55 protein-coding genes, 2 tRNA genes and 3 rRNA genes (2 of these 60 running past the window's edge) are annotated in these 57671 nt (G+C 27.8%); 40 read left to right on the plus strand and 20 right to left on the minus strand.

Going from position 1 to position 57671, the window contains the following annotated elements:
- Together AMYT_RS13365 and AMYT_RS13370 are read left to right on the plus strand one after the other, a co-directional pair.
- Window positions 1-862, plus strand: the 3' end of a protein-coding gene (locus AMYT_RS13365; RefSeq protein WP_114843021.1) for an AAA family ATPase. 929 nt of this gene lie to the left of the window's left edge; the window shows 862 of its 1791 coding nt (coding positions 930-1791); the start codon falls outside the window, past its left edge; it ends in the stop codon at window positions 860-862.
- A complete protein-coding gene (locus tag AMYT_RS13370; protein WP_114843022.1) occupies window positions 862-1842 on the plus strand; it encodes an HNH endonuclease in 981 nt (326 codons plus the stop codon). Before AMYT_RS13365 ends, AMYT_RS13370 begins: the two co-directional genes overlap by 1 nt.
- A gap of 722 nt (window positions 1843-2564) precedes the next feature.
- Here AMYT_RS13370 and dmeF read toward each other — a convergent pair.
- Entirely contained in the window at window positions 2565-3515 is a 951-nt protein-coding gene (gene dmeF / locus AMYT_RS13375) for a CDF family Co(II)/Ni(II) efflux transporter DmeF (RefSeq protein ID WP_114843023.1), read from the minus strand.
- 70 nt (window positions 3516-3585) lie between these two features.
- On the opposite strand from dmeF, the gene AMYT_RS13380 reads away from it, so the two are divergent.
- The 4 genes from AMYT_RS13380 (at window position 3586) to AMYT_RS13395 (ending at window position 10129) form a co-directional block, all read left to right on the plus strand.
- On the plus strand, window positions 3586-3858 hold the full coding sequence (locus tag AMYT_RS13380; RefSeq protein ID WP_114843024.1) for a metal/formaldehyde-sensitive transcriptional repressor: 273 nt from the start codon (window positions 3586-3588) through the stop codon (window positions 3856-3858).
- A 338-nt stretch (window positions 3859-4196) separates the two neighbouring features.
- Window positions 4197-5324 (plus strand): Fic family protein, encoded by a 1128-nt coding sequence (locus AMYT_RS13385; RefSeq protein WP_114843025.1) that lies wholly within the window; start codon window positions 4197-4199, stop codon window positions 5322-5324.
- A 384-nt stretch (window positions 5325-5708) separates the two neighbouring features.
- Window positions 5709-7487, plus strand: a complete 1779-nt coding sequence (locus AMYT_RS13390) for a site-specific DNA-methyltransferase (RefSeq protein ID WP_114843026.1) — start codon at window positions 5709-5711, stop codon at window positions 7485-7487.
- The gene (locus tag AMYT_RS13395; protein WP_162919512.1) at window positions 7487-10129 is read left to right on the plus strand and encodes a DEAD/DEAH box helicase; all 2643 of its coding nucleotides are present in this window, start codon (window positions 7487-7489) and stop codon (window positions 10127-10129) included. The genes AMYT_RS13390 and AMYT_RS13395 overlap by 1 nt, the downstream gene beginning before the upstream one ends.
- A gap of 69 nt (window positions 10130-10198) precedes the next feature.
- Here the strand turns inward: AMYT_RS13395 and AMYT_RS13400 are convergent, their stop codons facing one another.
- Window positions 10199-11134 (minus strand): tyrosine-type recombinase/integrase, encoded by a 936-nt coding sequence (locus AMYT_RS13400; protein WP_114843028.1) that lies wholly within the window; start codon window positions 11132-11134, stop codon window positions 10199-10201.
- A 305-nt stretch (window positions 11135-11439) separates the two neighbouring features.
- Here AMYT_RS13400 and AMYT_RS13405 point away from each other — a divergent pair, with 305 nt between their 5' ends.
- The 13 genes from AMYT_RS13405 to recJ all read left to right on the plus strand — a co-directional run bounded on the left by AMYT_RS13405 (window position 11440) and on the right by recJ (window position 27941).
- Window positions 11440-12039, plus strand: a complete 600-nt coding sequence (locus AMYT_RS13405) for a class I SAM-dependent DNA methyltransferase (protein ID WP_114843029.1) — start codon at window positions 11440-11442, stop codon at window positions 12037-12039.
- A 453-nt stretch (window positions 12040-12492) separates the two neighbouring features.
- Window positions 12493-14157 (plus strand): AMP-binding protein, encoded by a 1665-nt coding sequence (locus AMYT_RS13410; protein WP_114843030.1) that lies wholly within the window; start codon window positions 12493-12495, stop codon window positions 14155-14157.
- Window positions 14150-15244, plus strand: coding sequence for a cytochrome P450 (locus tag AMYT_RS13415; protein ID WP_114843031.1), 1095 nt, complete (start codon window positions 14150-14152; stop codon window positions 15242-15244). Before AMYT_RS13410 ends, AMYT_RS13415 begins: the two co-directional genes overlap by 8 nt.
- A gap of 17 nt (window positions 15245-15261) precedes the next feature.
- Window positions 15262-16329, plus strand: a complete 1068-nt coding sequence (locus AMYT_RS13420) for a cytochrome P450 family protein (RefSeq protein ID WP_114843032.1) — start codon at window positions 15262-15264, stop codon at window positions 16327-16329.
- 1 nt (window position 16330) lies between these two features.
- Complete coding sequence (locus tag AMYT_RS13425) at window positions 16331-16585, plus strand: acyl carrier protein (protein WP_114843033.1); 255 nt, start codon at window positions 16331-16333, stop codon at window positions 16583-16585.
- Window positions 16582-18255, plus strand: a complete 1674-nt coding sequence (locus tag AMYT_RS13430; RefSeq protein ID WP_114843034.1) for a carbamoyltransferase family protein — start codon at window positions 16582-16584, stop codon at window positions 18253-18255. The genes AMYT_RS13425 and AMYT_RS13430 overlap by 4 nt, the downstream gene beginning before the upstream one ends.
- A gap of 2 nt (window positions 18256-18257) precedes the next feature.
- The gene (locus AMYT_RS13435; protein ID WP_114843035.1) at window positions 18258-19793 is read left to right on the plus strand and encodes an MBOAT family O-acyltransferase; all 1536 of its coding nucleotides are present in this window, start codon (window positions 18258-18260) and stop codon (window positions 19791-19793) included.
- A 166-nt stretch (window positions 19794-19959) separates the two neighbouring features.
- Window positions 19960-20679, plus strand: a complete 720-nt coding sequence (locus AMYT_RS13440) for a hypothetical protein (protein ID WP_129085785.1) — start codon at window positions 19960-19962, stop codon at window positions 20677-20679.
- 85 nt (window positions 20680-20764) lie between these two features.
- Window positions 20765-22243: a B12-binding domain-containing radical SAM protein gene (locus AMYT_RS13445; RefSeq protein ID WP_114843037.1), complete on the plus strand. Its 1479-nt coding sequence runs from the start codon at window positions 20765-20767 to the stop codon at window positions 22241-22243.
- Window positions 22244-22334: 91 nt separating this feature from the next.
- Entirely contained in the window at window positions 22335-23150 is an 816-nt protein-coding gene (locus AMYT_RS13450; RefSeq protein ID WP_114843038.1) for a hypothetical protein, read from the plus strand.
- Window positions 23151-23273: 123 nt separating this feature from the next.
- Complete coding sequence (ccoG, locus tag AMYT_RS13455; protein WP_114843039.1) at window positions 23274-24656, plus strand: cytochrome c oxidase accessory protein CcoG; 1383 nt, start codon at window positions 23274-23276, stop codon at window positions 24654-24656.
- 100 nt (window positions 24657-24756) lie between these two features.
- The gene (locus AMYT_RS13460; protein WP_114843040.1) at window positions 24757-26373 is read left to right on the plus strand and encodes a CTP synthase; all 1617 of its coding nucleotides are present in this window, start codon (window positions 24757-24759) and stop codon (window positions 26371-26373) included.
- On the plus strand, window positions 26373-27941 hold the full coding sequence (gene recJ, locus AMYT_RS13465) for a single-stranded-DNA-specific exonuclease RecJ (protein WP_114843041.1): 1569 nt from the start codon (window positions 26373-26375) through the stop codon (window positions 27939-27941). The genes AMYT_RS13460 and recJ overlap by 1 nt, the downstream gene beginning before the upstream one ends.
- Here the strand turns inward: recJ and AMYT_RS13470 are convergent.
- From AMYT_RS13470 to AMYT_RS15170, 4 genes are read right to left on the minus strand one after another with little or no spacing between them, the layout of a single operon-like run.
- Window positions 27936-28508, minus strand: coding sequence for a FlgO family outer membrane protein (locus AMYT_RS13470; RefSeq protein ID WP_114843042.1), 573 nt, complete (start codon window positions 28506-28508; stop codon window positions 27936-27938). The genes recJ and AMYT_RS13470 overlap by 6 nt on opposite strands.
- 8 nt (window positions 28509-28516) lie before the next feature.
- Window positions 28517-29203, minus strand: a complete 687-nt coding sequence (locus tag AMYT_RS13475) for a FlgO family outer membrane protein (protein ID WP_162919513.1) — start codon at window positions 29201-29203, stop codon at window positions 28517-28519.
- 43 nt (window positions 29204-29246) lie between these two features.
- A complete protein-coding gene (locus AMYT_RS15165) occupies window positions 29247-29555 on the minus strand; it encodes a P-loop NTPase (RefSeq protein WP_265936026.1) in 309 nt (102 codons plus the stop codon).
- A 28-nt stretch (window positions 29556-29583) separates the two neighbouring features.
- Window positions 29584-30009 carry a P-loop NTPase gene (locus AMYT_RS15170; protein WP_265936035.1) on the minus strand — a complete coding sequence of 142 codons (426 nt, stop codon included), beginning with the start codon at window positions 30007-30009 and terminating at the stop codon, window positions 29584-29586.
- 51 nt (window positions 30010-30060) lie between these two features.
- On the opposite strand from AMYT_RS15170, the gene AMYT_RS13485 reads away from it, so the two are divergent.
- The 7 genes from AMYT_RS13485 to AMYT_RS13510 all read left to right on the plus strand — a co-directional run bounded on the left by AMYT_RS13485 (window position 30061) and on the right by AMYT_RS13510 (window position 37011).
- Complete coding sequence (locus tag AMYT_RS13485) at window positions 30061-30603, plus strand: DJ-1 family glyoxalase III (protein ID WP_114843043.1); 543 nt, start codon at window positions 30061-30063, stop codon at window positions 30601-30603.
- 21 nt (window positions 30604-30624) lie between these two features.
- Complete coding sequence (locus AMYT_RS14990; protein ID WP_162919514.1) at window positions 30625-30765, plus strand: hypothetical protein; 141 nt, start codon at window positions 30625-30627, stop codon at window positions 30763-30765.
- Window positions 30766-30810: 45 nt separating this feature from the next.
- Entirely contained in the window at window positions 30811-31548 is a 738-nt protein-coding gene (locus AMYT_RS13490) for a UDP-2,3-diacylglucosamine diphosphatase (protein ID WP_114843044.1), read from the plus strand.
- Window positions 31548-32321: a patatin-like phospholipase family protein gene (locus AMYT_RS13495; RefSeq protein WP_191287673.1), complete on the plus strand. Its 774-nt coding sequence runs from the start codon at window positions 31548-31550 to the stop codon at window positions 32319-32321. The genes AMYT_RS13490 and AMYT_RS13495 overlap by 1 nt, the downstream gene beginning before the upstream one ends.
- A 27-nt stretch (window positions 32322-32348) precedes the next feature.
- On the plus strand, window positions 32349-35897 hold the full coding sequence (dnaE, locus tag AMYT_RS13500) for a DNA polymerase III subunit alpha (protein ID WP_114843045.1): 3549 nt from the start codon (window positions 32349-32351) through the stop codon (window positions 35895-35897).
- Complete coding sequence (gene surE, locus AMYT_RS13505) at window positions 35894-36682, plus strand: 5'/3'-nucleotidase SurE (RefSeq protein ID WP_114843046.1); 789 nt, start codon at window positions 35894-35896, stop codon at window positions 36680-36682. Before dnaE ends, surE begins: the two co-directional genes overlap by 4 nt.
- A gap of 65 nt (window positions 36683-36747) precedes the next feature.
- Window positions 36748-37011 carry a hypothetical protein gene (locus AMYT_RS13510; protein WP_114843047.1) on the plus strand — a complete coding sequence of 88 codons (264 nt, stop codon included), beginning with the start codon at window positions 36748-36750 and terminating at the stop codon, window positions 37009-37011.
- Between the two features lie 3 nt (window positions 37012-37014).
- On the opposite strand, the gene AMYT_RS13515 is transcribed toward AMYT_RS13510, so the two are convergent.
- The 4 genes from AMYT_RS13515 to moaC are packed head-to-tail and all read right to left on the minus strand — an operon-like array spanning window position 37015 to window position 39931.
- Window positions 37015-38370: a M99 family carboxypeptidase catalytic domain-containing protein gene (locus tag AMYT_RS13515; RefSeq protein WP_114843048.1), complete on the minus strand. Its 1356-nt coding sequence runs from the start codon at window positions 38368-38370 to the stop codon at window positions 37015-37017.
- The gene (locus AMYT_RS13520) at window positions 38342-39163 is read right to left on the minus strand and encodes a D-alanyl-D-alanine carboxypeptidase family protein (protein WP_114843049.1); all 822 of its coding nucleotides are present in this window, start codon (window positions 39161-39163) and stop codon (window positions 38342-38344) included. Before AMYT_RS13520 ends, AMYT_RS13515 begins: the two co-directional genes overlap by 29 nt.
- Before the next feature lie 9 nt (window positions 39164-39172).
- Window positions 39173-39436 (minus strand): HP0495 family protein, encoded by a 264-nt coding sequence (locus AMYT_RS13525; protein ID WP_114843050.1) that lies wholly within the window; start codon window positions 39434-39436, stop codon window positions 39173-39175.
- Between the two features lie 12 nt (window positions 39437-39448).
- On the minus strand, window positions 39449-39931 hold the full coding sequence (gene moaC, locus AMYT_RS13530) for a cyclic pyranopterin monophosphate synthase MoaC (protein ID WP_114843051.1): 483 nt from the start codon (window positions 39929-39931) through the stop codon (window positions 39449-39451).
- 115 nt (window positions 39932-40046) lie between these two features.
- Here moaC and rpsU point away from each other — a divergent pair, with 115 nt between their 5' ends.
- The gene (gene rpsU / locus AMYT_RS13535; RefSeq protein ID WP_114843209.1) at window positions 40047-40259 is read left to right on the plus strand and encodes a 30S ribosomal protein S21; all 213 of its coding nucleotides are present in this window, start codon (window positions 40047-40049) and stop codon (window positions 40257-40259) included.
- A 905-nt stretch (window positions 40260-41164) separates the two neighbouring features.
- On the opposite strand, the gene rrf is transcribed toward rpsU, so the two are convergent.
- From rrf to AMYT_RS13560, 5 genes are all read right to left on the minus strand, one after another.
- Window positions 41165-41280: ribosomal RNA gene (gene rrf, locus AMYT_RS13540) — 5S ribosomal RNA — on the minus strand.
- 114 nt (window positions 41281-41394) lie between these two features.
- Window positions 41395-44308: ribosomal RNA gene (locus AMYT_RS13545) — 23S ribosomal RNA — on the minus strand.
- Window positions 44309-44583: 275 nt separating this feature from the next.
- Window positions 44584-44659: transfer RNA gene (locus tag AMYT_RS13550), tRNA-Ala, on the minus strand.
- A 19-nt stretch (window positions 44660-44678) separates the two neighbouring features.
- A tRNA-Ile gene (locus AMYT_RS13555) sits at window positions 44679-44755 on the minus strand.
- An 85-nt stretch (window positions 44756-44840) separates the two neighbouring features.
- A 16S ribosomal RNA gene (locus AMYT_RS13560) occupies window positions 44841-46357 on the minus strand.
- The 16S, 23S and 5S rRNA genes sit together here with 2 tRNA genes alongside, the layout of an rRNA operon.
- A 476-nt stretch (window positions 46358-46833) precedes the next feature.
- Here AMYT_RS13560 and AMYT_RS13565 point away from each other — a divergent pair.
- Window positions 46834-47532: a Bax inhibitor-1/YccA family protein gene (locus tag AMYT_RS13565; protein WP_114843052.1), complete on the plus strand. Its 699-nt coding sequence runs from the start codon at window positions 46834-46836 to the stop codon at window positions 47530-47532.
- A 40-nt stretch (window positions 47533-47572) separates the two neighbouring features.
- Window positions 47573-47977, plus strand: coding sequence for a thiamine-phosphate pyrophosphorylase (locus AMYT_RS13570; protein ID WP_114843053.1), 405 nt, complete (start codon window positions 47573-47575; stop codon window positions 47975-47977).
- Here the strand turns inward: AMYT_RS13570 and AMYT_RS13575 are convergent.
- Window positions 47929-48621 carry a methyltransferase domain-containing protein gene (locus tag AMYT_RS13575; protein WP_114843054.1) on the minus strand — a complete coding sequence of 231 codons (693 nt, stop codon included), beginning with the start codon at window positions 48619-48621 and terminating at the stop codon, window positions 47929-47931. The two genes, AMYT_RS13570 and AMYT_RS13575, sit on opposite strands and share 49 nt — an antisense overlap.
- Window positions 48622-48736: 115 nt before the next feature.
- Here AMYT_RS13575 and secG point away from each other — a divergent pair, with 115 nt between their 5' ends.
- From secG to AMYT_RS13605, 6 genes are read left to right on the plus strand one after another with little or no spacing between them, the layout of a single operon-like run.
- Window positions 48737-49084: a preprotein translocase subunit SecG gene (gene secG / locus AMYT_RS13580; RefSeq protein ID WP_114843055.1), complete on the plus strand. Its 348-nt coding sequence runs from the start codon at window positions 48737-48739 to the stop codon at window positions 49082-49084.
- 19 nt (window positions 49085-49103) lie between these two features.
- A complete protein-coding gene (locus AMYT_RS13585) occupies window positions 49104-50060 on the plus strand; it encodes a polysaccharide deacetylase family protein (RefSeq protein WP_114843056.1) in 957 nt (318 codons plus the stop codon).
- Window positions 50061-50618 carry a ribosome recycling factor gene (gene frr / locus AMYT_RS13590; protein ID WP_114843057.1) on the plus strand — a complete coding sequence of 186 codons (558 nt, stop codon included), beginning with the start codon at window positions 50061-50063 and terminating at the stop codon, window positions 50616-50618. It begins immediately after the preceding gene.
- A gap of 2 nt (window positions 50619-50620) precedes the next feature.
- The gene (gene pyrE / locus AMYT_RS13595) at window positions 50621-51229 is read left to right on the plus strand and encodes an orotate phosphoribosyltransferase (protein ID WP_114843058.1); all 609 of its coding nucleotides are present in this window, start codon (window positions 50621-50623) and stop codon (window positions 51227-51229) included.
- A gap of 5 nt (window positions 51230-51234) precedes the next feature.
- Window positions 51235-51711 (plus strand): RDD family protein, encoded by a 477-nt coding sequence (locus AMYT_RS13600; protein WP_114843059.1) that lies wholly within the window; start codon window positions 51235-51237, stop codon window positions 51709-51711.
- Complete coding sequence (locus AMYT_RS13605; protein WP_114843060.1) at window positions 51704-52783, plus strand: MFS transporter; 1080 nt, start codon at window positions 51704-51706, stop codon at window positions 52781-52783. Before AMYT_RS13600 ends, AMYT_RS13605 begins: the two co-directional genes overlap by 8 nt.
- 4 nt (window positions 52784-52787) lie before the next feature.
- On the opposite strand, the gene AMYT_RS13610 is transcribed toward AMYT_RS13605, so the two are convergent.
- Together AMYT_RS13610 and AMYT_RS13615 are read right to left on the minus strand one after the other, a co-directional pair.
- Entirely contained in the window at window positions 52788-53525 is a 738-nt protein-coding gene (locus tag AMYT_RS13610) for a YaaA family protein (protein WP_114843061.1), read from the minus strand.
- 12 nt (window positions 53526-53537) lie between these two features.
- Window positions 53538-53954, minus strand: coding sequence for a YchJ family protein (locus AMYT_RS13615; RefSeq protein WP_228197867.1), 417 nt, complete (start codon window positions 53952-53954; stop codon window positions 53538-53540).
- Between the two features lie 349 nt (window positions 53955-54303).
- On the opposite strand from AMYT_RS13615, the gene AMYT_RS13620 reads away from it, so the two are divergent.
- Window positions 54304-54699 carry a hypothetical protein gene (locus AMYT_RS13620; RefSeq protein WP_114843063.1) on the plus strand — a complete coding sequence of 132 codons (396 nt, stop codon included), beginning with the start codon at window positions 54304-54306 and terminating at the stop codon, window positions 54697-54699.
- Here AMYT_RS13620 and AMYT_RS13625 read toward each other — a convergent pair.
- Both AMYT_RS13625 and ung read right to left on the minus strand, forming a co-directional pair.
- The gene (locus tag AMYT_RS13625) at window positions 54688-55089 is read right to left on the minus strand and encodes a DUF695 domain-containing protein (protein WP_114843064.1); all 402 of its coding nucleotides are present in this window, start codon (window positions 55087-55089) and stop codon (window positions 54688-54690) included. The two genes, AMYT_RS13620 and AMYT_RS13625, sit on opposite strands and share 12 nt — an antisense overlap.
- A 3-nt stretch (window positions 55090-55092) precedes the next feature.
- The gene (gene ung, locus AMYT_RS13630) at window positions 55093-55743 is read right to left on the minus strand and encodes a uracil-DNA glycosylase (RefSeq protein ID WP_114843065.1); all 651 of its coding nucleotides are present in this window, start codon (window positions 55741-55743) and stop codon (window positions 55093-55095) included.
- A 93-nt stretch (window positions 55744-55836) separates the two neighbouring features.
- Between ung and AMYT_RS13635 the strand changes: the two genes are divergently transcribed.
- The 4 genes from AMYT_RS13635 to AMYT_RS13650 all read left to right on the plus strand — a co-directional run.
- Entirely contained in the window at window positions 55837-56499 is a 663-nt protein-coding gene (locus tag AMYT_RS13635) for an HAD family hydrolase (protein WP_114843066.1), read from the plus strand.
- A complete protein-coding gene (locus tag AMYT_RS13640) occupies window positions 56489-56743 on the plus strand; it encodes a hypothetical protein (RefSeq protein ID WP_114843067.1) in 255 nt (84 codons plus the stop codon). The genes AMYT_RS13635 and AMYT_RS13640 overlap by 11 nt, the downstream gene beginning before the upstream one ends.
- Window positions 56744-56804: 61 nt before the next feature.
- Window positions 56805-57239 (plus strand): MarR family winged helix-turn-helix transcriptional regulator, encoded by a 435-nt coding sequence (locus AMYT_RS13645; protein WP_114843068.1) that lies wholly within the window; start codon window positions 56805-56807, stop codon window positions 57237-57239.
- Window positions 57236-57671, plus strand: partial view of a multidrug effflux MFS transporter gene (locus AMYT_RS13650; protein ID WP_114843069.1) — the 5' portion only. Its footprint extends 722 nt past the window's final position; the window shows 436 of its 1158 coding nt (coding positions 1-436); it begins with the start codon at window positions 57236-57238; its stop codon lies off the right edge, out of view. The genes AMYT_RS13645 and AMYT_RS13650 overlap by 4 nt, the downstream gene beginning before the upstream one ends.

Raw genomic sequence — 57671 nt, forward strand, 5'->3', positions numbered from 1 at the left:
TAAGTACTTATTTTATACATCAGATATACTAGTATTTAGTGATACTCTATTAAAAGTTGACATTATTTCTAAAATCAAAGACATAAATTTTGGAGATTTAGATAATTTGTACTTTGATGATGCTATTGATATTAGGTTTAATCCATTTGGAGAATTTTTAATTTTAAAAGACATTATTCTTGCTCTACAAAATACTTATCATAAAGTAATTGATAATTCAATAATAATTAATAGATTAGAGAATCAAAAATATATGAGGAACTTAATTTCAAGTGTAGATTCATTTAAACAAATATTTACATTAGGACAGATTTATCTTTCTTATGACTTTTATCCTATATTATCTAGTGGTCATCAACAACTTTTTAAAACATTTAATTATATTTTAGAAGGTATTGAAAAATTTAAAAAAGACAGGGATAGTTATAAAAAAGATGTGTTAATATTACTTGATGAACCAGATATAAGATTACACTATGAATGGCAAAGAAATTACATCAAATGGTTGTCTATATTTTTAGAACAATTTGAAGATTTCAATTTTCATATAATTATTAATACTCATTCAAATTTAATGCTAAGTGATATACCAAAAGAAAATGTAATAGTGTTAGATAGAAAAGATAATAAAACAAGTGTTAAAAATATTACTTCACAAACATTAGCACAAAATTTATTTGAGAATTTGAACAATGACTTTTTCTTAGATAAGTTTATTGGTGGATATATTGAAGATAAGATAAAGAATATACTTGAAAAAGATGATGCTATAACAACTAATGAAAAAGAATTAATTAGCAATTTAGGTGAAAAGATTTTAAGAGTTTCTCTAGAAATGAAATATGATATAGAGAGTAAATAATGATAAATATTGAAATTCTCAGTAATATAGATATAGATTATTATAATTTTGTAGTATTATCACAAGATAAAGATAAATGGGATGTGACTACAAATATTGATGGTCTAAAAAAGAAAATTGAAAGAGAAGCTAAAAAGGTAAAAAACAAAGATGATTTAGAGTTTATAAGTTTTATCCAAAAAAGATTGAAAACGATTGTAAAGGGTGATATAAATAAACTAAAAAAAATTCAAAATATAATTGAAGTTAAATATACAAAAGTATGGAAAAAGATTAAATCCTATAATGAAAATGCTCCTAAAGGTAAAAAACGAAAGTTTATATATACAATACTAGAAAAGATATTCGTAACTTATGGTTATGAAAGTATTATAAGTGAAAAAATAGCATATAAAATGCTTAGAAAGTTAGATATTAAGGTTTGCCCATACTGTAATATTAATTATATATCATTTTCAGGAACAAATAGTAATAAAGGTATAAGACCAGAATTAGATCATTTCTACCCTAAAAGTCATTATCCATATTTTGCAGTTAGTTTTTATAATCTTATTCCCTCTTGTAGAAATTGTAATGGACTTAAATCAAATAATTTTCCAAAAGGACTTTATTCACCATATGAAATATCGGAAAATAATGATGATTTTAAGTTTAAATATATAGCTAAAAATATAAATATACTTTCTACAAGTTTAAATAATATAGAAAAAGGTATTGATAAAATAACATTTCAAAAAGAAATTATAGCTAACAATAAAATGTTTCATTTAGATGATTTATACCAAGTACATAAAGATGTAGTTGCAGAAGTTATCTGGAAAAATAGAAACTTTCCAAATGTATTAAGAGATAGTTATAAAAATTTTGGAATTAGTAAAAGGGAAGCATATAGAATAGTTTTCTGTAACTATAGTGATGTAAATGAATTCAATAAAAGACCATTAAGTAAATTAACTTATGATATACAAAAATATTTTTAATTTTAAGAAAACAAATGACTATAGTTTATTCTCACTTTTTAATGTACACATTAATATACAGAAATTTAACCAATTGTATTGTACAATCTAATATAAGGTAGGTGTCATATGAAAAATCCATTCTCAAATTTTAATGAATATGACAGCAATAAAAAATGAGGATATGTAAAGTAAACTTTGATAATGGAAGTTTACTTTAATATGTCAAAAAAGAAAAGTATCATTCCTGAATTTTTGGTTAATAATCCAGATGATACTTTTAAATTTTTATTTCCTTTAAAACTAATACTTGATTAAGAAAATCTTGGTAATAGTCTTTTACAAAAAATGCCCCTGTAAATTAAACTGTATAAATCACCTTTAGCTTAAATTTTCACTTTGTATATTTTTCCATAATTCCATATCCATTTTCAACAACTTGTTTTACTGCATCTCTTCTAAACTTTCACTATATTATCTTCTTCTCATTTTTAATTCCTTTAACTATTAAACAATTTTCTCTGAATTGATTTGTATCTATATTTTTGGGGTCATTCCAACTATTAATAAAAGCTGAAAAAGTATTGATGCGTCAAAAATAAAGAAAAAAATGTTCGGAAAAAATATAAATCTTAAAAATCTACAGATGTCGAAAAACAACAAACATATATAAAGTTTGTTGATTTATATAGCAATGTTACTAGAACTAATTACTTTTAGTAAATAGAAAAACTATCCAACCTTTAAGGTTGGGTAGTTTTATTTAATTCTATTGTTATATGAACAAGCTCTTCATGAATTTGTAACTCTTTTTTAAAATATTCACTATCAATATCCTCATTTACATCTAAACAAAGAATACAAGAGTATTTGCCTTTTCCTACATGCCATACATGAAAGTCTGTGATTTTAGCATCGACTTTAGAGTTTTCAATAACTTCTACAATTTCACTAACAACAGGTGCATCCATACTAGCATCAAGTAAAACTTTTCCTGATTGTTTAATAAGTCCTAGTGCCCAAACAAAAACTAATACAGAACCAACTATACCCATAACTGGGTCAAGCCATGCTGCACCCCAAAGCATCCCTGCAATTAAAGCTACTATTGCAAGTATTGAAGTTAAAGCATCAGCTAATACATGTAAATATGCAGCTTTTAAATTCATATCGTGGTGATGATGACCATGGTGGTGTTCGTGGTCGTGATGTTCATGTCCATGGTGATGATGTGAATGGTCATCTTTTAAAAGCCATGCACAAATTAAATTTATAATAAGACCCAATACAGCTACAAATATTGCTTCCTTATAATGTATATCAACTGGATTAAAAAATCTCTCAATTGAATGATAAGCCATAAAAAATGCAACTACTAAAAGTAGTATTGCACTTGTATAAGCTCCTAGTATCTCAATTTTATATGTTCCAAAACTAAATCTAATGTCACTTTTATATTTACTTGCCATTGCATAAGCAAAGAATGATAATCCTAAAGCTAAAGCATGTGAACTCATATGCCAACCATCTGCAAGAAGTGCCATAGAATTAAATATCATACCAGCTGCAATTTCAGCAATCATCATTACAAATGTTAAAATTGTTGCATAAAGAGTGTTTCTTTTTGCAATACTATTTGTATCATCAAAACTGTGAGAATGGGAAAGATTCTCTAAAATAGCTGTTGTTTGCATTTTATACCTTTTTAAAAATATTTATGATACTATACCCCAGTATAGCTTAGAAAATTTTAAAGGTTGAATTATGGCACATACAATTGCAAATAAAGAGAAACTGATTTTAAGAATTAAAAAAATAAAAGGTCAGTTAAATAGTATAGAAAAATCTTTAGAAGATGAAAAAGATTGTTTTAAAATATTACAACAGATAAGTGCTAGCAGAGGAGCAATACAATCACTTATGAGTGAAGTTTTAGATGGACATATAAAAGAGCATTTGGGAAATCATGTTAGTGAAGAACAAAGAGAAATTGAAATAGAAAATTTAGCTACACTTTTAAAAAGTTATCTAAAATAACTGTTTGCTTTTATTTAGTTTTATATAATTATAATATATTACGGAAGATAGATTATATGGATATACGAGCGACTATAAAATAAACTCGTATAATAAAACCTTGGAAATATGATGGTATATTTTCAAAGAGTTCAAAAAGATAATATGTCGAAAAAATTAACGATACAATTATTAATAAAGTGGTGCATTTTTACTTTGCACTAGTGGTATATTTTACCTTTGCATTTAATAATAAAGTTCATTTATAAGATAATATTTAATTTACGCACAAATATTTGTACGTAAAATTTGATTTTTCGTATAAATTCTATTATAATGAGATAAAAAAGGCAATAGTTATGAATAAAAGATGGATTTGGGAATTTGAAAATTACCCATCATTTGAATATGATGTAAAAAATATTAATCCACTAATAAAAGATATTATATTTTTACAAGGCACATTATCAACTCTTTGTTCATTTGCATCTAAAGAAAAGATACAAGAAAAATTAGCTGAAACATTAACAGATGAAATTATTAGTAGTTCAGCAATAGAAGGTGAGTTTCTAAATAGAGATAGTGTTAGAAAATCTATTGCTAAAAAACTAGGTATAGAGGAATATACAAATACTGATTATGTAACTGATGGTCTTGTAAGTATTTTAATTGATGCCTGCACAAATTATAATGATGAGTTAGATATTGAAAGACTTAAAAAATGGCATAGTGCAATATTTCCAACAGGAAGAAATCATGAAGGAACTAAAATTGATGTAGGTGAGTTAAGAGGAGATAATGAAATGACAGTAAGTGGAAGTGGACCTAAAGAAATAGTTTACTATCAAGCTCCTCCTCCTGATATACTTTTTGATGAAATGGTTGATTTTTTTGACTGGTTCAATAAAACTGAAGATGGATTGATTAAGGCAGCTATTGCTCATTTATGGTTTTTAATCATACATCCTTTTGATGATGGAAATGGAAGAATCGCAAGAACAATATCTGAATATGTATTAGCAAGAGTAGAAAATTCATATTACTCAAAAATATATTCAATTTCAAAAACTAGTTATGAAAGAAAAAAAGATTATTATGAAGTTCTTGAAAAAACTACAGGATTTAGAAAAAAAGATAATCCACTAGATATTACTTTGTGGATAGAATATTTCTTAAAAACTTTATTAAAATCATTACAAGAATCAAGAGCAGGAATTCAATATATAATAGAAAAAACAAAATTTTGGGATTTACACAAAGATAAAGACTTAAATGCGAGACAAATTAAGGTTTTAAATAAAGTTCTTGATATAGGAATTGAAAACTATGAAGGAGGTATTACAAAATCAAAATATGTAGCAATTACTAAAGCTTCAACATCAACTGCTTCAAATGATTTAAAACAATTACTTGAGTGGAATTGTATTAAACAAATTGAAGGAACTTCAGGAAGAGGAACAAAATATACTATTTTGTTAGGTAATTAACTATTTATAGTTTTTTTGTTCTATTAGACACTGTCAAACTAACTGTGTAAGTTCAAAAATACAAATTTATCAGATAGTATAAAATGCATCTATCTAACACAGAACTTTTATTATCACAAGATAAAATATTAAATAAAGTAATCTATTTGAATTACTATTTTGATAAGAGATATTAATCTATATCAACTTTTCAAGAACACTGTTGTTATCTCTATCTAATTATATAAATATAATATTACATATTTTTTATTTTTTATAAAAAATGATATAAAATTATTTTTATATTTATTTATTGTAGATATAATAACTAAATATAAATACAAGATAGTAAAGAACTAACTTTAAAAAATAAAAAAGTTGGGCTTCTTTCAACAGGAAAAATTAATGCCTACACTCAACTGGATTGGTAAAGAAAATGTTATTAACCATCACAATGAAATTGAATACAATGTATTAGCATGTAAAGAAAATTTTGGAGAGAAAAACAGTGGTAATTTATTAGTTAAAGGAGATAATCTCTTGGCTCTTAAAGCACTATTACCTTATTATGCTAATCAAATTAAAATGATTTATATTGACCCTCCATATAACACAGGAAATACATCATGGGTCTACAATGATGCTGTGGATTCTCATATTATAAAAAAATGGCTTCATGCAACAGTAGACAAAGAAGATTTATCTAGAACTGACAAGTGGCTTTGTATGATGTATCCAAGATTAAAGCTTTTACATAAATTTTTGAAAGAAGATGGTGTAATTTTTATATCTATAGATGAAGCAGAGATAAATACATTAAAATTAATAATGGATGAAATATTTGGAAGTCAAAATTATGCTACAACGTTATTTTGGCAATCTCGTACATCTAAACAGAATGACACTGATATTAGTACTAATGGTGAATATATATTAGCTTATGCAAAAAACAGAAGATTAAAAGATAGGAGATTAAAAGAAACAAATATTTCTAGTTGGTTTAATGATGAATCATTTGTATTTTATCCAGATGAAGTTGATATTAAAAGATATTCTAATCCTGATAATGATCCTAGAGGTCCTTGGAAAGCAGATCCTTTTGATGCACCAAATATCAGAGAAAATTTAACTTATGAAATTGTAAATCCCATCACTAAAGTTAAATATTTACCTCCTGAAGGTAGATGTTGGAGAACAGAGGAATCAAGTTACGATAAATTGTATGAAGATGAAAGAATAATATTTGGTGCTGATGGATTAGGGAAACCACAATTAAAAGTATTTTATGAAGAAAAAAAGATATTTGGTGAAGTTCCTACAACTTGGCTGCCTGGTAATGATTATGGAACAACAACATCAGCTTCAAAAGAATTAAAAAATATATTTGGTAAAAAAGTATTTGATTATCCTAAGCCTGTTGAATTAATAAAGCACTTACTACATCTTGCTACAAAAGATGGAGATATAGTGTTAGATTCATTTGCAGGGAGTGGATCAACTGCTCAAGCAGTTTTAGAGCAAAATCAAAAAGACGGATTTAATAGAAAATTTATTCTTATTGAAATGGAAGAATATGCAGAAGAAATTACAGCTAATCGAATAAAAAAAGTTATTAAAGGGTATGAATTTACAGGAACCCAAAAAACTGAATTATTTAAAAAGAAATTAGGTATGGCACAAATATTAAAGCCAAACATTATGGAAAAATTGTCAATCGATATTGAAAATACGATTACTGAACAAACACCAAATTTTGACAAAATATCAAAATCATTTAAAGAAAATACAGTAACTTTAATTGGACAAAATAATATAAAAAAATTTAAAAAAGGGATTGGTGGAGGTTTTCAGTATTGTGAATTATCAGAACCTCTTTTTGATGAATATGGTTTATTGAATGAAAAAATATCACATTCAACACTCGCTAAACATCTTTACTTTACAGAATTTGGACAAGCATTAAATATACAAATAACAAATGAAAATTATTTAGGGACCATTAATAATGTTTCACTTTATTTGTTTTCGAAAGAAGATTTCAAAAAAAATAATTTTAATCAAATTATTAAAAACAATAATCAACAATCAATAGTATATGCAGATAGAACTACAATATCAGAATATGAATTATCTAAACACAATATCACATTTAAACAATTACCATTCTCGATTAAGGATAAATAGTGGAATTAAAAATATATCAACAAGAAGCACTTAATACACTTATTTCATTTTGTAAAAACTATAAAAAATCATCTGGTAAAGTAGAAGAAGCTTTTAACAATACATTGAAAAATTCAGAACAGTTTTCTGAACCATATGAACCCTATTTAAAAGTTAAAGAATCAACTGCTCCTTATCTATGCATTAGAATACCTACGGGTGGAGGTAAAACATTAATAGCTGCTAAAAGTTTGAAACCAGTAATAGAAGAATTATATGAAAGTGATAAAACATTTTTAGTAATTTGGTTGGCTCCAAAAGATATCATAGTCAATCAAACAATTAAAGCCCTCAAAAATCCAAAACACTCTTATAGAAAAGCCATAGAAGAAGACTTCCCCTCAGCTTCTATAAATGTAATGAGATTAAAAGATGCGTTAAAAAATACTTTTAATAAAAAGACAGACATTACAATTTTAGTTGGAAGTATGCAATCATTTAATGTTGGGAATGATGATATTAGAAAATTTTATGAATTAAATAGTAATTATGCAAATTTTTTAGAAAATAGCAAATATCAAGATGAGCCAAGTCTTGCAAATGCAATTAAGCAATCATCTCCATATATTATTATTGATGAAGCACATAAAGTACGTGCAAATTTAAGCTTATCTAATATAATTAATTTAAATCCTTCTTTTGTTCTTGAGCTAACGGCAACACCTGAAAGGAATCATAAGCCAAATGCAGGTAAATATGCAAGTAATATTATATATAGTGTATCAGCAAGTCAATTAAAAGCTGAAAATATGATTAAGTTACCAATTATTTTAGAAACAGTTGATAATTGGGAGAAAACTGTTAAATATTCTAAAGATAGAAGAGAGAATCTTGATGCATTAGCAATTAGTGAAAAAAAATATATTCGACCTATTGTACTTTTTAGAGCAGAACCAGATCGAAATGAAGACTCTATAACTTATGAAAGAATAAAGAATTACTTGTTAAAAATAGGAGTAAAAGAAAATGAAATAGTAATTGCAACAGGAACTATTAAAGAATTAGACAATATATCAAGTAGAGGTTGTAAGTCTATTGAAGATAAAGAATGCCCTGTTAAATATATAATTACAGTTGATGCTTTAAAAGAAGGGTGGGACTGTCCATTTGCTTATGTATTAGGCGTTGTTTCAGATTTAAGTTCAGCAACTTCAGTTGAGCAATTGTTAGGAAGAATATTACGTAATCCCTATGTTGAACAAAAAGAAAATGAAGAATTAAATTATTCTTATGCAATCGTTTCATCTAAAAAATTTCAAGAAACAGCACAAACACTAAAAGATCAATTAATAGATAATGGTTTTGAAGAAATTGAAGCTAATTTGAGTATTATAAAAGATCCCCATACTAATCCTGAAGCAAATTCTATTGGTGGGTTATTTGATATTGATAGCTTGCATGAAAACAATAGTATTGATGTATCAAATTTTGATATTGGGCAAGTTAGTATAAAAAATCAAGAAGCTATAGATTACAATAATATTACCAAAAAGTTTACATTATTTAAACGACCAATAAATCCTAACTCTCTTAAAAAAGAACTAAGATCAGCTATACAAGATGAGAATGAATATAAACAAGTTGAGAAATTAATAGATGAAGCTATTTCTAATAAAATTATACGTATCTCACAAAATGGAGATTTTTCAATTCCTCTATTGACAATCAAGAATGATCAAGGTATTTTTGAAGTATTTGAAGAAAGTCATATTCAAGAACATATTAATTGGACAGAAGAAGAATTTCTAGCTCAAGCATTTCTGACTGAAGATGAATTCCATATTGAAGAAAATTCTACAGTTGAGTCAATAGATATTGACTCGAAGACTAAAAAAGTTGTTATTAATCCACTTAGAGAAAGATTAGTACATTTTTCTAAGAATCAATTATTTAAAACCAATATTGAACCAAGAGACATAATAAAAGTTATTCTTAGTAATAACAGCAAAGAATTAAATAGTAGTCCAAGTAAAAGCGTACAAAAATTTGCCTCACATGTTATTAGAAATTTAATTGATAAAGGATATAGCATAGATGATCTATATATTTATAGAATTAAATTAAAAAAAGCTATAATGAAAAAAATTAAAGATACTAATCAATTGAATAAAACAAAATATTTTAATAGTTTGTTTGATAATTTTGATTTTGAAGTTTCTCCAAATATTCAATTTACATTTAGTAAACAAACATATCCTACTTCAAATATCGATGCTCGTAGTTCAGAATTTAAAAAACACTATTATCCTAATAGAATACAAATGCTAGGAAAAAAAGAAGAATATGAATGTGCAAAATACATTGACAAGCTTGAAAATATTGAAACTTGGATTAGAAATATAGACAGAAGACCTGATTATTCTTTTTGGCTTCAAACTTCAACCGACAAATTTTATCCAGATTTTATTCTCAAATTAATAAATGGGAAAATATTAGTTATTGAATACAAGGGTGAAGATCGATCAACAAATGATGATAGTAAGGAAAAGAATAAAGTTGGAAGTGTTTGGGAAGACTTAAATCCAAATGTTGGCTTTATAATGGTTAGTGCAAATGATTATATGCACAAAATAAAAAATAAAATCGATAGACTTTTGTATTAATTATTTATTTTAAATAAAGAATAGTTCTTTACTAACCAAGGTTCAAAAGAGGCATTTTAGCCTCTTTTTTTAATGAATATTTAGATGTTTTCTAGGATGTCTAGTTTTTAAAATCTTTTTTTGATGTTGAGAATTGACTACTGTATATATCTGTGTAGTTAAGATTGATGAATGTCCTAAAATATTTTGAATGTATCTAATATCAACATTTTCCTCTAATAATCCTGTTGCTAGTGTATGTCTAAATTGATGAGGGGTCACATGTTTTCTAATTCCTGATAATAATTGGTATCTTTTTATCATATGCCTTACAGAATCTTCAGAAAGCATATTATTAAGTCTGTTAATAAAGAAGAAGTTTTTTTCATAAATTTTTTTATTAAATAGTTTATAATATTCTACAAGAGATTGTTTTACTTCAGGGTCGCAAATCTGAATGGCTCTTTCTTTTGATCCTTTTCCAAAAATATTGACAATTCCTCTTTGTATATTAATATCAGTTGGTTTTAAATGACAAAGCTCTGAGACTCTCATCCCTGTTGCAAATAGCAGTTCTGTTACTGCAATATCTCTTACTGCTGCATAATAAGTATATGAATTTTTATCTTCTATATTTTCTTTATATGCATATATAAATTTAAAGAAACGTCTTAGGTCTTTTTTATCTATAGTTTTAGGAAGTCTCTTTGGTAGTTTTATTGATAATTGCATTTTTTTAAATGGACTAAACTCAATAAACTCTTCAAATTCTAAAAAATTAAAAAATGTCTTTAATGTTCCGACTTTACGTTTAATACTTTTTGCTTTTAATTCCTGCTCAAATAAATATTTTACATACTCTTTAATATAAATTTTATCAAATAAATCAAGTGAACTATTCTCACTATCTTTATATTCTCTAAATTGCTTTAAATCTATATTGTAAGCTTTAACTGTTTTACTACTTAAATTTTTCTCATAAATACAATGTGCTTCAAATAATTTTATCATTTCAAATAGTTTCATATATTATCCTTATTAATTTTAGATCCATATTATCAATAACTATTTAAAAATTTATAATTCTTAATAAAATAATAAACTTGTTAATTCTCAAAGATTAATAATATCTCTACCTAATTCTTAAACTCAAAAAATACTTTTCAATTTTTATTAAGTATTTACAGCTTTTTTAATATTCCTTTTACCTGTTAGCAAAGGATTAATAATCTTATATTTTTATTTGCTTTTTCCCACTCTTTTTTATATTTAAGAAGGTTTAATATAGAATGCTATATTAATAAATAATTAGGTTTTTAAGGAAATATTAAGTGAAACCAGAAGAGATAGGAAAAGCATATAATCAAATTACTCACATTTGGGATAGTAAAAAATTTGATATGAGTAATGGTATTGCTCAGCACAAAAAAGCAATAAGCTTTGTTAAAAATCGTGGTAACGCTTTAGATATTGGCTGTGGATGTACTGGTCGATTTATTGAATTACTCTTAAATGAAGGTTTTATACCTATTGGTTTAGATATTTCAGACAAGATGCTAAATATTGCACGAAAAAAACATCCAAAGGTTCACTTTATACAAGCTGATATTTGCAAATACAAGTTGTCTGAAAAGTATGACTTTATAACAGCATGGGACAGTATTTGGCATGTTCCTCTATTGGAGCAACGAAATGTTCTTTATAAAATTATTGAAAGTCTTAATGTTGGTGGAGTATTTATATTTTCATTTGGAGGTACAGATGAAGAAGGTGCTCATATTAACAATTTTATGGGACCTGATGTTTATTATTCATCACTTGGACTAAATGGTTTCATAAAATTATTCATTGAATTAGGATGTATTATCAGACACTTAGAGTTTGATCAATATCCAGAAGTTCATACCTACCTTGTGGTAGAAAAAGTCTAAAGAATATGTTAAGTCAGACAATCAATATGCATACATATACTTCCAAATAGTTTTATATTTAATATTGAAATAACTATTTTTTCATAATAGTTACTTTTGAATCAATTATATTTAAAAAAATATTATTCTCAATAACTAATATATATTTTATAAAATCTCAAAAACAATAAAAATTGAAAATAAGAGTTTAATTTAACATAATTTAATAAGAAAAGTATCATCCCTAAATTTACCTTAAATAACCCGGATAATACTTTTCACTTTCAATTTTATGTACAAAGAATACTTTATAAAGATAAATTTCTTAATAGTCATTTTAATATGTATTATAACTTGATATTTAGAAAATAAATTATTATTTTAAAATTTCAAGTAAATTATTTATTGACAAATATAATATTAATTTAATATTTCATTTATTATAATTTGTAATTCCCATAATTCAAAGAAAATATGAAAAAAAATTATTACAATATACTTAAATATAAGATTTTTAAAAATCTTTTTGATTTAGACAACGCACCTTGCCTATATTTTTTAACCAAAAAAGATGAACAATCAATAAATAGAAAAAATTTAAATAAGTTATCTCTAAATCTAGCATCACACTTTATAGATAAGTTTCCAAAAGATAAATATATTTTAGTATGCATGGATCCTAGTATAGAATTTGTAGTAACACTTATAGGTTCTATATATTCAAAAATAACTATTGTTCCTATTCCTGTACCAAGAAGTAAAACAGAGATAACAAGAATAAAAAATATTATAAATGAATTAAATATAAAAACAGTAATAACTACCCCTAAATATAAAAAATATTTTGTTGATAATAACTCTTTATTAAATTTGGATTCTATTTTTTCATTTGATGATGAGTTAATAACTGATATAAAAGATAATATAATTAATCAAGAAAATGTATTTTATGAATTAGAAAAAAAGACATTGAATAAAGAGTATAAAGAGGTTGTCGTTCAATACACATCAGGAACTACCAATATACCTAAAGGTGTAAAAATTACAAGTTTTAATATTTTAAAAAATTATGAAGAATTAGATAAAAAATGGAGATTTGATACTAATAAAAATTTTTTAACATGGCTTCCAATATTTCATGACATGGGATTATTTAGTATTATTTATTGTTTTTTAATAAGCGGAATGAAAACTTATTTAATGACTCCACAAGAATTTATAAAAAACCCAATTAATTGGTTAAAACTTATTAGTGAAAAAAAAATTTATATAAGTGGTGGTCCTCCTTTTGCTTATGAAATGTGTACTAAAATATTAAATGAAAACAATAATTTTGATTTTGATTTATCAAATTGGAAATTGGCTTTTTGTGGAGCTGATTATGTTTCGCATCAACTTCTTGAAGAATTTAGAACTTCAACAAATAAATATAAGTTAAATAAAAATTCTGTTTTTGCTACATATGGAATGGCCGAAGCAACCTTATTTATATTAGGAGAACCTTTTTGGGAAAATATCGCTTTTGATAAAAAGAATATTAGAACATTTTCAGAAGGATGCTATTTTTCAGAAGAATCTTTAACAAATCTATTAATATATAATAATAGTTCAAAAAAAATTGTAAAAGAAAAAGAGGAAGGAGAAATCCTTATTTGTGGAGATAATTTAACTAAAGAGTATATTTCACAAAAACTAGATACTATTCATATAAATGGAAAAGAATGGTTTAAAACAGGAGATATAGGTTTTATTGATAAAAACTGTCTTTTTATATCAGGTAGAATTAAAAATTTAATTAAAATATATGGTAGAAATCTATTCTCAAATGATATTATAAATGTTTTAGCAAACGAATTTAAAGATATTCATTTTTCAAAATCATTAATTTTTAAAGCTAATGAATTATCTAACTCTGTAGTTGTAATAATTGAATTAAATAAAAAAATTTCTTCCTATGAAAAAGATTTTTTAATTTCTTTAAAAGAGAATATAAAAAATGTTTTATTTAAAGAATTTGGACTAAGTGTTGAAAATTTAATTATAGTTAGCAGAGGGAGTTTACCAAAAACAACAAGTGGAAAACTTCAACAAATAAGAATAAAAGAGTTATATAAAAAAGGATTACTTACAAATGAATAATATAAAAATTATTACTTCACAAACTATTAGCCAACAAATTTTGAAATCCCCTAAAATGAGAGCTTTTAATATTGTGCCATATCTTGAAGAATTACAAGAAAAATCAAATGAAGATTTTAAAGAATTAATTGAAATTTGTAAATCTATGCTTTCTTTTATGAATGGAGCAGAACATCTAAAGTTAAGAAAAATAATTTCTAAGCCAATGTCAATGAAATCAATTTCTATATATAAAGACCAAATAAATAACATTATTGAAAAGATTTTAGATAATTTTTTAAAGGAATCTAATCCTGATTTAGTTTTACATTTTACAAACCCACTTTATATTAGTATCATTGAAGATATTTTTGGTTTTAAAATTAAAGATAAAGATGTTTTTTTAAAAAATATTGAACTTTCAACTACAATTACTGAACCTTTGTTATCCATTAAGAGTTTAAAAAAACTTCAAAAAAACTATTTAGAATTAGCAGAAGAAATTCATAAACAAATAATTATTGAAAAAAATAGTGGATTATTAGATGAAATATCAAAAAATATGAAAGAAAATATAGAAGAAAAACAATTAATAATCATTCTTATGACATTAGTAATTGCATCAAGAACAACTACTGAAAGTTTAGTTTGTATTCTTTGTGAATATAACAATTTAGATAATGAAATAAAAAATAAAATGATTGATGAATTTTGGCTTATGCATAATGTGGATCATTTAGTAAGACTTTGTGCATCAACAAAATATTTAACAAGAGTAGCAAATGAAGATATTTCTTTTGATGATTTACATTTAAAAAAAGATGAACAAATTATAATTGATGTTTATAAAGCAAATAGAGATACATCTTTTTATGAAAATAACATTGATTTTTCACAACTTTCAAATAAAGAAAATTCACATATTGGATTTGGAGGTGGCTCACATATTTGCTCAGGCTTACATTTTGCAAAACTAGTTATAATAGCTACCATCCCTAGATTTTTCAATAAAATAAAACAGTTTAAATATGATAAAAATAAAATTACATATCAATTTTCTACTTTTGCTAAAAGAGCAAAAAGTTGTCCAATAACTTTTGATAATTAAATTAATTAGGATTAAATATGAATAATAAATTTGAAAATAAAGAAGGGATTATCATTATTAAAGATTTTGATACTGCAATAAGTATTTTAAAAGATTCTTCATTTGTAGTACCTGATTTATTAAGTTTTTTAGATAAATTATCAGAAGCTTCAAATATTGATTTATCAACATTACGTCTTTTTACAACAATGTCCCCTTTCTTTTTAGAAGGAGAAAAACATCAATATCTAAGAAGTATTGGTCAAGTATACTTAGGGACAAAATATTATGAAAAATGGTTACCTTTTTTTCAAAATACTATTGATAAAATATTAAATAGAATAAATTCTTTAGAAGAATTTGACTTAATTCAAGAACTAAATATCCCAATATTTACAGAACTTTTAAAACCATATTTAGGTATTTATTCTAATAATGAAAAAGATTTTGATAAAAAAGCCATAGTTTTACAAAGATTAATAGAACCAATGTTATCTATAAATAAATTAAAACTTGTAAACTCTGATTTAAAAGAATTAATAGATAGTTTAGATTTAGAAAAAACACATAATCAAGATTCAATATTTAAAGATTTATTAGATAATAATATTGAATTATCATTAGATGAAAAAAAAGCTTATATAATTGTTCTTTATGCTGCAATTGCACCCTTAGCACAAACAATAATAAATATCATTGTGTATCTTTATGAAAATAAACCAAATATCTCAAAAAAAGATTTTTTAAATAATATTGATTACTATATATGGAAATGTGCAGCCCCTATTTTTATACATAGAATTGCAGTAGAAGATAAAATAATCAATAATACTTTTATAAAAAAAGGCAATACACTTTTAATTGACATTTCAACAAGTATTAAAAATCATAAAAATAATTGTCCAATGGAAAATAAAAATTTTGCATTTGGACATGGAAAACATCTTTGTTTAGGTGCTTTTATATCTAGAAGCTTGATTTCTGAAATAGTTCCAAGATTTTTAGATACAATTTCTTTAAAAATACTTTCAAAAGAAAAAGATAAGACAAATCATATTGCAAATTCTTATATGAAAATAATAGTTAAAAATATAAAGGAGTCATAAAATGAATATTAAAAAAGAAGAAGTTATTAATTTTATAATTAATAAAGTTAAAAAACTAACAAAAAACGAAGAGTCTGAGATTTTGGCCCATACAAGCTTATCATCTGTAGGAGTAGATTCACTTTCTGCTGTTTTAATTTGTGGATATATTGAGGATGAATATAATATAGAAGTTGAACCTATTATTATGTTTGAATGTAAAAATGCAAATGAAGTTGCAAATGAAGTAATCAGATTAATTGAAGAACAGTTATGAGTCGATATTATATAGGGTTATCTACTTCAGGACATGATCCTTCTTTTACAATCGTAGATTCAAAAGGAAAAGTTTTAGTAGCAGAAGCCACAGAACGTTATTTACAAGATAAACGAGCATGGGGTTCTTTACCTGACCATATGAATCATTTAAAATCTTTTTTAGAAAAAATTATTGATACTGATGAAAATGCAGAATTTCAAATTGCCAAAAGTTGGAAAAAAATAAAAGCAGATTTACCAGTTGAAATATCTGATGATTTAATTGAAAAAAGTATTGGGGAGTGGATAAGAAATTTACAAGCAATAGTTCAAAAAAATGCAGGAGTGCATTGTCAAATGATTGCTAAAAATAGGATTCTTCCTGATTTTTTAAATTTTGATCATCATCATTGTCATGCTACAGCTGCAGTTTATTCTGCTCCATTTAATAATGCTGTTTGTTTAGTTTTAGATGGTGAGGGGGAAGTGGGTTCTGCTTCTGTATTTATGTGGGATGGTATAACTTTAAAAAGGATTTGGCGTTCTTGGGGACCTGGAAGTTTAGGTACATTTTATAGTACATTAACTGAATTATGTGGTTTTAGTACTATTGCAGGAGAAGAATGGAAAGTTATGGGCTTAGCAGCATATGGTAAAGTTGATGATAAAATCGTAGAATTACTTAGAAAATTAATTACTATTGAAGATGGAAAACCAATGCTTGCAGTGGAAAATAATTTAAAAGAAGTTATGGCAGAACTAAAAAAATATAAACATAAAGAATCAGAAGATATTTTAAATTCTGCAAATTTAGCAGCATCAGGACAATTTGTTTATAGTGAACTTGCAAACCAAATTTTAAAAAGTATATCAAATTTAAGTGAAAATCTTATACTAACTGGTGGGTGTGCATTAAACTCTTCTTTTAATGGTACTATTTTAAAAAACCATCCATTTAAATCTGTTCATATACCTTCTGCACCTGCAGACGATGGGAACTCATTGGGTGCAGCAATTTTAGCTTGGAAACATAATCAAACTAATTTATCACTGCCTTTTAATCAAGTAAGTCCATTTTTAGGTAGTGAAGTTAATTTAAAAGATTTAAATAATTTAACTAATCATTCGGGATTGGAAATAACGCAAATTGATATAAATGATACTAATTTTATTGCTAAAAAATTATCTCAAGGAATTATTATAGGAGTTATGAGAGGGAAAGCTGAATTTGGACCAAGAGCATTAGGAAATAGATCAATTTTAGCTGATCCAAGACCTAAAAATATGAAAGAAAGAATAAATAAAATAGTTAAAGGAAGGGAAAATTATCGACCATTTGCACCAATTATCCCTTTTGAGTTAATGAATAATTGGTTTGAACAAGTTCAACCTTGTACTTATATGTCATTTACATTAAAATGGAAAAATAATGCAAAAGAGCTTGTACCTGCTGTAGTACATGAAGATAATACAGGAAGAGTACAAACTTTAGATAAGCACAATTTTTCGTGGTTATATAATTTGTGTATGGAGTTTAATAATATAACTGGTATTCCTATTTTACTAAATACTAGTTTTAATGTTATGGGGAAGCCTATTGTTCATACAGTAAATGATGCAATTTCAGTATTGCATACAACAGGTTTAAATGCAATATTAATAGAAAACATATATATAGAAAAAAGATAATAATGTCATTTATTCAATATTATTTAGTTTTTTTCCCTATTTTAATCTTATTGTTTTATTCTGTAAGATTTTTTACTAAAAAACTATCTAAATATATTATTCTATTAGTTTCAATCTTTTTTTTATTATATTTAGATAGTTTATCTTTTTATATTCTTTGTATATTATGTTTAATTAATTACTTGTTTATAAAACTAATTATCAAAGGTTTTAATAAAAATATATTAAGATCTTTGGGTATTATAATAAATTTATTACCATTATTTTATTATAAATACATAAATAGCTATGTTCTTATAGAAACTAATGATACAAATATGTTTCTAGGAATTCCTTTAGGTTTATCCTTTTATGTTTTACAGCAAATTACTGCACTTTTTGATGCAACAAAAAAAGAAAATTTAGATAAATTCAATTTTATAAACTATTTATTTTTCTCTTTTTTCTTTATATATATTATTTCTGGACCATTAACTCCTTACAAAAAAGTTATAAAACAATTTGATTGTATTTTTAAATATAAAATCTCAATTGAAAATATAACTATAGGATTAAGCTTATTTATATTGGGATTTGCAAAAAAAACTATACTTGCTGACCCAATAAAAGAAAGAATTGATTCATTTTACTTAGTTGCAAATTCACATTCTGAAGTACAATTTTCTATAATTGAACTTTTTTATATTGCGTGGGGGAATACAGTAGAATTTTATTTTTCTTTTTCTGCATTTAGTGATATGGCAATAGGTATGGCATTATGCTTTGGTATTATTTTACCAATTAATTTTAATTCTCCTTTAAAAACTAAAACTCCAATGGAATATATTTCTTCTTGGCACATGAGTTTTATGTCATTTGTTAGGGAGTATATTTTTCAACCATCTTTTATGCTATTAAAAAAGCTTCCAATTAAAAATTTAGAATTTAAATATACATTTGCATGGTCAATTTCAGTATTTTTAACTTTCTTTCTAACAGGAGCATGGCATGCTCCTGTTCAGACCTCAATTTTAATAAGTACTTTTGTTGCAATAATAATGGTAAGTATTGAATTATTAAAAAGATTTATTTCTTTACCAAATACTTTTAATAATTTAGCAAATTTCTTATCAAGAATTTTATTATTATTTATGATAATAATTACATCTACTTATTTTAGAACACCTGATAATATTGATATAGAAAATCTATTTTTTAATAATATATATTTAAGTTTACCAAATAGCTTTTCAGAAATTCTATATTTTTTAAAGCCATATAATATTTATTTTGAAGGTATTTTTCCTTCAAATAAATATTTAGAAATTGCACCATTACTTTGGGAAGGAAGAGCAATATTACATATTTTTATATGTACTATAATCATTTTTTTATTCCCAAATACAATGGAGATTTTTAATTTAGTAGATAGTAACAAATATTCACTTTTTAAAATCAAATGGCAAAATAATATAAAAAATGCTATATTAATAGGTATACTATTTACATTTTGTTTATTATTATTAGATAATAATTCTGGATTTATTTATGGACAATAATTATAAATTTATTTTTACATTAATTACTTCAATAATTTTTTCTTTATCAATAATATTATTTATAAATTACACAATTAATCCATTTAATTATTTTAAAAAATCGGGTAATAATTTTCTTTCATCTTCTTTTTTTAGTAAAACACCTCCATCAAATATAATGTATAAAATGACTGAAGATTTAAAATATAATAAATTAAAAGAAATAATTATTGGCTCGTCAAGAACACTATATGGATTTAATACTTGTGAAAAAGATATTTTAAAAGTTGGAAAAACTGGAATTACACTTAATGAAACAAATTTACTTTTAAATGAAGCTCTTAAAAATAAAAATATAAAAACCATTTTTATTGAAGTTGGAATTTTGGATACTAATAAAAATAAAGTTGTTTCTTCTATTCAACCTTCTTTTTGGGAAGCTAATTTTACATTAAATGCTTTATATGTTTCAATTAGAACTTTTTTTGAATATTTATTTGAAAAACAAACTTATCAATCTCCAAACTGTAATTTTAAAGTATTTAAAGTATTTCATGAAGCAAACGATAAAAAATTATTAGACTATTATAGTAAAATTTCTTCAGATTTATTTTTAAAAAACATATCATTCTTTATATCAACTCTAATAGAAAATAAAGATTTAAATAATAAAAAAATTATATTCTTTCTTCCTCCTATTAATTCACAAATTACAAATTTACCTATTAAGGAATTGATTTCTAAAAAATTTAAAGATAAGATTAATGTTAATCCTTCTGTTAAATTTATATCATATAATGAAGTATTAAAAGTAAATGATTCAATAAAGCAAGATTGGTATGATTTAAATCATTTTAAACCCATCTTAGGAAATAAGTTTCTTGAAAAAATCCAAACTATATATTAAAGGATAAAATATAAATAATTCAATATATCTAATCAACCCAAAAACTGATTATCCCAGCTATTATGGAGCAGAAATAATAGAATCAATGGGTTATCAACCTGGTGTAATGATGGCTGATTTAGCTATACCAACGGTAGCTGCTTTTGTACCAAATGATTTTAAAATTGATATATGTGATGAACATATATCTAAAATAAATTTTGAAATTGATTCTAAATTTATAGGTATTACAGGAAGAGTATATCAAAAAAATAGAATGATAGAAATAGCAAAAGAATTTAAAAAAAGAGGAAAAATAATCATAATGGGTGGCTCATATGTTACATTATCCCCTAATATAATGAGAGAGTACTGTGATATACTTGTTCAAGGTGAAATAGAAGAAATACATACTGAATTATTTAATGATTTAAGAAATAATACATATAAAGATACGTATTATGGAACAAAAGCTGATTTAGCATTAACTCCCACACCAAGATGGGATTTATATCCAAATAATCATGCATCAGCAGGCTCAATACAAACTTCAAGAGGATGCCCCTATCAATGTGAATTTTGTGATGTTATTGTTTATTTAGGAAGAAAACAAAGACATAAACCAATTGATGATGTAATTAAAGAATTAGAAGTATTATATAGTTTAGGATATAGAAGTATTGTTTTTTCTGATGATAATTTTACAGTTAATAGACCTCATGCTAAAAAACTATTAAAAAGACTAAGAGATTGGAATTTAAAACATAAAAAAAGTCCAGTAAGATTTTGTACACAAGTATCAACAGATATTGTAAAAGATGATGAATTATTACAATTATGTGCCCAAGCAGGTTTTGATCAGGTTTTTATTGGAATTGAATCCCCTAATTCAGAGAGTATGACTGAAGTAAAAAAATTTCATAATACAAAATTAGAAATGACAAATGTTATTAAAAAATTTTATAATTATGGAATACTACCTTATTGTGGAATGATTTTAGGGTTTGATTCAGATTATAAAAATATATTTAAAGAACAATTTGAATTGGCAATGGACTCATTTAGTCCATACTTTATGATTAATGTTTTAATTGCACCTGATCAAACACCTTTATATAATCGATTAAAAAAAGAAAATAGAATTATTACAAATAGATATGTAGAAGTAGGTTCTCCATTAAACTCAAATATAATTTTTAAAAATTTTTCTACGGATGAGATGAATTTAGGTATGAAATGGCTTGCTACAAATTTATATGAACCTAAAAATTTCACTTTAAGAGTTTTAAATATGCTAGATAACTTTAATACTTATAAACAACCTAAAAGTGCTAGTCAACTTTATGAAATAAATGGAGATCATATATTAAAAGATATTTCAAAAATTATTTCAAAAATCAAAAATCTTGGGGAAGAAGAAAAAAAAATGTGGAATATAATTGGTGAAAAAATCATAGAAAAAAATGCCCCTAAAGAATTATTTATTACTTTAATGTTTTTTTATATGCAACTTAGACATGTTTACAATGAAAATGGTATTTGGCAACCAGAACTAATTGGTGCAGATATAGATTTTGAAAAATAGATATATTATATATAAAAACAATTAGTATTTATTAAATACTATATTAATAAATTATTTAGTATATTCTTTAAAATTGTAAATAGGAAAAAAAATGCAACTATATATTTATGCTAAAAGTGGACATAACTTTGGATTGGATTGTGTAAGAAGAAGTGCAGCTGTTGCTTTTTTACTTAAAGAGTTTAATCCCATTTTATGTACAAGTGATTTTAGAGCAGGTGCATATGCTAAAGAGTATTTAGAAGTAAAAAAATATATTCCTATTGATGTAATTTCAAATCTTTCAAATATTATGCAAAAAGGTGATATTCTTATTTATGATAGTAATGAAGTAAGCCAAACTTTATTAAATGAGATTAAAAAATATTGCTCAAAAGTATATAAAGTTGGAGATGACATTCCATATGAGGTTATTCATCCTCTTTTTTTAGAGAAAAAGAGTAATCAAAGTATTGAAAAACTATTTTTTTATGGAGATGATGACTATAATCAAAATCTTTTTAAAATTAGCCAAGATAGTTTAAAACATGATTTACCTTTACTTTTTGGGCATTACTTTTTTTTAGGAAGTGAAAAAAACTATATAAATTCATTTAGCAAAATTTATGATGAAGAAGAGTATTTAGAATGTATAAAAAATACAAAATATCTTTTAACGGGTTCTTTAAATACAGTACTTGAATCTATTTTTTGTGGTAATTCTCCCGTATTATTAAAAAGAAATGATAAAGAGTATGATGAAAATACTATAAAAAAATATAATATTCCTTATATTCAAGAGAAATCTTTAGATAAATTAATTTTAGAGTTTAATAATATAATATTAAATTACCCTACATTAGCTACAATTAAGCCATTTAATTTCGATAAGATAAGCTCTGAAATACAAAACATAATAACAACTTAAATTAGGTAATTAATTTAAATAACAGCAGAATTATAACCTTAGCTTATATATACTTATGTTTATTATAAGGTTGTTTTATATACAATACTTGTAACAATTCTGTTATTATATAAAGGAAATATTATGAGTCAAGAGAATGAATATTTAAATAAGACTCCTTATAGAATAAAAAGATACTATGCCTATGCATTAGCAACTATCTTTGCTTTAGTTATCCCTTTTATTACAATCAATGGGAATCATCTATTTTTATTATCATTTGATAAAAAACAACTTCATTTAATGGGTGTTGCATTTGATATGCAAGAACTTTACCTTATGCCATTTTTATTAATGCTTTTATTTTTAGGGATTTTTGCAGTTACTGCTATTGGTGGTAGAGCTTGGTGCGGATGGGCCTGTCCCCAAACTATTTTTAGGGTAATTTACAGAGATTTAATAGAATCAAAACTATTAGGTTTAAGAAGAATTAAAAATAAGCAAAAAGAACCTGATTGGAAAAAAGCAGAAAATGCTTCAAAAAGAGTTATTGGTATTTTAATTTGGGCTTTTATTTCATTGGTTGCAGCAGCTGATTTTATGTGGTTCTTTGTACCACCTGAAGATTTTTTTGCTTACTTACAAAATCCTACAGAACATATGTTTTTAATAGGATTTGTTTTAGCAATTGCTGGATTTTTAATTTATGATGTAATTTTCTTAAAAGAAGAGTTTTGTGTATATGTATGTCCTTACTCAAGGGTTCAATCTGTTTTATATGATGATAATACATATCAAGCTATTTATTCTACATCAAGAGGTGGGAACATCTATAATGAGAGTAAAGAAAAGATTATATTTAAACAAAAAGATTTACCAGATGAAAAAAATGAATGTACAACATGCGAAGCTTGTGTAACTGTTTGTCCTACTCATATTGATATTAGAAAAGGTTTACAACTTGAATGTATTAACTGTTTAGAATGTGTTGATGCATGTACTACAGTTATGGGAAAACTTGGGAAGCCTTCTCTTGTTCAATGGTCAAGTACAAATGAAATCAAACATAATAAAGAAACAAAAATTGTTAGAAAATCTACAATTTTATACACAGTTGCACTTCTTGTTATTATTGGATTGTTATTTGTAATGGGTGGTAAAAAAGAGTATATGTTATTAAATGTAAATAAAACTACTCAATTATATAAAATTAAAGAAGGTAATGAAGTTACAAATAACTTTTTATTACTATTCCAAAATACTGATTCTAAAAAACATACATATAATTTAGAATTAATTGACCATAAAGATATTGTTATTAAAAGATTTAATCCATTTACTTTAAATCCTCATCAAATGACTAAAAAAGTAGTAGTTTTAAGTACAACTGCTAGATTAGTAAATGACAAAACAAAAGATACACCAATTACAGTTACTTTAAGAGCTTATGCACAAGATGATCCTCAAAGAGTTAGTGTATTAAGAAAAGCTGTATTTATCTATCCAAGAGCTGATAAGCTTAAATAAACCGCAAAAGAAGTCCTAAACTTCTTTTGCTTAACTTTATCTTAACCCAAACTACGCTATAATCGCGAAATTATTATTATCATTTTTTACGGAGTTTTTAATGACAAAATTCATTTTTGTAACGGGTGGAGTTCTAAGTTCTTTAGGAAAAGGAATCACTTCTGCTTCAATTGCAACAATATTAAAACAATCTGGACTTAGAGTAAGTATGCTTAAAATTGACCCTTACTTAAATGTTGACCCAGGGACTATGAGTCCACTAGAACATGGAGAGGTTTTTGTAACTGCCGATGGTGCAGAAACAGACTTAGATATTGGACATTATGAAAGATTTATCGATGCTACATTAAGTGCAAAAAATAACTTTACAACAGGACAAGTTTATCAATCAGTTATTAAAAGAGAAAGAGAGGGAGGATATTTAGGAAAAACTATTCAAGTTATCCCTCATGTTGTAGATGAAATTAAAAATAGAATTTTAAACGCTGGTGAAGGACACGATTTCTTAATTGTTGAGTTAGGTGGAACTGTTGGAGATATTGAAGGGTTACCATTTATGGAAGCTATTAGAGAATTAAGACATGATTTACCAAAAACTAATACAATGAATATCCATGTAACTTTAATTCCATATATTTCAGCTGCTGGTGAGCTTAAAACAAAGCCTTCTCAACACTCAGTTCAAGAGTTAAGAAGAATTGGTATTACTCCACATATGCTAGTATGTAGAAGTGAAAAACCTCTACCAAAAGAGTTAAAAAGAAAATTAGCTATGTCATGTGATGTTGATTATGATGCAGTTATTGAAGCTGGTGATGCACAATCAATTTATCAAGTACCATTAAACTTTATTAAAGAGGGAATTTTAAATCCAATTTCAAATCACTTTAATATTAAACTTAAACCAAATATGGAAAAATGGGAAACATTAGTAAAACATATTATTTTACCTCAAGACGAAGTTACAATTGCTTTTGTTGGGAAATATTTAGATTTAAAAGAATCTTATAAATCATTAACAGAGGCATTAACTCACGCTGGAGCACATTTAAATGCTAAAATTAATATTAACTGGTGTGATAGTGAAAGAATAGAAGATGTAGGTGCTTATGAAGTTATAGGAAATGCAGATGCAATTTTAGTTGCTGGTGGATTTGGACACAGAGGTGTTGAAGGAAAACTAAAAGCAATTGAATATGCAAGAGTTAATAAAATTCCTTTCTTAGGTATTTGTTTAGGTATGCAATTATCTATTGTAGAATACTGTAGAAATGTATTAAACTTAGAAGATGCTAACTCTGTAGAGTTTGATGAAAACACATCAAATCCAGTAATTTACTTAATTGATGAATTTATTGACCAAAGTGGAATAAAACAATTAAGAACTATAGAATCACCAATGGGTGGAACTATGAGGCTAGGAGAGTATCCTTTTGAACCAAAAGAGGGAACAAATCTTAGAAAAGCATATGGGAATAATGAAACATACTATGAAAGACATAGACATAGATATGAAGCAAATCCAAAATATAAAGAAGCTTTAGAAAAAGCTGGTATGATTATTTCAGGTGAGTCAAATGGACTTATTGAAGCAGTTGAGATTAAAGATCACCCTTGGTTTGTTGGTGTTCAATTTCACCCAGAATTTACTTCTCACCTAGAAACACCAAACCCTATTATTTTAGATTTTGTTAAACAAGCAAATAAAAAAGATTAATGTCAAAAGTTACAAAACAAAAACTTTTTGAAATTCTTTTAGAAAGGCACAAGGAAAACCCTTGTGCTAAACTTGCAGATATACCCCCTCCAAATCAATTAAAAGATATACAAAAAGCTACAAAAAGAATAAAACAAGCCATACTAAATAATGAAAAAATCACAATAGTAGGTGATTATGATGTTGATGGAGTAGTTTCAACAACAATTATGATAGACTTTTTTAATAAAGTTGGCTATAAAGTTGATTATATTATTCCAAATAGATTTGAGCATGGCTATGGCTTATCAGAAAAAATTGTTGATTTAATTTCTGAAGGATTGGTAATAACTGTAGATAATGGAATAAGTGCTGTAGTTGCAGCTAAAAAACTTGCTTTAAAAGGTATAGATTTAATTATTACAGACCATCATACGGTAGGAGAAGAGTTACCTCAATCTTATGCCATAATTAATCCTAAACAAGAAGAATGCACTTTCCCTTTTAAAGAGATATGTGGGGCTCAAGTTGCTTGGTATTTATGTGGTGCAATTAAAAATGAACTAAAGTTAAATATAAATATGGGAGAGTTTTTAGACCTTTTAAGTGTAGCTATCGTTGCTGATATTATGCCTATGACAAATCTTAATTATACTATTGTAAAACATGGTTTAAAAAAAATAAAAGAGTCTAAAAGAGCTGCTTTTAAAAAACTTGATGAAGTTTTATCAAAAAAATTTTATATGTCTGATGATATAGGATTTATGATAGCTCCAAAAATAAATAGTGCTGGAAGAATGGATGATGCTTCTATTGCTTTATCTTTTTTACTTGCTAAAACTGAATATGAAGCAAATGAAGCTTTAAATTTATTGGATGAGCTAAATAATTATAGAAAAACTTTACAAGAAGAAATTACAAAAAAAGCTATAAAAGAGATAAATCACAATGATAATGTAATAGTAGTATGGGGAGAAGATTGGCATGAAGGAGTTATAGGAATTGTTGCTTCAAAACTTTCAAATGCTTATAAAAAACCTGCTTTTGTTTTCTCAATAAAAGAAGGTATTGCAAAAGGTAGTGCAAGAGCAAATGCTACAATAAATCTTCATACCCTAATAACACAATGTTCTTCTTTACTTAAGGGCTTTGGAGGACATAAAAATGCAGCTGGATTAGCCCTTGAAGAAAAAAACTTAAAAGAGTTTCAAAATAAAATCAACTCTTTAGTTTTAGATGTTTCGAAAGAGCAATTACATATTGAATATGACTCTTTAGGAGAACTTGATGTTTCAAGTGTTGATTTAGAGTTTCTTTCAATTATAGAAAATTTTGAACCTTATGGCTTAGATAATAAGAAACCTATTTTTCAAGTATCAAATGCAAAAGTATTAAAAAGTGAATTAATAGGAAAAGATAAAAATCATCTAAAACTTCTTTTAAATAGTGATGGATTTATTTTTGAAGCATTAAGATTTCATTGTGATGAGCCATATACAAAAGAAAATATTGATATTATTGTATCAGTTAGTAAAAATGAATTTAGAGGAGAAGTATCTGCTCAGTTTTTAATAGAAGATATTTTATAACACCATTGGTGAATAAATATCTTTTATATTTTTTTGTCTTTCTAAATCTAAAATCTCTTCATTTATTAGTGTACTTTCTTGAGAAGAGACTAAAATATCTCCACTTTGTAAATCAATTAATTTAATAAAAACTATTAAACTTTTTGTAGTAATTGAGTAACTCCCAACAAAAGCATATCTAGCATCAACAGTTTTATTTATATCATTTACATCTCGACTTAGAAGATTTAAGCCATTTATATTTAAATTAAAATCTTTTCTTAGTTCTATTTCTTTTACAGTTATATCATTTGCTAAAAGTCTATCTTTTAATGTTGAAGATAATAAGAAGCCAAGCTTTGATCTATTTTTCAATCTATCTATATTTACAAAATCAGAAACAACAACGGCTTCACTTATAGATACATCTTTATTTATTTTTTCAATAGATTTTTCAACCATAGTATTAACTAAACTAGTAAAGTTAATTGAACCATCTATATTTCTATGATAGATACAAGAAGTTAAAAAAAGAGTTAAAAAAAGTAAAGCAACTACTTGCTTTACTAATTTAAGAGGTTTATTCATCTACTTAATTACTCTTCTTTTACAATTTTAATTGTTCTTGGAGGTTTACAATCTTTAAAAACTACACAATCATTTCTTTTATTATGTTGATAAATTGCTCTTGAACTTGAGATAATTCTTCCAGAAATATTATCAACAACTCTCGCATTTAATACAACTTTACCATATTGTCTTGAATATGTTCCCACTACCACATAAGTATTTGGAATTTTTTCTTTTAATTTACTAATATCTCTTGAGATAAAATATTCTCCATTTTCATCAATAGAAACATTTAATTGTCCTCTAAACTCAATAACATTAAACCCTCTATTTGAAAGTTCATTTATTAAGCTTTCCCCAATTACTCTACCAAACTCATTTGTTTCTTTAAAGTTATCTAATCTTACAAAAGATGTAACAAGAACCGGTTTATTTGTAGGTATCTTAGTGTTTCTCATCATTTGAGTAGCTAATGAGTCAATTGTACCTTCTAAACTATTTTGTGTTGTTATGTTAAATTGTTTATCTTGTGCAACTTTAAGATACTCTTTTGTAATTTGAACTTTAGCATTCTCTTTTTGAACACTAGTGTCAAGTTTTGGGTTAAAGTTATCATTTGAAGAAGTGTTATTTGTAGTTGTTGCAACACATCCAGAAGCTAATAAAGCAACAGCTGTAACACTTAAGCAACTCTTAATGAAAGTTTTAAGCATGTATTCCCCTTTTTATAATTGATAAATTTTATTTAATTCAAACTTATAAACTCTTGAAAAGGTTAGTTGTAATACCCTTATAATAGTCCTTTATTTCATCATTTGCTAAAGCAACGGATACTTTACCTTGGTCACAATTTTCTCTTATAGTTATCTCAAATGGAATTTTCCCTAGTAATGGTATATTATATTTTTGACAAATTTGCTCACTATTACCTCTTCCAAAGATATAATATTTACTCTTTGTATCAGGAGCAATAAAGTAACTCATATTCTCTACAAGACCGCCAATATGGACACTTGTATCTTTAAACATCATAATTGCTCTACTTACATCATCTATACTAACCATTTGTGGAGTGGTTACTATAATTGTAGCACTAATTGGCAATTCTTAAGCCATTGTTAAGTTGAACATCTCCTGTTCCAGGAGGCATATCAATTACTAAAAAATCTAACTCTCCCCATTGTACATCTTCTAAAAATTGAATTAAAGCAGAAATTGCAACAGAACTTCTCCAAACTAAAGTGGTATCATCATTTGGAGTTGTTAAGGCTACAGACATTATTTTTATACCAAAATTTTCACTAGGTATAATTTTATTATTTTCATTCCATTGTATTTTCTCATTATTAACTCCTAACATTCTTGAAATATTAGAACCATATACATCTACATCTAAAAGCCCTACTTTATACCCTGCTTGTGTTAAAGAAACTGCTAGATTTGAACTTACTGTACTTTTACCAACTTCCCCTCCTCTTAAAAAATCATTCTTTAAAGGATGTTTATAAGATTTGAGTATTTCTCAAACCTTTTTTATATATAATCTTATAAAAGATATAAAGGAGAAGTTATGGCAAAAATTTTAGTTCCTATTTCAAATGGATTTGAAGAGATTGAAGCAATATCAATAATTGATATATGTAGACGAGCAGATATTGAAGTGGTTATAGCTGCACTTGAAGAGCTAGAAACAGTAGGATCACATAATATAAAAATTATTGCTGATTGTAAAATAGAAGAGGTAAAAGCACAAGAGTTTGAAATGATAGTTCTTCCGGGTGGATTACCAAATGCTTTTACACTTGCAGAGAATAGCTATGTACAAGCTTTATTAAAACAAATGAAAAGTGAAAATAAATATATTGGTGCAATATGCGCAGCACCTTATGCTTTAAATAAAGCAGAAGTTCTAAATGAAAACTATACTTGTTATCCAAGTTTTGAACAAAAAATAAGACTTGAAGGTTACCATAATGAAGATGCAGTTGTAATTGATGGCAAAGTTATTACTTCAAGAGGGCCAGCAACAGCAACAAGATTTGCTTTAGAATTAGTAAGAGCTTTAAAAGGTGATGAAATATTTAAAAGCATAAAAAATGGGATATTAGCATAGTAATATCCCCTAAAGAGAGGAATGGATAAAATAACAGAATTTTTAAATTGGAGTATTGCTTACTTTTTAGGAGTAAAACATATGTGTCAAACACCTTTTTATAAAGATATTTATGATTTTACTATTGAATTTTTATCTTCTGATTATGAAAATATTTCTTAATTAAATTGTTATTTAAATGTAACTTATTTTTTTTACAATGCTTTTATGAAATACAAAAGCATTTTTATATCAGATGTTCATCTTGGCACAAGGTTTTCAAAAGCCAAGAATCTTTTAAAATTTTTAAAAGAAAATCAAAGTGAAAACCTCATCTTAGTGGGAGATATTATAGATGGCTGGGCTATGAAAAGAAAATTTATTTGGCCCCAAACACATTCCAATGTAATACAAAAGATACTAAAAAAAGCAAAGAAAGGTTGTAAAGTTACTTTTATTACTGGAAATCATGATGAATTTTTAAGACCTTTTGTTCCTTTGTTTTTAGGAGATGATTTAAATATTTCCAATGAACTTGAATATAAAGCTTTAAATGGGAAAACCTATTATATAACCCATGGGGATTTTTTTGATTCTATTACTATGACTAAAAAATGGCTTGCTATTTTAGGAGATTATGGATATGACCTTCTTTTATATTTAAATGCCTTATTAAACTTTATAAGAAAAAAACTTGGCATAAAAAAATATTGGTCTTTATCAAAATATGTAAAAGACAATGTTAAATCCTCTGTCTCTTTTATAACTGATTTTGAAAAAGTTTTATCAACACATGCAAAAAATAAAGGATATGATGGTATTATTTGTGGTCATATTCATAAAGCAGAAATTAGAAAAATAGAAGAGATAGAATATTTAAACTGTGGAGATTGGGTAGAGTCTTGTACAGCTATTGCTGAAACCTATGAAGGGGAATTTATTATAATAGATTGGCTTGAGAAATAATGCAAAAAAAAATCTTTCCTACAAATCTTGCACTTGCTCTTGGCGGAGGTGCTGCAAGGGGTGCTTTTCATCTTGGGGTTCTTGAATTTTGTGAAAAAAATAGTATAGAAATACAAGCTTATAGTGGTTCTTCTATTGGCAGTATTATAAGTGTAGCTCATGCTAGCGGAGTTTGTGCTAAAGAACAATTAAGAATTTTTGCTTCAAAAGAATTAAGAAGAGCTTTAAAGTTTAACTATTTTCGAAATGGCTTACTAAAAATTGACCATACAAGTAAAATTATTGATGAATTAATACCTATAAAAAACTTAGAAGATTTACCAAAACCTGTATATATAAATGCCTATGATATAAAAGAGAAAAAACTACACTACTTTAATAGTGGAGATTCCATTACTTTATGTATGGCTTCTAGTGCTTTAGTACCTATTTTTAAACCCATAAAGTACAAAAATATGTATTTAATTGATGGAGGATTATTTGATAATGTTCCAATAAAACCCTTACAAAATAAAGGTTATGAGATTTTTGCAGTGGATTTATTTCCCAAAAGAACACAACATACAACAAAAAAAGTAAATCCTTTAAAACTTTTAAAGAAAAAGGTTTTTAAAGAACTATATGAAAACCATTCCCATAGTTTGGCTAATACAAACTACTACTTAGGAAGTACTCATATAAGAAACTTTTCATTATTTACTTTTAAAGAGCTTGAAGAGTGTTTTAATTTAGGTTTTAAAGAGGCTCAAAATCATTTTTTAGGTATACTTTAAATTAAAAAAAGCATAAAGATTTAAAAGATGTCCGAAATACCTAAATTTAGCCATTTACATTTACATACTGAATATTCATTACTTGATGGTGCAAATAAAATAAAACCCCTAGCAAAAAAAATAAAAGCCTTAGGAATGAAAAGTGTTGCCATGACAGACCATGGTAACATGTTTGGAGCTATTGACTTTTATAATGCAATGAGAGCGGAGGGAATTAAACCTATTATTGGAATGGAAGCATATATTCACAATAGTAGTGAACTTGATGATAAAACTACAAAACAAAGATTTCACCTTTGCTTATATGCAAAAAATGATATAGGTTATAAAAATCTAATGTTTTTAAGTTCTCAAGCTTATATGTATGGATTTTACTACTATCCAAGAATTAATAAAAAACTATTAAGGGAAAATAGTGAAGGATTAGTTTGTAGTGCCGCTTGTTTACAAGGGGAAGTAAACTGGCATTTAAATACTCAAAATGAAAGAAATGTAAGAAATGGTGCAAAAGGTTATGAAGAAGCAAAAAAAATCGCTTTAGAGTATAAAGAGATTTTTGGAGATGATTTTTACTTAGAGATTATGAGACATGGAATTTCAGACCAACTTTTTGTAGATGATCAAATTATTAGGCTTTCAAAAGAGACAGGTATTAAACTAGTAGCTACAAATGATACTCACTACTTAGAACAAAAAGATGCCGATGCCCATGAAGCTTTTATGTGTATTGCCATGAATAAACTTTATGATGATCCAAATAGACTAAGACACTCTGTACATGAATTTTATTTAAAATCACCAGAACAAATCTCAAAACTCTATGCTGATATTCCTGAAGCTATTGAAGCTACACAAGAAATAGCAGATAAATGTAATTTAGAGATAAAACTAGGAAACCCTACTCCACCAAACTTTAAATTTACTAGACAAAAATTAACACAAGAAGGTTTACAAATACCAGAACCTGAAAATGAATATTCCCTTGAAAATGATAAGGCTTTATTTATTCATGAATGTTGGAAAGGTTTAGAAAAAAGACTTGAACTTGTACCGCAAGAAAAACATCAAGAGTATAAAGATAGGCTACAAGTTGAAATAGATATTATTAATAATATGAAATTCCCTGGATATATGCTTATTGTATGGGATTTCGTTAGAGTTGCAAAAGAAATGAAGATTCCAGTAGGTCCAGGAAGGGGTTCAGCAGCAGGAAGCTTAGTTGCTTTTAGTTTAAAAATTACCGATATTGACCCTATTCCTTATGGATTACTTTTTGAGAGGTTTCTAAATCCAGAGAGAGTATCAATGCCTGATATTGATATGGACTTTTGTCAAAGTAGAAGGGGAGAAATTATTGATTATGTTGTTCAACAATATGGTAGAGCCAATGTTGCACAAATTATTACTTTTGGTAAACTTCTAGCAAAAGGGGTTATTAGAGATGTTGCTAGAGTTTTAGATATGCCTTATGCAAAAGCTGATGCTATGGCAAAATTAATCCCTGATGAATTAGGAATAAACCTTACACAATCATATGAAAAAGAACCAAAAATTAAAGAACTTTGTGACTCAGACCCACAAGCTAAAAGGGTATGGGAATTTGCTTTAGCACTTGAAGGCTTAAATAGAAATGCAGGTACTCACGCTGCTGGTGTTGTTATTTCAAATGAACCATTATGGAAAAAAACTCCTCTTTTTAAACCCTCTGGGCTTGATACCTTAGCTACTCAATATAATGGGAAATATGTTGAAGATGTGGATTTAATTAAATTCGACTTCTTAGGTCTTAAGACCCTAACTGTTATTGAAGAAGCAAATAAATTAATTGAATTAAGGCATGGAAAAAGAGTAAATTTTCTTGAAACAGATGTGAATGATAAGGGAGTTTATGACCTTATTCAAACTGGTAATACAATTGGATTATTCCAAATAGAATCCGATGGAATGCAAGATTTATGTAAAAGATTAAAACCTTCAAACTTTGAGGATATTATTGCCGTACTTGCATTATATAGACCAGGTCCAATGGAATCAGGAATGCTTGATGACTTTATTGAAAGAAAACATGGAAGAGCAAAAATTGATTATTTCTATGATGAATTAGAAACTGCTTTAAAACCTATACTTGAAAATACTTACGGAGTTATTGTATATCAAGAGCAAGTTATGCAAATCGTGCAATCTATTGGTGGCTTTTCACTTGGTGGTGCCGATTTAGTTAGACGGGCAATGGGTAAAAAAATTAAAGAAGAGATGGATAGATTAAAAGGTGAATTTGCCGATGGGGCTGTAAATAAAGGTTATACAAGAGCCTATACAGAAGAGTTATTCGACCTTATTGTAAAGTTTGCTGGATATGGATTTAACAAATCTCACTCAGCAGCCTATGCTTTAGTAACTTTTTATACTTCATATTTAAAATGCTACTACCCAGCTGAATTTATGGCAGCCTTACTTACACTTGAAAAGGATAATACAGATAAGGTTGTAAAGTATGTTGATGAAGTTAAAAGATTAGGACTTGATTTATTTCCACCTGATATTAATAAATCAGACCTTGTTTTCTCTGCAAAGAAAATTGAAAAAGAAGAAGTTGTTATGTTTGGGATGGGTGCCATTAAAGGTGCTGGAGATGTGGCAATTAAATCAATTTTAAAAGCAAGAAATGAAGGTGGAGAATTTAAAGATTTATCTGATTTTATTAGTAGAATTGATGCGAGTAAAGTAAATAAAAGAGTAATTGAATCTTTAGTTAAAGCAGGTGCGCTTGATTGCTTTGAATATAGTAGAAAAGCCTTATTAGAACAAATTGAACTAATTGTTGAAGCTGCAGGAAAAGCTATGCAAGCAAAGAAAATGGCAACGGGTTCCTTATTTGGAGATGATGAAGAGCTTACAAGTATAACAATTGAGCTTTCACATATTCCAGAATACTCTTCTAAAGAGCTTTTAGAACTAGAAAAAAGTGCCTTAGGTTTTTATGTATCTGGACATCCCCTTGATGAGTATAGAGAACAACTTGATAAGATAAACTATACTTTAAGTTCTGAAATTGATGAGATAAGTGATGGAAGTGAAGTTTTATTTATAGGTAAAGTTGAAACTATAACAGAAAAAATTTCTAAAAAAGGTAATAAATTTGCTATTTTAAATATTATGGATTTCCACGGAAATATTGAGCTTATGATGTTTGAAGATAAACTAAATGAGTTAAAAAATGAATTTAATTATCAAGATGAACCCCTTGCTTTTAAAGTAAAAATATCAAAAGATGATCAATTTACAAGAATGAGTCTAAGAAAAATTGAAAACTTAGATGATGCAAAAAATGATAAACAAAAAGTTAAAAAAGTAGAGAAGATAGAACCTCCTGTAAATGTTGCTATTCCTTTTTCAAATAGTGAAGAAATTATGTATAAACTTTTTGAAGTAATTGCACATAATCAAGGAAAAAGAGAGTTTAAAATTATTATAAAATCAAAACTTGGAGATATTGAACTTGAAACAGGTTTTAAAGTTGCTTCAAATATTGAGAATCTTATAAAAAATATGGAAGGATTATATTTAGTAGAATGAAACAAATCTTATTAACAAATGATGATGGATTTGATGCAATTGGATTAAAAGCTTTAATTCAAGCTTTAAGCCCTATTGCAAAAATAACAGTAGTTGCCCCTGCAAAAAATAAATCAGCGTGTGGGCACTCTTTAACTTTAGATAGACCATTAAGAATGGCTAAAGTTGATGATGATTTTTATAAAATAGATGATGGAAGTCCAACAGATTGTATGTTTATTTCTATTCATAATCTATTTAAAGAAGGGTATAAACCTGATTTGGTAATTAGTGGAATAAATATTGGTGCAAATATGGGAGAAGATATTACTTATAGTGGAACAGCCTCTGCTGCGATGGAAGCAGTTTTACATAATATTCCTGCCATTGCAATTTCACAAGTTTGTAAAGATAGATGTCAAGATATAAAAAATGGTTGGGATTTTGCTTTAGCAAAAGATACAATTGTAAAAATAGCCAAAAAGATTTTAAATAATCAATTTCCATTGGGTGAACGAAAATTTTTAAATATAAATATTCCTCCAATTGAACCAAAAGAGTGTAAAGGTATAAAGATTACTAAAGCTGGATATAGAGAGTATGGAAATGATACTTCTAGGCATTTAAATCCAAGAGGAGAAGAATATTATTGGATAGGATTACACCCTTTAATTTGGAAAAGTAGTGAAAATAAAGATTGTGATTTTGAAGCAATAAAAGATAATTATATTTCTATTTCTCCTATTAAATTAGATATGACTTCATATGAAGATATTTCTATTTTAAATCAATGGATAAAAAATTAAAAAAAAAGTAGCTTTTTTATTGGGATTACTATATAATTGCAGCTAAATATGCCAAAAGGAAAATAATGAATTTTACTCAATCTATATTAGATAATATTGATAGACTTGTTGGAACATTAAAACCTGAAGAAGAGTTACAAGAAGTTCTAAAAAGAAAATTCACAAAAAAAGAATATAAGGTTTTTGTAGCTATTGAATCTGGAGAATCATTTGAAGATTTAGAAAAAATAATGAAAGATGATAAAAAAAGAATTGAAGAGCTATATAAAAATGCTTGCAAAAAATTAAATCAAGAATTATTTAAAAAAGAATTAGTTTATATAAACTAGATACTACAACTTTTTTGTAGTATCTTTCTCACTATTAGAAACTATTGACAAATCATCTATAAACTTAACTAATACCATCCCAGCAAATTTTTCATCTTTATAAAATTCAACTCTGTAGATTTTACCTTTTTTATCAATTGAGTATCTTTTTAAGATATTTGTTTTAGAAATTTTTAATCCTGCTTCATTCTTTTGAGATTTATTAACATATCCAATAACATTTACTCTTATATCCTCTTTGGGTTTTACTAAAAAATCATCTTTTACATAAATTAGTGAACCCATTTCTATCTCTTTTATTTCTCCATCAATATTAATATCTACATTTTTTAATTCATGATTAATTTCAAAATAGTCAGGAGATAACCTTGATACTCTTCTATTACCATAATGAATATTATATAAATTTCCATCTTTTATAACAGTCATTAATGGATTGCTCCCCACAAACTCAATACTTCCATCTTTTTTAATAGGAAAATAATTTAAACTATTTCTAATTTCCCTAAGTGGAAGTTTAATTTTATCATCATAAAAAGAAATAGAAATATCATTATCTATTACATCTTTTAAAACTATTGGTGTTAATTCAAATTTTCTTTTATAATCAATATTCATAATTTGCATATATTTTTCAATAGCTAAAAGATGATAATATGTTCTTTCATGTAAAGGTAACTCTTTACTTGCTTCATTACCAAAGGCTGCTTTCCCTATATTAATAGCATAATAAGTAAGAGTTTTTTCCATCTCTTTATCACCAAGTCTTGTTTTTGTATTTTTAACTGAATAGTAGTCTCTTTGTCTTATTAATTTATTATTTATATATTCACAAACTTGAGAAGAAATTTCTTCTAAATTTCCATATTTTTCTATATTTAAATAAGATTGGTCAATAATTGAACTTTGTCCCCATTTATGTGGAGAATGAATACTATCAATATGTTTTTTTCTATAAAAACCACTACCATCATGTAAATTTAAAATAAGTTTAACTTTATCATTTGACATATATTCTTTTATTCTTTGTATAGTATTATAATCAGGGTCTTGAGAAGAAATAGAAGCAAATTTTCTATTCATATCTCCAAAAGCTCCTCTTCCTCTTTTAATAATAGAATAAAAGTTTAAATTAGGGATTACCCAAACAGAACCCTTATTAATTTCATAATGAGTAGCAATAAGGGAAGCAGCCATAAAACCTCCTGGCTCATCACCTTGTATTCCACCAACAATTAAAAGTGTATTATTATCTGTTTCACCTTTTTTTATTAAATCAAAATTTTGAATATTTGCAAAAAGCGAAATTGAAAAAATAAAAAATATAAAACTAAATAACTTTAATATGCCAAGGTTCATATCTTACTCCATCTTTATTGTTTATTGTATATCTCATCTCAATATAAGTTAAGCTTTTCATTTTTAAAAATTCATCAGTTAATGCAAATCTTGATGTAAAATTATCATATCCCAAACCAATTTTTCCCACATCAAAATCACCAATAGAGTGATATGTAAATGCTGGTGGAGCTAAAGATTTTGAAGCCTCTGTTATATTTCCATCTGTTGAATATATCTTATCAAGATAAAGGTTCATCTGTTTTACAATACTTCTAACACCTGAAGTTAAGATTATAGTATCTCCAATATCCTTTTTCATTTCATAATAAGTCTGTTCAGGCTTTCCTCTAAATAAATAATGACCTGTTCTTGGTATTTTTACAATATCTTTTTCACTGATTTTTTCAGTAATTGAAGAAGAGATTTTTTTACCATAAAAACCATATTGTGTGGGATTAATATAAAATATTTTTTCTAAAAAACTTAATTCTTTATTTGTAAATTCTCCAATATTTTTTGCATATTTTGCATATTTTATTAAGTTATCAAAACTTACAACATTAAAATTACCATATCCAATATGTCTTTGCACAAGTCTTAATTTTTTTCTAACAGCTATAAATTCATTTATATCATTATCTTCAATAAAAATATCACTTTTTTTAATAGGAGTACTTCCTATAGCCAATGAATCAGCAGGATATATCTCCTCATTAGTTTCAAACTCTTCATCAGCTTTTAATAATAAAGAAGAAGTAAAAGTACTTAAAGCTGCTAATTTACAAGAATTAAAAAAATCTCTTCTATTCATATACAATACTCATATAATCATTTTAATATGTTCATGATCACTTAAAAGCTTATATAGCTCTTTTCTATCATCTTCATTGTGAACTAATAACTCTAAAGAATAACTTTTATATTTTCCTTTAGAACTTGTTTTTGATTCTTTTACACTATGCTCTCTTGTTTTTAGTACATCTACTACAATCTCTTTAATATCTTTTTCATGATGACATACTAATTTATATATCCAAGTACAAGGATAATTTAATGCTAAAGTCTCTTTACTTAAATCAATCATTTATTTTTCCTATTAATTTAAATTTTCTCTATTAAAATCACCACTTTTCCCACCAGACTTATGTTCTAATTGAACATTTGAAATAATCATAGATTTATCTATTGCTTTTACCATATCATAAATAGTAAGTAAACCTATACTAACCCCTGTTAAAGCCTCCATCTCAACTCCAGTTTGCCCCGTAAGTTTAGCAGTAACATAAAGCTTAAATCCAGGCAATTTTGGAAGTTCTTCAATATCACAATTTATTCCACTTAATAATAAAGGATGACACATAGGGATTAGTTCACTTGTTTTTTTAGTTCCCATAATTGCTGCAATTACAGCTGTTTGTAATACTGGACCTTTTTTTGTATTATTACTTATAATAGCCTCAAATGCTTCTTGGCTCATAGAGATTTGTCCAGAGGCTACTGCAACTCTTGTTGTATCATTTTTATCAGAAACATCAACCATCTTTGGTCTATTTTTATCATCTAAGTGTGTTAAGTTCAAGTGATTTGCCTTTTTTTTTTAATTTTACCATTATATCTTAAATTAATTAAATAGTAATTAAGTTTATTTTAAATATAATCTATGTTCAAATTTTAAAAGAAAGAGGGTGATTTTAGTGCCTGGCATTAAAGTAAAAGAAACTGAATCTTTTGACGAAGCTTATAGAAGATTTAAAAAGCAATGTGACAGAAACCTTATCGTTACTGAAGCAAGAGCTAGAAGATTTTTCGAGCCAATGACAGAAATTAGAAAAAAACAAAAAATTTCTGCTAGAAAGAAAATGCTTAAAAGATTATATATGCTTAGAAGATACGAGTCAAGATTATAAGATTCAATTCTATCCATTAAAAGGTCAGCTTATGCTGGCCTTTTTTTATATCTAGAAAAAAGTAAAATAAAAAACAATACAACTAATATAAAAGCCCTATAAGATGTCTAGAAGAAAAAGAAAATAGAAATAAGTATATTTACTTGTTTTTTATAAATTAATCCATTTAAAGCTTTATTTTAATGGCTTTTTTCACAAGAAAGTAATAGCTTATACTTTTTAGTTCAATAAAGTTAAATTACTAGAAAATAAGCATTTAAAAAGTAGTATAAATAAAAAGCTTCTTGTGAAAAAAGCCAGACTTTATTGAAGCCAAAAATAGGAAGATAATTTTCGAGAAAGCCTGAGGACTGTTTGAAATAAAAAGAGTGATAAATTCACTCTTTTTATAAGTTCCGCAAGGCAGAAAATTAGAATAATATTTTTGGGAAGCATTTATGCCTTCAATAACTTGTCTGGGAGTTTCTTTGTACCTTTCTTTACGGTTAAAGAAAGGTAATTAAAAAAAGAAATATAAAATATAAGATAAAAGTTTTATTCTCTTATTGTATTTTCTACTTATAAATATATATTTCTATAATTAATATTTAGACTAAAATACTTTTTTTTTATAAAAAAAGTAAACAAAAAAAATCGTTCGCTAGATGAAAAATTACGCTAAATCTTTTTTAAAATCCTAAAATTGTAAGACTCGGCAAATTCTTGCCTCAAACAAGTTACAATTTCTTTACGAATTTTAAAAAATATTCTTTACGCTATTTTTCAAATGTTCACCCTTTTATCTAGTAATTTAACTTTATTGAGAAAGGTAATTAAAAAAAACAAGGTAAAAAAAAAGCCTCTATCGAAATCAACAGTAAATATTGACTTAGATAAAGGCTAAATTGTTATATAAAAAACTCAAGAGCTGGCAGAGACCTACGTTTCCACAACTGAAAGCTGCAGTATTATCAGCGCTGAAGTGCTTGACTTCCAGGTTCGGTATGGGTCTGGGTATTTCCACTTCGCTATATCCACCAGCAAGTTGAGTGATAAAAATAGTTCTTCTATTCTTAACACTCAACTTTGTGAGTTTTTTGTTAAAGTCTTTTACACAACTTTTATATTTAATAAGATAGTAAACCAAAGAATTGTAAAAAAAAAGCCAAACGATCTATTAGTACTAGTCAGCTAAACAACTTTCATTGATTACACATCTAGCCTATCAACCTCTTAGTCTTAGAGGGATCTTCAGGGAAAGTTCATCTTGGAGTTGGCTTCGAGCTTAGATGCTTTCAGCTCTTATCTCATCCGTACGTAGCTACCCAACGATGCTCTTGGCAGAACAATTGGTACACCAGTGGTACGTTCATCCCGGTCCTCTCGTACTAGGGACAAATCTCCTCAACTTTCCTACGCCCACGGAAGATAGGGACCGAACTGTCTCACGACGTTCTGAACCCAGCTCGCGTACCGCTTTAAATGGCGAACAGCCATACCCTTGGGACCTGCTCCAGCCCCAGGATGCGATGAGCCGACATCGAGGTGCCAAACCTCCCCGTCGATGTGAGCTCTTGGGGGAGATCAGCCTGTTATCCCCGGCGTACCTTTTATCCTTTGAGCGATGGCCCTTCCACTCAGAACCACCGGATCACTATGACCGACTTTCGTCTCTGCTCGACATGTACGTCTCACAGTCAGGCTAGTTTATGCCATTATACTCAGCTGGCGATTTCCATCCGCCATGAACTAACCTTTGTAAGCCTCCGTTACTTTTTAGGAGGCGACCGCCCCAGTCAAACTACCCACCAGACATTGTCCTAGTAGAGGTTTACTCTACCTAGTTAGTAACTCAAATATTCAAGGGTGGTATCTCAAGGGTGGCTCCGACTCTACTGGCGTCTAGTCATCTTAGCCTCCCACCTATCCTGCACATGAATATCCAAGCTACAGTGTCAAGCTGTAGTAAAGGTGCACGGGGTCTTTCCGTCTTTCCGCGGGTAGGAGGAATTTTCACCTCCACTACAATTTCACTGGATCCCTGGTTGAGACAGCTCCCATCTCGTTACGCCATTCATGCAGGTCGGTATTTAACCGACAAGGAATTTCGCTACCTTAGGACCGTTATAGTTACGGCCGCCGTTTACTCGGGCTTCAATCAAATGCTTCGATTGCTCTAACATCATCAGTTAACCTTCGAGCACCGGGCAGGCGTCACACCTTATACATCCACTTACGTGTTAGCAAAGTGCTGTGTTTTTGGTAAACAGTCGGGAGGGACTCTTTGTTGCAACCTTTCTAGCTTTTTGAAGCAAGTTCATATACCAGAGGAGGCACACCTTATACCGAAGATACGGTGCTAGTTTGCAGAGTTCCTTAACCAGGGTTCTTCCACGCGCCTTAGAATACTCATCCCACCCACCTGTGTCGGTTTACGGTACGGGCAACATATAATATACTTAGTGGCTTTTCTTGGCACGACAGTATCATCGATTCCAAACGCTCTCCTAAAAGATTGTTCGGCCTGTAAGATCTCGGTCTCGTGATACCCGGATTTGCCTAAGTATCAACCTACTTCCTTCGAGCCACACTTCCATCAGTGACCTCGATTAACTCTATGCGTCCCCACATCGCGCTTATATGCTGGTATTGGAATATTAACCAATTTACCATCGTCTACCCCTTTCGGACTCGACTTAGGTCCCGACTAACCCTACGATGACGAGCATCGCGTAGGAAACCTTGGGTTTTCGGCGTTGAGGATTCTCACCTCAATTATCGCTACTCATGCCTGCATGCTCACTTCTATCCGCTCCAACGCTCCTTACCGGTACATCTTCTACGCTGAATAGAACGCTCTCCTACCACTCATATATAATATGAATCTAAAGCTTCGGTGTACATCTTAGCCCCGTTATATTTTCCGCGCAGAATCACTAGACCAGTGAGCTGTTACGCTTTCTTTAAAGGATGGCTGCTTCTAAGCCAACCTCCTGGTTGTCACAGTAACTCCACATCGTTTTCCACTTAGATGTAACTTTGGGACCTTAGCTGTTAGTCTGGGTTGTTCCCCTCTCGACATATGATTTTATCACCCTACGCCTGACTCCCTAGATTCCACATGTAGTATTCGAAGTTTGATAGGGTTTGGTACCGCGGTGAGCAGCCCTAGCCCATTCAGTGCTCTACCCCTACATGCTACTTCTAGAGGCTATACCTAAATATATTTCGGAGAGAACCAGCTATCACGAAGTTTGATTGGCCTTTCACCCCTATCCACAGGTCATCCGGAGGCTTTTCAACGCCTATCGGTTCGGTCCTCCACTGGCTCTTACACCAGCTTCAACCTGCCCATGGATAGATCACTTCGTTTCGGGTCTGCAGCATCTGACTTAGTCGCCCTATTAAGACTCGCTTTCGCTACGGCTTCGTACTTGACTTAACCTTGCCAGATACCACAACTCGCAGGCTCATTATGCAAAAGGCAGTCCGTCACCCTGTTAAAACATAGGGCTCCGAATGATTGTAAGCTAATGGTTTCAGGTTCTATTTCACTCTCCTCGCTGGAGTACTTTTCACCTTTCCCTCACGGTACTTGTTCACTATCGATCTGTAAGTAGTATTTAGGGTTGGAGGGTGGTCCCCCCGGCTTCAGTCAAAATACCACGTGTTCCGACCTACTCAGGATACCATTTGAGCTATTGATAATTTCGTATACAGGAGTATCACCTTCTATGCTATAGCTTTCCAACTATTTCTACTATCATCTTTAGTCTCTTATTATGGTCCTTCAACCCCCTATGCAAGCATAGGGTTTGCCCTCTTCCGCGTTCGCTCGCCGCTACTTACGGAATCTCGTTTGATTTCTCTTCCTCTGGCTACTGAGATGTTTCACTTCACCAGGTTAGCCCCCCGTAGGGTAACATAATCTTCATTATGCTGGGTTGTCCCATTCGGAAATCTTCGGATCAATGCCTCTTGACGGCTCCCCGAAGCTTATCGCAGTCTAGTACGTCCTTCATCGCCTCTTACAGTCTAGGCATCCACCATTAGCCCTTAATAGCTTTCTTTGTATAAATTAAATATTCCTATTTAATCTACCTTTGATAATTATTCCTTGGCTACTATCTTATTAAACATAAGATAGTTGTGTTTTCTTTTTTGAAATTTTATTTTTTATTAAAACTTTCGTTTCAATAAAACTCTTTCGAAAAATTTAAAGACTTTAACATTGTGTTTTTAAATAACTTTTAGGTTTTTTAAACCTAATATAAAAACTAATCTCTTTTAGTTCTTATATTAAGTTTCTTTTCTCACCTTATTTTCTTCTTTTTTATTTATAAGTTGGTGGAGAATAGCGGGATCGAACCGCTGACCTCCTGCGTGCAAGGCAGGCGCTCTCCCAGCTGAGCTAATTCCCCATAAAGATTATCTTTCTTATGGTGGGCCTAACAGGACTTGAACCTGTGACCTCACGATTATCAGTCGAGCGCTCTAGCCAGCTGAGCTATAGGCCCCTTTCACCTATCTTTAAATAATCTTTATAAACTGAATATATTGACTTTCAGATTAAGAATTGAATCTTAATCTGTTTTTTCTCTGAAAGGAGGTGATCCAACCGCAGGTTCTCCTACGGTTACCTTGTTACGACTTCACCCCAGTCGCTGATTCCACTGTGGAAGGTAGCTATCTTAGCATCCCTGCTTCGAGTGAAATCAACTCCCATGGTGTGACGGGCGGTGAGTACAAGACCCGGGAACGTATTCACCGTAGCGTAGCTGATCTACGATTACTAGCGATTCCAACTTCATGTAGTCGAGTTGCAGACTACAATCCGAACTGGGAGGTATTTTTGAGATTTGCTCCACGTCACCGTATTGCTGCTCTTTGTATACCCCATTGTAGCACGTGTGTAGCCCTGGTCGTAAGGGCCATGATGACTTGACGTCGTCCTCACCTTCCTCCTACTTGCGTAGGCAGTCTCGTTAGAGTTCTCAGCCGAACTGTTAGCAACTAACGACGAGGGTTGCGCTCGTTGCGGGACTTAACCCAACATCTCACGACACGAGCTGACGACAGCCGTGCAGCACCTGTATGTAAGTTCTAGCAAGCTAGCACTATTCTATCTCTAAAATATTCTTACTATGTCAAGACCAGGTAAGGTTCTTCGCGTATCGTCGAATTAAACCACATGCTCCACCGCTTGTGCGGGTCCCCGTCTATTCCTTTGAGTTTTAATCTTGCGACCGTACTCCCCAGGCGGTACACTTAATGTGTTAACTGCATTACTGCCATATCTAGTATGGCAACAACTAGTGTACATCGTTTAGGGCGTGGACTACCAGGGTATCTAATCCTGTTTGCTCCCCACGCTTTCGCGTCTCAGCGTCAGTTATGTTCCAGTAGATCGCCTTCGCAATCGGTATTCCTTCTGATCTCTACGGATTTTACCCCTACACCAGAAATTCCATCTACCTCTCCCATACTCTAGATTGACAGTTTCAAGAGCAGTTCTATGGTTGAGCCATAGGATTTCACTCCTGACTTATCGATCCGCCTACACGCTCTTTACGCCCAGTGATTCCGAGTAACGCTTGCGCCCTCCGTATTACCGCGGCTGCTGGCACGGAGTTAGCCGGCGCTTATTCATATAGTACCGTCATTATCTTCCTATATAAAAGGAGTTTACGCACCGAAATGTGTCATCCTCCACGCGGCGTTGCTGCATCAGGGTTCCCCCCATTGTGCAATATTCCCCACTGCTGCCTCCCGTAGGAGTCTGGACCGTGTCTCAGTTCCAGTGTGACTGATCATCCTCTCAAACCAGTTATGCGTCATTGTCTTGGTAGGCCATTACCCCACCAACTAACTGATACAATACAGGCCAATCCTTTACCGATAAATCTTTCCCTTGCATACTTTAGTATTAAAGGCATATAGGACATTAGCAGTCGTTTCCAACTGTTATTTCCTTGTAAAGGGCATGTTACCTATACATTACTCACCCGTGCGCCACTTAGCTGACAAATATAGCAAGCTATATCCCGTTCTCGTTCGACTTGCATGTGTTAAGCACGCCGCCAGCGTTCACTCTGAGCCAGGATCAAACTCTCCAAAAAGTGTTTGAAACTGACTAATTATGTAACTCTATTTGTTACAAAATTATCACTCATTGTTTTTTAATTAAAATTAATTAATTAAATTTTTGTTATAGACGAAGAATTTTCTATTCTTCTTGTTTTTCATTGTCATATATATTCAGTTTATAAAGATTACTTTCCTTATAAACTTTTTGTTTTTAAAGAACTCAATTTCTATCTCTCCCGCTTCTTAAGCGTTCCAGCGAATTTGGACGGGAATTATAATAGATTTTTTACCCCTTGTCAAGGGTTTTTCCTAAATCCTAGCTTAAATTCTTAAATTCTTTGGGTTTTTGCCATTTTTATTATTTTTAGACACATTTTGTTATTTTATGTTAATATTTCGTTTACATTTATACTGTAATATATCAACAATGTAATAGATATGTTATATAAGCTTTAACATATTAATATTACAAATCTAAATTTTATAATAATAAATAAAAGGACAGAAAATGTATAACAGAGATTATTTAGAACAATCTCACAATCATACAGCACAGAACTCTTCAAGAGTTCAACTTATGAGCTTTTTAAAAGCTACATATCAATTATTTGCGGGATCACTTTTAGCAGCTACTGCAGGAGCATATATTGGACTTGATATTGTTTCTATTATTGCAGGACCAGTAATGTGGATTTTATTTGCAGTAGAGTTAGCATTGATATTCTTTGTTATTCCAAGAGTAAAACATACTCCTGGTGTAAACTTAGCAGTATTATTTGCATTTACATTTATCACAGGACTTACAATTGCTCCTTTATTAACAGCAATTTTTGCTATGCCAAGTGGTGCTTCTATAGTTGGTCAAGCATTTTTAATGACTGCTGTAGCGTTTGGGGGAATTTCTATGTTTGCTATGACAACAAAAAAAGACTTCTCTTCAATGGGTAAATTTTTATTTATTGCATTAATTATAATGATTGTTGCAGGTATTTCTAATATCTTTATTCAATCTTCAATGATGCAATTAATTATTGCAAGTGGTGGTGCTTTATTATTTTCAGCATTTATTCTGTATGATACGCAAAATATCATCAGAGGTGGTTATGACTCACCAGTTGAGGCTGCACTATCTTTATATTTAGATTTCTTTAACCTATTTGTATCTTTATTACAAATTTTAGGAATTATGAATAACAATAATGAATAAAAACTAACTCCACTTGGAGTTAGTTTATATATGAGAAGAGATGACAAAAGAACACTTACGTTTAATAGATGCTAATTTAAATAGATTAAGAGAAGGTCTTCGAGTAATTGAAGATATTTTTAGATACATCTATAATGATAAAGAAAATGCTTCAAGATTAAAAAAAATAAGACACCAAAGCAGACTTAACTTTTATAGTGAACTTCTATCTTCAAGAGATATAAAAAATGATGTTTTAAAAAAATCAACTACTAGTGAACAAAAAAGAGAAGATTTAAACTCAATACTAATAGCTAACTTTAAAAGAGCACAAGAAAGTGCTAGAGTATTAGAAGAGTTTACTAAACTTTTTTCAACAGAGAATAGTGAAACTTTTAAAGCTATTAGATATGAACTTTATGATTTAGAAATTGTCTTAACAAAAATAACTTCAAATTCTAAATAATTTAAAGTATATTCTTTATAAAGCTTTTTTGCATCTTTAAAGCTTAAAGATGTGCCACCACTAACTCCTGAGTTTTTAATATAATCAAAAAGTTTCTTTTTGTTTTCAAATTCTACATTATAATTATATACTTCAAATTCACAATTAAAGCTATGTAAAAAAGCCTCTTTAATAGTATTTGTATCTAAAATAGGAGATTTATTCCCTGTTATAGCTTGTATTGATTTAAAAGTATTTGAAGTAAATAAAACAGCATTTATAGTATTTGTAACATTTGATAATCTTGCAACAAGTTTTTTTAAATCCTTTGACCATTGCATAGCAGAAGAAGAAATAACCATTTCAAAATTTTTATTTTCTAAAAAGTTAAAAAACTCTTCAGAATCAAAATCAAAGCAAGATATATTTATATTTTTTGCTCGTGGGTGTAATTCACACATAGAAAGGGAAAAATCAATCGCAGTATATTCACATATTTCCCAAGTAATATTTTTATATACTTGACCTGAACCACAGCCAAGTTCTAAAATAGTTTTAGGAGTTGAAGCAATCTCTCTTACAAGAGCTTTTGCAATTATTTGCTGAATTATATTATTATTGTTATAATCTTTTGCATGTTTAGTAAATTCATTTTGTACAGACATTTATTTAGATTTATCTCTTTTACATTAAGTATAGAATATAGTTAAGTATTATTTTAACTTTTTCTTAATAAGTTTTAGATAAAATATACAGCATTTTTAAAAAAGGACAACCAATATGACTTCTACACTTTTAATAGTTCAATTTGTATTAGCTATTATATTAACAATAACAGTATTGCTGCAAAAAAGTTCTAGTATTGGACTTGGAGCATATAGTGGAAGTAATGACTCACTATTTGGAGCAAAAGGACCTGGAAGCTTTTTAGCTAAAGCAACAATGGCTGTAGGCCTTTTATTTGTTATTAATACTCTTGTTTTAGGTTATATGTATAATGAACAAAGAAATAAAAGTGCTGTTGATACAGTAAAAATCAATAGCTTAATTCCTACAAAACCAGAACAAAAAGTAGAGCAAACAGCACCAGCTGCACCAACTGCACCTAGTGTTCCAGCAAGTAAATAATTATAAGAAGTAGAGAAGTATGAAATATCTACTACTTCTTATTATCTCTTATTACTATCTAAGTGCAAATGCCCATGTATTTGTATATCATAGATTTGGAGATAGTAAACATCCAAGTACAAATACTACTTTAGAAGAATTAGAAAAAGAGTTTAAATACTTTAAAGATAATGGATATAAAGTAGTAAAACTTTCACAAATTATTGAAAAAGTAAACAATAAAGAAAAAGTTCCAGATAATTGGGTAGCTTTAACTATTGATGATAGTTATAAAAGCTTTTATCAAAATGGATTAGAAATATTTAAAAAATACAATTATCCTTTTTCATTATATGTTTATGTAAAAGCAACACAGCAACAATATAGTGATTTTATGACTTGGCAAGAGATAAAAGAAGCTTCAAAATATGGAGAAATAGGTCTTCATTCTTATAATCATCCTCATCTTACGCATTTAACAGAAGAGGAGATAAATAAAGATACAAAAAAAGCCTATGAAATATTTGAAGAAAAATTAGGTTTTAAACCAAAATCATATGCTTATCCATATGGTGAGTATAATGAAAAAGTAAAAAATGAAATAAAAAAATTTAACTTTGATGCAATATTAAATCAAAGTGCAGGTACAGTTAATGAAACTTCTGATGTTTATAGCATAAATAGAATTGCATTAGTTGGTGAAGTTAATTTAAAACAAAAATTAAAATATAAAACTTTAGATGCTACATGGATAGAACCACAAGAGTTTCCAACTGATGGAATATTAAGAAAAGTAAAAGCTAAAGTTGATCCAAAAATAAAAGAGATTAAATTATATATCACTGGTATTGGATGGAAAGAGATAAAAGTGAATAATGGTATAATTGACATCAAATTAAATGAATACTTAAAAAACGCAAGAACAAGAGTTGCTTTAAGTACAGATTACTATACAATTTCAACTAAACTTATAATTAAAAATAAAAAGGAGAAATAAATGTTACAAGAGATATATGCAGAGACAAAAAACCAAATGGAAAAATGTATTGAAGCATTAAAAAGAGATTATAAAACACTTAGAACAGGTAAAGTTTCAACTTCTATCTTAGATGGTATTAGAGTAAATTATTATGGAACACCAACTGAGTTAAATCAAGTAGCTTCTGTTTTAGCACCTGATGCAACAACTATTGTTATTTCACCATGGGAAAAAAACCTAGTAAGTGATATTGAAAAAGCAATTAATGAAGCAAATATCGGGGTAAACCCAAATAATGATGGAACAGTAGTAAAACTATTTTTCCCTCCAATGACTGTTGATCAAAGACAAGAAGCTGCAAAACAAGCAAAAGGGATGACAGATAATGCTAAAGTTGCAATTAGAAATGTAAGAAAACACTCTAATGATAAAGTTAAATCTTTACATAAAGATAAAGAGATTACAGATGATGAAAGCAAAAAAGCTCAAGATGAAATTCAAAAAATTACTGATGCTTTTGTAGTTAAAGCAGATGAAACTTTAAAAACAAAAGAACAAGAAATTTTAACGGTATAATTATGAACGTAGAACAAATTTATAAAGATGCACAAGCTCTATTAGAAGGGCATTTTAAATTAAGTAGTGGTAATCATTCAAGATTTTATTTACAATCTGCAAAAGTTTTAGAAGACCCAAAAACTGCAAAATTATTAGCCCAAGCTTTAGCAGAGCAAATTAAAGCTAGTGGAATTAAAGTTGATGCTGTTTGTTCACCTGCACTTGGTGGATTAATTGCAGGATTTGCACTTGCAACTGCTTTAGATGTAAGATTTATCTTTGCTGAAAGAGTTGAGGGAGAGATGACAATTAGAAGAGGGTTTGAAGTACAAGAGGGTGAAAACTATATTATTTGTGAAGATATTATCACAACTGGCGGAAGTGCTTTAGAAGCTGCTAAGCAAGTTGAACTTGGTGGTGGAAATATTGTGGCTTATGCTGCACTTGCAAATAGAGGTTTCTGTTCAAGAGTAGGAAGTTCTTTAGAAGCTAAAGATAATTGTAAATTACCACTTGATAAACCACTTTTTGCTTTAGATGATTTTACTTTTGAAATGTACACACCAGAAGAGTGTCCTATGTGTAAAGAAGGAAGTATTGCATATAAACCAGGAAGTAGAGGAAACTAAACTTTATGGGAAGATGGAGAGATGTAAAACAAAATAGAGTTGAAAAACAAGAAACTATTATTAAACAAAAGAGCAATAATAGTATTGTTAGTGCATCTCTTTCATCAAGATTTAAAGCATTTTTAACTGACTCATTTTTAATAACTACTCCAATAACTTACATTATAATGTATTTAGTTTTAGGTGGAGGGGAAGATTTTGCCCAAAATAGAATATATGGGTGGAGTTTAATCCTTTCAATAACAGCAGCTATAATTTTATTTTTTTGGTATGTAAAATTTCAAACTCCAGGAATGAAAGCATATAGCGTTAAAATAGTAAATTTACAAAATAAAAGAATAACTTTTATACAAGCATTTATAAGATATTTTGCAACACTTTTTTCTATGGTATCTATCTTTTTAATGTTTATGCCTTTTTTTCATAAAGAGAAAAAGACTTTTCAAGATTTAGTTTCAAAAACTATAATTGTTGATGAATAGACTTTTTTTTAATCTTTCAGCATTTTACTTTTTTTATTTTGCTGCAGTAGGAGTTTATGTAATTTTCCTTCCAAAAGTATTACATGATATTGGATATAGTGCTTTTGATATAGGAATAATCTTTGCTTTAGCACCACTTATGAGATTTGCAACTCCTTTTTTATTTCTAAAACATATTAGTTTAAATCAAAAAGTTTTTAAAACTGCCCTCTTTGGCTCTATCTTTTGCTCTATTTTATTTTATTTTACAATATATAATTTTTATGCTTTTATGATAAATAATGCTATTTTAGGAGCTTGTTTAAGTCTTATTTTGCCTTATTTAGAAGTAATTGCAATAAAAGATTTAGGTAAAGAAAAATATGGGAAATCAAGGTTATATGGTTCAATAGGGTTTATGTTAATTTCACTATTACTAGCAAAATTTTTAAAAGATCCTACAACAGCTTTGGATTTTTATTTAACAGTTAATATTCTAACAGTTATCTTTGCTTTATTTTTATTAAGATTTGATGGTAACCATGAAACTACAGTATCCACAAAACCCTTTTCTTTTTTTGAACATTGGACTTTTTGGGCAGCTTTATTTTTAATGCAAATAAGCTTTGGAGGTTTTTATAACTTTTTTACAATTTATGAGACAGAACATGGAATAAGTCTTGAAACAACTTCATACTTGTGGTCTTTTGGAGTTATTTGTGAGATAGTTATGTTATATTTTCAAGCACCAATACTAAAAAACAATCTTTTAAATATTATAAAATTTTGTTTAGCTATTACTTCTATTAGATGGTTACTTTTATATCTATTTCCTGATTCTTTAATGGTTACTTTTATATCTCAAAGTATTCATGCTTTTTCTTTTGGATTATTTCATAGTGCTGTAATTATGTATTTATACTCTTTATATGAAAATAAAAAACTTGCTCAACAATTTATGTATGGGGTTGCATATGGGCTTGGAGGTTTTATAGGCGCAATTATTGCAGGATTGTTATATGGACCAAATTTATTTTTATATAGTTCATTTTTTTCTTTTTTAGCTTTTTTAGTAATAGCAAAAAGGAAATAAAGAATTACTCTATTTCCATAATTAGTAATTTTATATTTTTCTTTTCTTGTATCTCTTTTAATTTTAAGCCTTCTATATTTAAAGTCATAAACTCAGCTATTGAAGAAACACTATTTTCAGCTAGATATTTTAATAAAATACCTCTATAATATTTTGCCCAATGGCTTATTACTTTACCTTCTTTTATAAATTTAAAAGTTAATACATTTGCTTTTGTAATTTTATAAAATTTTTCATAATGTCCTGCTCTTAAATCAATAATCTCTTCACCTAAATACTCATCTAAAGCTTTAGAAAAATTTTCTAAATAAAACTTCTCTACATTAAGTTTTGGCAATTTAGCACCTTGTTTATATTTATAATCAGGGATTAAATCCTGTGCTTTTACAGGTCCAAAAAGATTTGAAAACAAAACTACATTTTCATCAATATATTTTTGTGCTTTTTCATTTAAACTATTATAATTTAATGCATCAAAAGCTACTCCATTGTATCTTTGGATTGCTTTCATTGTTGGTTTAGAAGCTAAAGTATGTTTATATTTTTCAACCTCTTTAAGATTTTTTAACCCAAACCAAGAAGATAATTCCTCTAAACTTAAAGAAGAAATATACTCTTCATAAGCTCTAATAATTTCTAATCTTTTTTCATAAAGATGCTTTAAAAAAAAACTATCTATTGAAAAAGAGCTATCTTTACCACCTTCATTTTTAGTCTCAGCTGGAGCTAAAAGTATCTTCATTACACTTCCTTTTTATAAAAATATTCCATCAACATAATACCACTTTCCATCAACTTTTAAAAATCGACTTTTTTCAGTAAAAGAGGCATCTAGTCCATTTTGAGATAATACTGCTTTAAAAGTTACAAAGCTTTCATTTTTTCCATCTATAAATTCTAAAATTTTTAAGGCATTAAAATCTGTATATTCACAAAAATTATAAATATCACTTAACCAAGCTTTTGTATTTAAAGTAAATTCTGGATTATCATAGTGTGTAGTTTTTATAATATAATCAGCATTATGTGAAGCAAAAGCACTAAATCTAGAACGCATTAAATCCAAAGCTGTAGGGGGATTTTCTCCATTATGGAAAAGTTTACAACATTTTTTATACTTTTTCTTACTTCCACAAATACATTGAGAATTAACTGCTAATTTCAAACTCATCCTTATAATAAAATAAAAAAGAATTTTATCACATTTTTTGTAAATATTAAAAGCTATACAAAACTTAACATTTATTTATTATTTTATATAAACTCTTTTCTTTTTTTATTTAAAGTAGTTTTTTAAACTTAATTTTGTTCTTTGGCTTTTTAGGCTTTTGATATATTGTTTTTGAGAAAATTAGCTCTAAAGTATAATAAGTTACAGGTATCATCATTAGACTAATAAAAATTATATATATTAACTCGATTGTTTATCCTTTTTACTTTTAAAAGTTTCATTATACTTTATTCTTTTATAATTTAGCCAAAATTAAGTAATATATTAAATAAAAATTAAAGGAGAGTGTATGGAGGATAAACAAATACCATTAGAACTTATTTCAACAGGAGTTTCTATATTTATAGTATTTGCAATATTTTTTAAAATCTTTCAGTATAAGCAAAAACTTGATGTTTTAAAAGAGCTTGATAGATTAAAAGATGAAAACCAGCTAACACAAAAAGATAAAGACTTTATAAAAACTAATTTAAAAGATTATAAAGAGCAATATGTAAGAAAAGAAGGATTAGTAAGACTTATTACTCCAATTTTTATTACTATTGCTGCTTTTTTATTTCTTCTTTTTGATTTTCAAGAAACTTTAATTCATCTAAATATACTTATTGTTGCATATATCTATTTACAAATTAATAGATTACACACTAGAAACTTTACTAAATTTTTAGAAGAACTAGATAGCTAATAACTTATTATAAGTTTTAAACTCATCTTGATTGTATATCTCAAAAGAAGCCTGATACAAAGGATTTGATTTTAAATAAGATATACAATCATAAATACACTTTTGTGCATCATTACAATAAATATAAAACTTCATTTCCCCTTCAAAAATATCAACAGCCACTAAAAGAAGTCTATTTTCTTCTTCTAATACTTTAAGATGATTTTGTTCAAAACTTGTAAAAAAAGCTAAACAAGCAGGATCTGGAAACATAATATCATCAGCTATATGAAAATGATGTTTTACTATCACTAAATTTTTATTTGAGATTTTTTCAGTTGAATTAATATTCTTTTTTACTCTTAACATCTGATTTATATTAGATGTAGTTTTTAATTGCCAATTTTGCATTTTTTACCAATCTATAACAGTTTTATTTAATGAAGTTAAAATTTCATTAGTTTTACTAAAATGTTTGCATCCAAAAAATCCCCTGTAAGATGAAAGAGGTGAAGGATGAGGCGCCGTTAAAATATGATGTTTTGATTTATCAATTAATTTTGTTTTTGAAATAGCAGGACTTCCCCAAAGTAAAAAAATTATATTTTCACAATTTAAACTTATATATTTAATAATATTATCTGTAAAAATTTCCCAACCTAAATTATGATGTGATTTAGGTTTTGACTCTTCTACTGTTAAAATAGTATTTAAAAGTAAAACTCCTTGTTGTGCCCAATAAGTTAAATCTCCATTTAAGCAAGCAGAATTTATTTCTAAATCATCTTTAATCTCTTTCAAAATATTTACCATAGAAGGTGGATTTTTTATATTTGCAGGAGTTGAAAAAGCTAAACCTTGTGCTTGCCCTATTCCATGGTATGGGTCTTGTCCTAAAATTACAACTTTTAAATCTTCAAATTTTGTTAAACTAAAGGCTTTAAAAATATTTTCTTTTTCTGGAAAAACTGTTGTTGTTTCATATTTTTTATCTATTTGTTCTTTTAAACTTTTAAAATACTCTTTATTTTTTTCTTCTTCTATAATTTCTAGCCATTTATTCATAATTTATCCTTTATTATCTGTAATTATTACAAAAATATCCTAAAGATAAAAAAATATAAAAAGTTATATAATCTACAACTTTAAAGGATATTTATGAAAAAGACAATTATATTTGATTTAGATGGAACATTAATAGATTCAGTTTTAGATATTGCTTTATGTATGAATGAAGTATTAAAAGAGTTTAATCTAAAAACTTATGAAATAGAAGAATACAACTACTTTTTGGGTGGAGGGGTAGATATTTTAGTTAATAATGTACTAAAAGAAAATAGTAATATAAATTTAAAAAATAGTATTACAAAAAGGTTTCAAGAGGTTTATGAAAATACTTTACACTCAAATACAAAACCTTATGAAGGGATTTATGAATTACTAGATGAACTAATAAAAATGCAGTTTAATATTGCAGTTTTATCAAATAAACCTCATAAATTCACTTTAGGATATGTGGAAAAGCTTTTTGGAAAATACAACTTAAAAGAGGTTCATGGTCAAAAAACTACCATAGAGAAAAAACCCCATCCACAAGCTGCAATAAATATAGCAAATAGTTTTAATACTCCTTGTGAAAAAACTTATTTTGTAGGAGATACAAAAGTTGATATGCAAACAGCAACAAATGCGGGGATGATTTCAATTGGTGTTTTATGGGGTTTTAGAGACGAAGATGAATTAAAAAAATATAATGCAAATTATATTGTAGAAAAACCTTTAGATATTATAGAGATTTTAAAAAAAAATCATGAAAAATAAATATATTCCTATTAATTGTCATTTTTATGATGAATTAGAAGCCCTTGCTATAAAAAAAATAAAAGCAAAAATTTTATATTTAGAAAAAAACAAAGAACTAGAAGTAGAAAATTTTATAATTGATTTTAAAAATCTTAATAAAGAAGAATTTTTAGTTCTTTCCTCGGGGCAATATATACGCTTGGATAAAATCATAAAAATCAATGATTTATTAGCCTCTTCTTATTCTTCTTGTTATTTATAAATCTTAAGCATAAAAAAAGTTCCTTTTAGTAATAGTTGCATATACAACTAAGGAGAAGCTTATGGTATCATCATATAAAAATTCAATAGGATTTAAGATAAATCAAACAGCAAATAGAATAAATAATAGATTTAATGAGGTTTTAAATCAATATGATATTGCACCGGAACAAAGAGCAACTTTAGAGATAATAAAAACAGATAAAAATACAAATCAAAAGGAAATAGCCTCTATTTTAGGTAAAAATAAAACCACAATTAGTCGATCATTAAAAGCATTAGAAAAAAAAGGCTTTATAAAAAGAGTAGAGATAAAAGAAGATAAAAGAGTAAATATTATTGAATTAACACAAAAAGGGGAAGAAGTCTTAAAAGAATCTGCAAAAAGTGTTGCACAATTTAGACAAAATCTCTCTTTAAATTTACAAGAAGAAGAAATAAAGCAGCTTTTTAGCCTTTTAGATAAGGTTTATAAAAATATAAAGGAAACTTTTTGAAAAAATCAATAAATCATATATATCTTATAATAATTTTAGCCGTATTATCTTCAGTTGCTCCAATGGCAATTGATACATATATTCCTTCTATTCCTAAAATTGCACTGGATTTTGAGGTAAGTATTGAAAAAATAGAACTTACATTATCTATATTTTTAATAGGATTTTCCATTGGACAAATTTTTGGAGGAGCTTTATCAGATAGAATAGGAAGAAAAAAATCTTCACTTATAGGACTTATAGGTTTTAGTTTTTTTAGTTTTATTATTATCTTTAGTTCAAATATATATGAACTTTGGATTTATAGATTTTTTGAAGCCTTTTTTGGAGGTTTAGTAGTAGTAAATTCAAATGCCATAGTAAGAGATATGTTTCATGGCAAAGAAGCTGCAAAAATCTTTTCACTTATAGGAACAGTAAGAAGTTTAGCTC

The organism is Malaciobacter mytili LMG 24559, from assembly GCF_003346775.1.
Classification (GTDB): Bacteria; Campylobacterota; Campylobacteria; order Campylobacterales; family Arcobacteraceae; genus Malaciobacter; species Malaciobacter mytili.

Coding starts and splice junctions, on each gene's coding strand:
- AMYT_RS14990 (WP_162919514.1), top strand. CDS start 30,625: ATGGATAAAATAACAGAATTTTTAAATTGGAGTATTGCTTACTTTTTA.
- AMYT_RS13620 (WP_114843063.1), top strand. CDS start 54,304: ATGGAGGATAAACAAATACCATTAGAACTTATTTCAACAGGAGTTTCT.
- AMYT_RS13600 (WP_114843059.1), top strand. CDS start 51,235: ATGGGAAGATGGAGAGATGTAAAACAAAATAGAGTTGAAAAACAAGAA.
- AMYT_RS13400 (WP_114843028.1), bottom strand. CDS start 11,134: ATGAAACTATTTGAAATGATAAAATTATTTGAAGCACATTGTATTTAT.
- AMYT_RS13385 (WP_114843025.1), top strand. CDS start 4,197: ATGAATAAAAGATGGATTTGGGAATTTGAAAATTACCCATCATTTGAA.
- AMYT_RS13410 (WP_114843030.1), top strand. CDS start 12,493: ATGAAAAAAAATTATTACAATATACTTAAATATAAGATTTTTAAAAAT.
- AMYT_RS13585 (WP_114843056.1), top strand. CDS start 49,104: ATGAAATATCTACTACTTCTTATTATCTCTTATTACTATCTAAGTGCA.
- AMYT_RS13430 (WP_114843034.1), top strand. CDS start 16,582: ATGAGTCGATATTATATAGGGTTATCTACTTCAGGACATGATCCTTCT.
- AMYT_RS13380 (WP_114843024.1), top strand. CDS start 3,586: ATGGCACATACAATTGCAAATAAAGAGAAACTGATTTTAAGAATTAAA.
- AMYT_RS13460 (WP_114843040.1), top strand. CDS start 24,757: ATGACAAAATTCATTTTTGTAACGGGTGGAGTTCTAAGTTCTTTAGGA.
- AMYT_RS13565 (WP_114843052.1), top strand. CDS start 46,834: ATGTATAACAGAGATTATTTAGAACAATCTCACAATCATACAGCACAG.
- AMYT_RS13370 (WP_114843022.1), top strand. CDS start 862: ATGATAAATATTGAAATTCTCAGTAATATAGATATAGATTATTATAAT.
- AMYT_RS15165 (WP_265936026.1), bottom strand. CDS start 29,555: ATGGTTAGTATAGATGATGTAAGTAGAGCAATTATGATGTTTAAAGAT.
- AMYT_RS13425 (WP_114843033.1), top strand. CDS start 16,331: ATGAATATTAAAAAAGAAGAAGTTATTAATTTTATAATTAATAAAGTT.
- AMYT_RS13390 (WP_114843026.1), top strand. CDS start 5,709: ATGCCTACACTCAACTGGATTGGTAAAGAAAATGTTATTAACCATCAC.
- AMYT_RS13475 (WP_162919513.1), bottom strand. CDS start 29,203: ATGCTTAAAACTTTCATTAAGAGTTGCTTAAGTGTTACAGCTGTTGCT.
- AMYT_RS13515 (WP_114843048.1), bottom strand. CDS start 38,370: ATGAACCTTGGCATATTAAAGTTATTTAGTTTTATATTTTTTATTTTT.
- AMYT_RS13450 (WP_114843038.1), top strand. CDS start 22,335: ATGCAACTATATATTTATGCTAAAAGTGGACATAACTTTGGATTGGAT.
- AMYT_RS13490 (WP_114843044.1), top strand. CDS start 30,811: ATGAAATACAAAAGCATTTTTATATCAGATGTTCATCTTGGCACAAGG.
- AMYT_RS13445 (WP_114843037.1), top strand. CDS start 20,765: ATGGGTTATCAACCTGGTGTAATGATGGCTGATTTAGCTATACCAACG.
- secG (WP_114843055.1), top strand. CDS start 48,737: ATGACTTCTACACTTTTAATAGTTCAATTTGTATTAGCTATTATATTA.
- AMYT_RS13440 (WP_129085785.1), top strand. CDS start 19,960: ATGACTGAAGATTTAAAATATAATAAATTAAAAGAAATAATTATTGGC.
- AMYT_RS13420 (WP_114843032.1), top strand. CDS start 15,262: ATGAATAATAAATTTGAAAATAAAGAAGGGATTATCATTATTAAAGAT.
- AMYT_RS13615 (WP_228197867.1), bottom strand. CDS start 53,954: ATGAGTTTGAAATTAGCAGTTAATTCTCAATGTATTTGTGGAAGTAAG.
- AMYT_RS13470 (WP_114843042.1), bottom strand. CDS start 28,508: ATGAATAAACCTCTTAAATTAGTAAAGCAAGTAGTTGCTTTACTTTTT.
- AMYT_RS13640 (WP_114843067.1), top strand. CDS start 56,489: ATGAAAAATAAATATATTCCTATTAATTGTCATTTTTATGATGAATTA.
- frr (WP_114843057.1), top strand. CDS start 50,061: ATGTTACAAGAGATATATGCAGAGACAAAAAACCAAATGGAAAAATGT.
- surE (WP_114843046.1), top strand. CDS start 35,894: ATGAAACAAATCTTATTAACAAATGATGATGGATTTGATGCAATTGGA.
- AMYT_RS13520 (WP_114843049.1), bottom strand. CDS start 39,163: ATGAATAGAAGAGATTTTTTTAATTCTTGTAAATTAGCAGCTTTAAGT.
- dnaE (WP_114843045.1), top strand. CDS start 32,349: ATGTCCGAAATACCTAAATTTAGCCATTTACATTTACATACTGAATAT.
- AMYT_RS13605 (WP_114843060.1), top strand. CDS start 51,704: ATGAATAGACTTTTTTTTAATCTTTCAGCATTTTACTTTTTTTATTTT.
- AMYT_RS13570 (WP_114843053.1), top strand. CDS start 47,573: ATGACAAAAGAACACTTACGTTTAATAGATGCTAATTTAAATAGATTA.
- AMYT_RS13525 (WP_114843050.1), bottom strand. CDS start 39,436: ATGATTGATTTAAGTAAAGAGACTTTAGCATTAAATTATCCTTGTACT.
- recJ (WP_114843041.1), top strand. CDS start 26,373: ATGTCAAAAGTTACAAAACAAAAACTTTTTGAAATTCTTTTAGAAAGG.
- ung (WP_114843065.1), bottom strand. CDS start 55,743: ATGAATAAATGGCTAGAAATTATAGAAGAAGAAAAAAATAAAGAGTAT.
- AMYT_RS13625 (WP_114843064.1), bottom strand. CDS start 55,089: ATGCAAAATTGGCAATTAAAAACTACATCTAATATAAATCAGATGTTA.
- AMYT_RS13415 (WP_114843031.1), top strand. CDS start 14,150: ATGAATAATATAAAAATTATTACTTCACAAACTATTAGCCAACAAATT.
- ccoG (WP_114843039.1), top strand. CDS start 23,274: ATGAGTCAAGAGAATGAATATTTAAATAAGACTCCTTATAGAATAAAA.
- AMYT_RS13485 (WP_114843043.1), top strand. CDS start 30,061: ATGGCAAAAATTTTAGTTCCTATTTCAAATGGATTTGAAGAGATTGAA.
- AMYT_RS13610 (WP_114843061.1), bottom strand. CDS start 53,525: ATGAAGATACTTTTAGCTCCAGCTGAGACTAAAAATGAAGGTGGTAAA.
- AMYT_RS13575 (WP_114843054.1), bottom strand. CDS start 48,621: ATGTCTGTACAAAATGAATTTACTAAACATGCAAAAGATTATAACAAT.
- AMYT_RS13510 (WP_114843047.1), top strand. CDS start 36,748: ATGAATTTTACTCAATCTATATTAGATAATATTGATAGACTTGTTGGA.
- pyrE (WP_114843058.1), top strand. CDS start 50,621: ATGAACGTAGAACAAATTTATAAAGATGCACAAGCTCTATTAGAAGGG.
- dmeF (WP_114843023.1), bottom strand. CDS start 3,515: ATGCAAACAACAGCTATTTTAGAGAATCTTTCCCATTCTCACAGTTTT.
- AMYT_RS13645 (WP_114843068.1), top strand. CDS start 56,805: ATGGTATCATCATATAAAAATTCAATAGGATTTAAGATAAATCAAACA.
- AMYT_RS13495 (WP_191287673.1), top strand. CDS start 31,548: ATGCAAAAAAAAATCTTTCCTACAAATCTTGCACTTGCTCTTGGCGGA.
- AMYT_RS13435 (WP_114843035.1), top strand. CDS start 18,258: ATGTCATTTATTCAATATTATTTAGTTTTTTTCCCTATTTTAATCTTA.
- AMYT_RS13635 (WP_114843066.1), top strand. CDS start 55,837: ATGAAAAAGACAATTATATTTGATTTAGATGGAACATTAATAGATTCA.